Raw genomic sequence first — 55,211 nt, 5'->3', positions numbered from 1 at the left:
GAACACCACAGCCGCCTGGCCACCCACCTGCACGCCCAGGGGCTGGGTGCGTCCTTCGAACTGGCGCAGCCCTGACAGGGTCTGCAGCTCGTATTCCACGCTGTGGGTCTGGCCAGACTGCAGCGTGTCCCGGATGAGCGCCATGAACCGTTCTGCCTGCTCGGCGGGCAGCACATCGTGCAGCCGTTTACCTACCAGCTCGGGGGCGCTGGCGACCAGGGTGGCGTCGTTGGGGGACAGTACCTCCACATACCGGCCCTGGGCATCCAGCACCAGCAGCACATCGGGGATAGCCTGGGTGATGGCATGCAGGCGGGCTGCCGTGCCAGTGAGTGCACGCTCGGTGGCCATGCGTTGCTCCACATCGTGCAGCAACAGGCCCAGCACCACGGTGGCGGGGGTGAAGGTCAGCAGATAGGGCAGGGCCAGCGTCTGGTTGATGCGCTGCACGGCCTCGGCGGGCAGCAGCTGAAACAGCGCGATCACCGCCGTGTGCAGCAGCAGCCCGAACAGCGCGAGGGGGATGGGCTCCACCCCCAGCCGCCCCCGGGCGCGGCCCTCGCGGTACACCAGCCCCATGGCCGTGCACAGCACGATCACCATCAGCCCCACCTCGGCACCCGCGCCCCCCAGCCACAGGCGCCCGGTGGCCGCCATCAGCGCCGCAATGCCCGCCACCAGCGGGCCGCCAAACAGGCCGGCCATGCTCAGCACCACCGAGCGCGCGTCAAAGATCACGCCCGGCATCAGCACCACCGGGGTGAGCATGCCCACCACGCAGATGCCGCCGAAGATCAGCCCCGAAAAGACCTGGCCCACCCACGGGTGCTGGCGCCAGACGCGGATGTTGAACCCATGCAGAAAGCACAGCGCCAGCAGCAGCGCAACGCCTTTGACCAGCTCAATGAACATGGGCCTCCGTGCTTTCCGAGGGGAAAGCCCATGATGGAGGAAACGTTGCGATCCGTAAACGTGTAAATGGCCCCGGATGGGGCCATTGCTCACAAGGTTGAGGGGAGATCGTGAGGCTCAGCTCAGCAAAGCCTGGGCAAATTCGCGGGCGTTGAAGGTTTCCAGGTCTTCGAGCTTTTCGCCCACACCGATGAAATACACCGGGATGGGGCGTTCCTGCGCGATGGCGGCCAGCACGCCGCCCTTGGCCGTGCCGTCCAGTTTGGTGACGATCAGGCCTGTGAGCTGCAGCGCATCGTCAAACGCGCGCACCTGGGCCAGCGCGTTCTGGCCGGTGTTGCCGTCGATCACCAGCAGCACCTCGTGCGGGGCCGTGGCGTCGGCCTTGGTGACCACGCGGCGGATCTTTTTCAGCTCCTCCATCAGGTGCAGCTGTGTGGGCAGGCGGCCAGCGGTGTCCACCAGCACCACGTCCTTGCCGCGCGCCTTGCCGGCCGTCACGGCATCAAAGCTCACGGCGGCAGGGTCGCCGCCTTCCTGGCTCACGATCTCGACCGTGTTGCGGTCGGCCCACACACCCAGCTGCTCGCGGGCAGCGGCACGGAAGGTGTCGGCGGCGGCCAGCAGCACGGCGGCGCCTTCATCCGCCAGGTGCTTGGTGAGCTTGCCGATGGAGGTGGTCTTGCCCGCGCCGTTCACGCCGGCCACCATGATCACGGTGGGGGTGTGCTCGCCAATCACCAGGGCTTTTTCGAGCGGGTGCAGCAGGTCGGCCAGCGCGTCGGCCAGCAGGCCCTTGACTGCCGCAGGGTCGGTGGTCTTGCTGTCCTTCACGCGGCGCTTGAGGTCCGTCAGCAGGTGCGTGGTGGCTTTCACGCCGGTGTCGGCCATCAGCAGGGCTTCTTCCAGCTCCTCATACAGCGCGTCATCAATCTGCGTGCCGGTGAAGACGGTGGCAATGCTGCTGCCGGTCTTGCGCAGGCCCGCCTTGAGGCGGTCCAGCCAGCCTTTGCGCTCAGGCGCCGGGGCGGTGGGCGCAGCCGAGGTTGCAGATGCTGCCACTGGCGCAGCCGGTGGTGTGACGGGCGTGGGTGGTGCAACCGGCGCAGGTGCAGCAACGGAAATCGGGGGCGCCACGGGGGGCAATGCAGGGCTTGCAACCACTGGAGCAGCGGCGGGCGCCATGGCTGCCGGTGCTGCAGGGGGCGTCGGTGCGACGGCCGGTGCCACTGGAGGCATCGCCACGGGCGCTGGCGGGGTCACAGTGACGGGCGCTGGTGCTGCGGGGGGCGGCGCAGCGGGCTCAGGGGCTTTGTTGCCAAACGGGTTGCGCAGCCAGCCAAAGCCTGCCGGGGCGGGCGCCGCCACGGGAGCCGGTGTAGCGGGCGCTGGCGGGTTGGGGGTAGCCACGGGCGGTGTGGCGGGCAGGGGGGGCGCTACGGGCGCAACCACGGTGGGCGCCGGTGCGCCTACCGGCTGGGCCGGGGCGGGCACATCGGTGGGGGCGGGCGAAGGAGCGGGCTTTTTCTTGAAAAAACTGAACATTGGCGGGTTCTTAGAATCACCCCATTCTATGAAACGCGCTTTCACCCTACTGGGCCTGCTGGCCTGCCTCTCGTCCGGGGCTGCCTTTGCGGCAACCACCCCGGTGTCTCAACCCTCCAGCGCGCCGTCTGCCACGGCCTCAGGTGCGCAGCAGTTCACGCTCAAAAACGGCATGCAGCTCATCGTGCAGCCCGACCGCCGCGCCCCGACGGCGGTGCACATGGTCTGGGTGCGTGTGGGCTCGATGGACGAGGTGGACGGCACCTCGGGCGTGGCCCATGCGCTGGAGCACATGATGTTCAAGGGCACCAAGTCCCTGCCGCCGGGTGAGTTCTCGCGCCGCGTGGCGGCGCTGGGAGGCCGGGAGAACGCGTTCACCAGCCGCGACTACACCGGCTACTACCAGCAGATCCCGTCCAACCGGCTGGAGGACGTGATGAAGCTCGAATCGGACCGGTTTGCCAACAACCACTGGCCCGACGAGGAGTTCAAGAAAGAGATCGAGGTCGTCAAGGAGGAGCGCCGCCTGCGCACCGAAGACCAGCCCCGGGCCGTGCTGGCCGAACAATTGTTTGCCGCCACCTTCAATGCGTCGCCCTACCGCCGCCCCATCGTGGGCTGGATGAGCGACCTGGACGCGATGACGCCCGATGACGTGCGCGCCTTCCACCGCCAGTGGTACACCCCCACCAACGCCGCCGTGGTGGTGGCGGGTGATGTGGATGTGGCCCAGGTGCGTGCGCTGGCCGAAAAGTATTACGGCAGCCTGCCCGTGCACGCGCTGCCCGCGCGCAAACCGCGCACCGAGCCCGAGCAAAAGGGCCTGCGCCGCATCGCCGTCAAGGCCCCGGCAGAGCAGGCCTATGTGGCCCTGGCCTTCCGCGCGCCCAGCCTGGACCGCGTGGACAACCTCACCGACGAAGACCGCGACGCCCTCGCGCTGATGGTGCTGTCGGCCGTGTTCAATGGCTATGACGGTGCCCGGCTGGATCGCGCACTCACCCAAGGGCCCAACCGCGTGGCCGACAGCGCCAGCAGCTCCGCCATGGTCACCGGGCGCGGCCCCAGCCTGTTCATGCTCAGCGGCGTGCCCGCTGCGGGCAAGACCGCCCAGCAGGTCGAAGACGCGCTGCGCGCCGAGGTGACCCGTGTGGCCAAGGATGGGGTGAGTGAGGCCGAGCTGAACCGCGTGAAGACGCAATGGATCGCCTCTACGGTGTACGAGCGCGACTCGGTGATGAGCCAGGCGCAGGAGCTGGGCGGCAACTGGGTGCAGGGCTTTCCGCTGGACGCCAACGAGCGCCTGCTGGCCCTGCTGCGCACCGTGACCCCGGCGCAGGTGCAGGCCGTGGCCGCCAAATATTTTGGGGACGACCAGCTCACCGTGGCCACGCTGCTGCCCCAGCCGCTGGACGCTCCCCGCGCCCGCCCCCAGTTGCCTGCGGGCGCTGTCATCCGCTGAACCCGCCCTGCGGAAACTGCCCATGATTACTATCAAAAACATAGCTGTCCGTGCTTTATGCACTAGCGCTATCGCCCTTTTTTCTTCCAATTCGGCCTGGGCGCTGCTGCCCATCCAGCACTGGACGGAGCCCAATGGGGCCAAGGTCTACCTTGTCGAAAGCCCGGTCATCCCCATGGTGGATGTGCAGATCGACTTTGACGCCGGCACGCGCCGCGACCCGGCAGGCCAGTCCGGCCTGGCCAATGCGGTGGCCGCCATGGCGAGCAAGGGCGTGAAGGCCGGGCGCGACGCCAGCGCCGAGCCCGCGCTGGACGAAAACGGCCTGGGCGAGGCCTGGGCCGACCTGGGCGCCAGCTTTGAAGCCAATGCCGACAACGACACACTGCACTACGTGCTGCGCTCGCTGACCGACCCGCCGCTGCTCGAGCGCGCCGCACGCCTGGCGGCCCGCCAGATTGCCGAGCCCGTGACGACCGAAGACGTCTGGCAACGCGACCGCGCCCGCTGGAGTGCCAGCCTGAAAGAAGCCAACACGCGCCCCGCCACCGTGGCCAACCACGCGTTTGCCGCTGCGGTGTATGGCAGCCACCCCTACGGCGTGCGCACCACCGAAGAAACGTTGGCCCGCATCAGCGTGGCCGACATGCAGGCCTTTCACGCACAGTACGTGGCCGCCTGCCGCGCCAAGGTCAGCATCGTGGGCGCCGTATCGCGCGCCCAGGCGCAGACGCTGGTGGCCACGCTGCTGTCGCGCCTGCCTGCCACTGCAGGCTGCGCACCGCTGCCGCCCGTGGGCGAGGTGGTAGCGCTGACGGCACCTGCCGAGAAGGCCATTCCGTTTGCCTCGGCCCAGGCCCATGTGCTGATCGGCCAGCCGGGCTTCCAGCGCCGCGACCCGGACTTCCTCGCGCTGCTGGTGGGTAACCACATCCTGGGCGGCGGCGGTTTTGTCTCGCGCCTGACCCACGAGGTGCGCGAAAAGCGCGGCTTGAGCTACAGCGTCTACAGCTACTTTGCGCCCGGCCTTCACGCCGGGGCCTTCACCGTGGGCCTGCAGACGCGCCCGGACCAAGCCGCCCAGGCCGTGCAGGTCTCGCGCGACGTGATCGCCCGCTTTGTGGCCGAAGGCCCCACCGAGGCCGAGCTGCGCGCTGCCAAGGACAACCTCATCGGCGGCTTCGCATTGCGCATCGACAGCAACAAGAAGCTGCTGGGCAACGTGGCCAACATCGCCTGGAACGACTTGCCGCTGGACTATCTGGACCAGTGGGCCAAAAAGGTCGAGGCCCTCACGGTGGCCGACGTGCGCACCGCCATGGCCCAAAAGCTGCAGCCCGACCGCATGGTGACCGTGGTGGTGGGAGGCAAGCAGCCATGAGCCGATCCACCCTGCGCGGCAGCGCCATCACCGCCGAAATCCGCAAGGCCCAGGCCGCGGCCGCTGCGGCGCCCGTGGACCCCAAGGCCGCCAAGAAAAACGCCAAGGACAACGCTGCGGCGGCGGCCACCCCCAAGGGCGCGGGCGAAATCCGCATCATCGGCGGGCAATGGAAGCGCACCCGCCTGCCCGTAGCCCAGCGCCCCGGCCTGCGCCCCACACCCGACCGCGTGCGCGAAACCCTGTTCAACTGGCTGGGCCAGGACCTGGCGGGCTGGCGCTGCCTGGACGCGTTTGCGGGCACGGGCGCGCTGGGGCTCGAAGCCGCCTCGCGCGGCGCCGCATCGGTGCTGCTGGTGGAAAACGATGCGGCCCTGGTCGCCCAGTTGCAGGTGCTGCAGGCCAAACTGCAGGCCAGCGCCGTGCGCGTGCAGCGGGGTGATGGCGTGTCTGCACTGAAGCAGGCCACACCCGCCAGCCTGGACCTGGTGCTGCTGGACCCGCCATTTGATGGCCCGTTTTTCGAGCCCGCCCTGCAGGCCGCCGCCCAGGCCGTAGCGGCCGGGGGCTTCATCTACCTCGAAGCGCCCCGCGCGTGGGCGGACGAGGAACTGGCGGCGCACGGCCTCGTGTTGTACCGGCACCTCAAGGCCGGTGCGGTGCATGCGCACCTGCTGCAGCGCGGCTGAGCGCCTGGGCGCTGCAGACTCAGGGCGGGTGTTCCCCGCGTTTGCGCTGGTTGCTGGGGCGCTGATTTCTGGGAAAAATCGCCCCAAGCGCTAGTGATGGTTGCGCTAGTTGCTATTGTTTTTGAAGCGACTGGCTGCTGTGGATGGGGCCAGCCTCCGGTATCACCACCAGCTGCAGCGCGCCACCTTTGAGCGTGTAGCTGAAGGTGTAGTGGCCCGGTGCCAGCGTGGCCCGGCCACCGGGGAAAGACTGGTCAGTCACATGGGTGAGCTGGCGCTGACCGATCTGGATGCGGGTCTTGCGGTAGTGCGCCAGCGTGGCGGGCAGCGCGTGCCAGCGGCTGGTGTCGCCGGGCAGCAGCGGACCCAGGTCCACGTCGGTGCCCTGCTGCGGCAGGCCCTGCCAGACATGGGTGAAGGCTTCCTGACTGTCGTTGCGGATGCGCAGCCATACCTTGTCCGACCGGGCCTGGCTCAGCGAGGGCGCCAGCGCTGCGGCCAGCCACGGCAGCGCTTGCACGATACGGCGGCGCATCATGGCGAATCCTTCAGGCTGTCCAGGTCGTTGGTGAGCGCGCACACGCGTGCGCGTCGGCGCTCCAGTGCCGCACCGCCAATGTTCAGCGCGGCCGAGCTGCCCTGTTCGGCAAAGATGGCGCTGTCCCACTGGCCCTGTGCTGTGTCAAACGCGAGCCAGGCGCGCTGGGCCGCGCGCAGCGTGTCGCGGCGGCCGGGGCCAGCGGCTTTCAGCACCTGGGCATAGATGCGGTTCAGCTCCTTGTCCCACGCGGCGTAGGCGGCGTTCTGGGCGTCGATCAGGTCTACCGTCACGCCGCCGCTGCGCTCGGAGGCGGCGCCCAGGGCCTTGTCGATGGGGTGGGCGGTGCGTTGGCCGCAGAAATGTTCGGCGGCTTGGGCGGCCTGCGGGCCAGAGGCCAGCAGCAGGAAGGTGGTCAGCAGCGCAAGTGCGGTGCGATTGAGGTTGTGGAGGCGGTGGTGATGGTAGTGGTGCATGTGGGTGTGTCCCTCGGGGTCTGCTGTTGTGCTGGCGTGATCGCTTGGGTCTATCCGTTGCGGCGTTGTCCGCTCATGCCCCCACCCACAGCAGCGCCGCCAGGGTGGACACCAGCGCCAGCACGGTGAAGGCGATCACCGCACCGCCGCTGGCCGCTGCCACGCTGGCCATAGTGGACCAGCCGCGCGCATGGCTCCAGCGCGCGAGGTGGCGGGCCAGCCACAGCGCGGCGAGCCAGCCCAGCACCAGCAGCACGGCCAGGGTGCCCAGCAGCTTTCCGCCCTGGGCGGAGTTCATGCCGTTGCTGCCCAGCAGTGCCGTGAACATGAAGAACAGCGTGGGCAGCAGGTTGGCGGCACCTGCAATGAGCAGGGTTGCTGTGGTGGATGACATGGGACAGCGGCTTATTCGGTGACGGCGTAGCTCAGCAAGTCCAGCGACTGCGTGTCCTTGGGGTTCCACGACAGGGCGGCCGCACGCGCAATGACCGTGTAGGTTTTGCCCTGTTCCAGCTTGCCGCCGGGCTGCAGTGCGGCGGTGCGCGGGTCCACATAGAGCATGGTGGTCAGGCCTTCAGCACTGCGCAGCAGCACGGGCTGCTTGCCGCTTTGGACCTTTGCGTCGTTGACCCAGGCGGCCTTGTTGCCAGAGGGAGGGTTCAGGCTTTCCACGGTGCCTGACAGGCGCACGATCTTGCGCCACACCTTGCTGTCGTTGGGGTTGGTGACCTTGCCGTTCTCAGCAGCGTCTGCCTTCTGGATGTCGCCCAGCGACTGGTAGGCGATGGTCCAGTCGGCGCGGCTGGTGTCGCGGCGGATGTGGTCGGCCGCGAGCATCAGGTTCTCGGTCCAGTTGCCGCAGGCGTTCTTTTTCTTGCACAGCGCCCAGGCGGTGTTCATCCAGCGCTTGAGCTGCTCGGTCTTGTCATGGCTGCCCATCTCCAGCGCCACGCCCGCGCCCAGCACGGCGGCGGCCTGGTTCTGCTCGGGAGCCACCACCAGCACGGCGCCGTTGCCCACGTCGAGCTTGCCCACGCGCAGCTGGCGCATCATGGCGTGCGCGTAGTCCTCGGCGCTCTTGCCGTCCAGGTCCTTCACCAGCAGGGTAACGATCTCCACGCCCGTCTTTTGCGCATGTTCGTACATCTGCTTTTCAAACTGCGCTCGGATGGCCGGGTCCAGGATGCCGAACTCGTCGTAGATGAACTGCGTGCCCTTGGACGGGATGGTGGCCACGTCGGCCTTGGGCAGGGTTTCGGCGGTGGCAGCTGCCAGGGCCGGGGCTGGCGCCTTGGCCGCAGGGGTGGCTGGCGTGGGGGTGGGCGCAGCCGTGGGTGCCGGGGCCTTGGCCACCGGGGTGGCGGGTGCCTGCGCTGGCGATGGCGCAGCAGGCGCCGCTGCTGCCGTGCGCACCGGCAGCCCGCCGGAGCACTGCGGCCCGCCGCCCTGCAGCTCGCAGGCTTCCTTCCAGCCCGACTCGATGGCAGCCAGGCGCTTTCTGCGGCCGGGGTGGGTTTCGCCGTCCTTCTCGGGGATCAGCGTGGCAATGGCGCGCTGGGCGTCGGCCAGCGGCGCGCCCATCTTGTAGAGCACAAAGCCGCTGAACTTGTCGGACTCCAGCTCGATGGGCGGCTGGCTGCCGCCGGGCACGATGGTGTGGCCCGAGAGGTGGTGCCCGATCTCGTGCGCCATGATGCTCACGGGCGCCCAGTTGTTGGACTTGGTGGCCTCAATCACCTGGCCCATGAAGGCCGGGTTGTAGGCAATCACGCGGCGCGGCACCTGGTCGGGCCCTTGCATGATCACGGCGGCCGCGTTGGGCACCTTGCCTTCCACCACCACAAAGTTGGCGGGCAGGCCGGTGTATTTCATGATCTCGGCCACCACCTGCTTGCCGGTGCCGCCGCCCTTGGACAGGTCGGGCGGCGAAAACGCCAGTGGGCTGCCGTCGTACGAGCAGGCCTGCAGTGTGGCGGCGAGGTCGGCCACCAGCTGCGCCTTGCTGGGCTTGGCCACTGCGGCGTTCTTTTGGGCCATGGCCAGGCCGCCGACGGCCAGGCTGACGAGGGCGCAGCAGGCCAGGGCGACCGGTCGCAGTTGGCGCAGGTGGGGCAAGGAGTGGCGAGACAAGGTCATGGGCTGGGGCCTTTCATGCAGCGCTTTGCGCCGCGCAAAAAATGAAAAGAGACAAAAAACAGAGAAACGAACGTCACGCCACCAAGGCCGCCACGCGCAGCACACGCTGGGCCAGTTCGGCCTGGCCCCGGGTGCCGGTCTTGGCATACAGGCTGGCCAGCTGTGATCGCACCGTGGGCATCTTCACTTGGCGGGTATCGGCCATTTCGCGCGGCGTCATGCCTTGCAGAAGCAGCGGTAGCAGCGCCGCTTCGGCGGGGGTGAGGCCGTAGAGCGCGCTGCACACCGACACGGTGGCGCCCGCATGCGGGGGCGTCTCGGGCACCAGGATGAACTGGGCCAGCGCCTCGCCGGTGGCGGGGGCCGTACCGCCGCGCAGGGGCGCGGCCAGGGCCACCAGCGTGGCAGGGGCCCCGGGGTGCTGGGGCTGCAGCCGGGCAGAGACCGGTGTCTGCGTACTCAGGCTGGAGCCCAACAGTGGGATCAGCGCGGGGTGGATCTGTGCCAGCTGCAGTGGCTGGCGCGCCTGCCAGCCGGTGGCGCCGCGCAGCAGGATGCGGCAGGCGTCTTCAATGCCCAGCCAGGCGCGGGCGTGTTCGTTCAGGTAGCGCAGTTCGCCCCGGCGGTTCACATGCATCACGCCCAGGGGCAGCTGGTCCAGCGTGCGCTCCAGCGCGCTGGTGTGGCGCTGGGCCTGCTGCAGCCGCCGCTGGGCGCGCATGAGGCTGCGCACCCAGGGCGTGGCGGCGCGCAGGCGGGCGAATTGTTCGGGTGTGAACTCACTCTGGCCCAGGTCGTTGTACATCGCCAGCACATGCATGCCGACCTCGGGCGAGGCCTCGACGATGCTGTTGACCATGGCATCAATGCCCAGGGGCCGCAGGTAGTCGGCATAAAACGCACCCCGCCGCAGCGCCGGGGTGCTGACCAGCTGCTGGCTCAGCGAGCCGCCGCGCGCCAGCGCCTGTCCTTGCTGGCGTTCCAGCGCCTCGCTCCAGGCGTCGCAGCCCTGAATGAGGTTGGCGTAGCGCGCGAGAAAGTCGTCGGGCATGCCCCACTGGTAGGCGGCCAGCGGGTCGTCCGAGCCGGGCAGGGGGCAGAACAGCACCACCTTGTGGCTGCCCAGCGCCTCGCCCAGGCGGCGCAGCAGGCGCTCCACCATGCCGGGCTCGCCCAGGGCCTCCAGGCTTTCGGCCATCAAGGCCTCGAAACCCGGGATGCCTGGGTGCTGCCCCATGCGCTGCATATCCCACTCCTGACCGGCCAAGGTGGCCTCCTTTTCGCTGTATGGGTTGAACTGCGGCGGATCGTAGGTGCGTTGCCGCCAGGGCGGCATCATTCAGGTGAAGGATGTGGTGGCACTCCGACACACAATCGTGAACTGGTTCACATTTTTCAGCGGACACCGGGTGGCTCAGCCGCCCATCTGCCAGAGCACCAGCTCCACCACGCCCCGGGCATAGAGCTGGGTGGCCTGCCACTTGAGCCCGGCAAACAGCGCCCCGGCCAGCAGCAGCCAGCCCGCGTCGCGGCGCAGGTCCAGCAGAAAGAACTGCCGCAGCGCCAGCATGAACATCAGCGTCTGCAGCGCCGTCATGTACCAGGGCGACCACTGCTTGTGCCACTTGAGCAGTTCCGGCGAATGCGCCAGCACCAGGGGCAGCTGGTTCACCATCTGCAGCGCGATGAACACCGCCTGGCAGTACAGCGCCAGCGCCAGCAGCTCGGCCGTGTTGTAGCCGCGCCGGCGGAACACCAGCCACATGCTGGCCAAAGCCGCCACCGCCCCCAGCGAAAACGACCACTTCGAGTACCCAGTCACCAGCGCATACATACGCTGCGCGGCCTCGCTGGGCAGCTCGGGCCGCAGGTAGTCGGTGTGACCCAGCACGATGAGCAAAAAACCGATGGACAGGAACAGCAGCGTGAGCGGGTGCGGGTGGTCCTTGCGCTGGCCCAGCACATACTCGCGCGCCATGGTGCCCGGCTGCGGCAGCACCCGCAGCGCATTGCGGATGGTGCTCCACTCAAACCACCGGAACCGCTCCCAGGCCTCCTTGCGCATCATGCGGGTGCCCATGCGCGCCGCTTTCTTCTGCCCACAGTGTGCGCAGAACGGGCCAGTGAGCGCCGCGCCGCAGTTGAGGCAGGCGGTGGTGTCGAACAGCGCGTCGTTGATGGGGGTGCTGGGGGATGCGTTGGGGGAGGAGGTCACAGGCGGGGCCTACCTTGGGGCAGAAAGGGCTGGGCATGGTAGGCCGCGAGCCTGCGCCTGGCATCGTTCAGGTGGACGATGCGGCGGTTGGGCGGATGTGGTGTCCGGGTTCATGTTGCACTGCACTGCATAATGCGCGCACGCGGCCCGGCGGGCCCTGCGGGGAGCGCCCCGGGGGCCGGGGCCAACGTCAATCGCCAGACAGGAGACAACCAGCCATGGCCCAGAACGTGCTCGCCGTGTACCCCGGAACCTTCGACCCCATCACCCTGGGCCATGAAGATGTGGTGCGCAGAGCCACCCAGTTGTTTGAACGTGTGATCGTGGCCGTGGCGGCGGGCCACCACAAAAAGACCCTGTTCTCGCTGGAAGAGCGCATCGACATGGTGCGCGAGGCCGTGAAGATGTATCCCCAGGTGCAGGTCGAGCCCTTCTCGGGCCTGCTGCGCGACTTTGTGGTGTCGCGCGGCGGCAAGGCCATGGTGCGCGGCCTGCGCGCCGTGACGGACTTTGACTACGAGTTCCAGCTCGCGGGCATGAACCGCAGCCTGATGCCGCAGGTCGAAACCGTGTTCCTCACCCCCAGCGACAAGTACCAGTTCATCAGCAGCACCTTTGTGCGCGAGATCGCGGTGCTGGGCGGCGAGGTGACCAAGTTCGTGTCGCCTTCGGTCGAGGAGCGGCTGGCCGTCAAGGTGCGCAGCCTGGCAGCGCCGGGCGGCTGAGGACACTGTCCGAAACGCGCAAGGATCCCCTGTGTGGCTTCTTTGTGCTGATAGCGCTAGTGCGATATGCCTTGACTGCTATCAAAATCATAGTTTATAGATCCTGTTGCATCGGCCCATGGCGGGCGGCAGCTGCGTTGCAATGGCCTGGGCCTGCGCGCGCAGGGCCTCCAGCATGGGCACGACCTCGGGCAGGGGCGGGCGGTACAGCGGCAGCAGCGCCGTCACGCTGAACGGGATGGAAAACGCCAGCCGCCGCAGCACCAGCCGCTCGCTGGCGGCGGCCAGGGCGGTGACCGGGTTGACGATGGCAATGCCCAGGCCTTGCTCGACCATGGCGCACACCGCGGCGGCGCTGTGGGTCTCCACGCGCAGGGTGCGCTCCACGCCTGCCTCGGCAAACCGGGCGTCGATCAGGCGGCGGTAGGGGTCTTCGGCCGAGAGGCTTACAAAGAATTCACCGGCGAAGTCGCCGAGTTGCAGCACCGGCTTGCGTGCCAAAGCGTGGTGGGCGGGCAGCACAGCCACCTCGTCCAGGGTCAGCAGCACCTCGGCCCGTGTGCCCGGCGGGGCGGTGGTCTGTTCGCACAGGCCCAGATCAAACCGCTGGGCGCTCATCCATTCTTCGAGCAGGGGCGATTCCTGCGGTGTGACGGACAAGCGTGCCTCGGTGTGCGCCTGCATCAGCCGTGCCGCTGCACCCGGCAGCAGCGCATGGGCCAGCGCGGGCAGGCACAGCACCGACAACTGCACGGCCCCCGACCGGCCCAGCGCCACGGCCCGGTCCACCACGCGCTCCAGCCCCTGCCACGACCGCTGCACCTCGTCCCACAGCGCCAGCGCCCGCGCGTTGGGGCGCAGGCGGCCCTGCACGCGCTCGAACAGCGCGTACCCCAGCAGCGACTCCAGCCGCGCCAGCTCGCGGCTCACGGTGGGCTGCGAGCTGTGCAGCAGGTCGGCCGCGCCGGTGGCGCTGCCTGCGGTCATCACGGCCCGGAAGACCTCGATGTGGCGGTGGGTGATGCGGTGGGTAGTACGGTGATTCTGTGGGGGCTCGGTCATGCCAGTCATGCACAGAGCATATCCATATTGAATGGATGGCGTAAATCAAAGCATTCGACTGAATGCGTGGATGGCGGCATCATCCGCGCATCGTTCACGCTGAGAGCGGCTAAAAAAACTCTTCTGGCGTCGTTGCTGTGTCTTGTCGTACTGCTCGTACTGCCTGCAACACAGCGCCTAGCCAGAACCGCTTCGCTGAGTTTTGTTAGCCGCTCTTAGTACCCTTGGAGCCTCCCCATGTCCAACCCTTTCTCCCCCGCCCAGCTCTGGGCCCTGGCCGACCAGTTTGGTACCCCGCTGTGGGTGTATGACGCGGCGACCATCCGCCAGCGCATTGCGCAGGTGTCCAACTTCGAGACCATCCGTTTTGCGCAAAAGGCCTGCTCCAACATCCACATCCTGAAGCTGATGCGCGAGCAGGGCGTGAAGGTGGATGCCGTGTCGCGCGGCGAGATCCTGCGTGCGCTGGCGGCGGGCTATGTGGCGGGTAAAGGCGTGGAAGGGCCGTCGGAGATCGTCTTCACCGCCGACCTGTTCGACGCCGCCACGCTCGACTGCGTGGTGGAGCACGGTGTGCCCGTGAACGCAGGCTCCATCGACATGCTGCACCAGCTGGGCGCGCGTTCGCCGGGCCACGCGGTGTGGCTGCGCATCAACCCCGGCTTTGGCCACGGTCATAGCAACAAGACCAACACCGGCGGCGAGCACAGCAAGCATGGCATCTGGCACACCGACCTGCCTGCGGCGCTGGCCGCGATCAAACAGCACGGCCTGAAGCTGGTGGGCCTGCACATGCACATCGGCTCGGGCGTGGATTACAGTCACCTGCAGGAAGTGTGCGGTGCCATGGTCAACCTGGTGCGCACGGCGCATGCGGCGGGGCATGACCTGCACGCCATCTCGGCGGGCGGTGGCCTGTCCATCCCCTATCGCAGCGGTGACCCGGTGGTGGACACGCAGCATTACCATGGCCTGTGGGACGCCGCGCGCCAGCAAGCCGAGGCCATCGTGGGCCACAAGCTCGGCCTGGAGATCGAGCCCGGCCGCTTTCTGGTGGCCGAATCTGGCGTGCTGCTGGGCCAGGTGCGCGCCACTAAGAACGCGGGCAATAACAACTTCGTGCTGGTCGATACTGGCTTCAACGAACTCATGCGCCCGTCCATGTACGGCAGCTACCACGCCATGAGCGTGCTGCGCCGCGATGGCTCCACGGCCGCCGAGCAGCCCACGGTGGTGGCAGGCCCGCTGTGCGAGTCGGGCGACGTGTTCACCCAAGGCGACGGCGGCGTGGTGCTGCCGCGCGACCTGCCCGCCGCCCAGGTGGGTGACCTGCTGGTGATCCACGACACGGGCGCGTACGGCGCCAGCATGTCCTCCAACTACAACACCCGTCCGCTGATTGCCGAGGTGCTGGTGGACGGCGGCCAGGCCCGCCTGATCCGCCGCCGCCAGACGGTGGACGAGCTGCTGGCGCTGGAGCTGGGGCTGTAAGCCCGGCCGCAGCGCTGGCCTCCTACGCTGTGGGGTGGATCTGCCACAGGTCCAGGTAGGTGAGGGCCTACGGACATGGGGTGCAAAGCCGGACAAGGGCCGGCCGGGGTGAGAAATACAGTGAAACCACCTGAACTTCTCACCCTTTCAAGGAGATCCCCATGCCTCTCATTGCCTGGCTACTTGGCGTCCCGCTGTCGGTTGTGCTGCTGCTGATGTTGTTTGGGGTGTTCTGAACCCGCATCCCGGCGCGCATGCCATTGGCTCCGCCAAACAAAAGGCCCCTGTGGAATTCCGCAGGGGCCTTTTGTCTTGGGGGATCAGTAGGGGGTCACACCAACTCAGAGGCCGGCCCGCGCCCCATGAGCGTGACAACCGCATCGGCCGGGGTGAGCTGGCCATCCAGCAGCGCCACCACCGCGCGGGTGATGGGCATGTCCACCCCCAGCGCTGCTGCCCGCTGCGCCACCGTGCGGGCGCTGTAAACACCCTCGGCCACATGGCCCAGCGACTCGACGGCCTGCGGCAGGGTTTTGCCCTCGGCCAGCAGCATGCCCACGCGCCGGTTGCGCGACAGGTCGCCCGTGGCGGTCAGCACCAGGTCGCCCAGGCCCGACAGGCCCATGAAGGTGTCGGGCCGCGCACCCAGCGCCAGACCCAGCCGCGTCATCTCGGCCAGGCCGCGTGTGATGAGTGCGGCGCGGGCGTTGAGGCCCAGCGCCAGCCCGTCGCACAGGCCGGTGGCAATGGCCAGCACGTTCTTCACCGCGCCACCCACCTCCACGCCCACGATGTCCTCGTTGGCATACACACGCACGCTGGGGCTGTGGAAGGCGTTGACCAGCGCATCACGCACCTGCGCATGGGGGCTGGCAGCCACCAGGGCGGTGGGCTGGCCTAGCGCCACTTCTTGCGCAAAGCTGGGGCCGCTAAACACGCCTGCTATCAGTTCAGGAGCTACCAGGGCTTGTACTTCATGCGCCAGCAGCCCAAAAGATGTGGAATTGCCAGCGGTTGCAGCCTCAAAGCCCTTGCACAGCCAGGCCACTGGGGCAGCGCAGCCATGCAGGGCCTGCAGCATGCCGCGCAAAGCCGCCATGGGTGTGGCCACGATGACGAGGTCGGCTCCTGGCCACAGCGTAGCGAAGTCGCCATGGGCCAGCGTGAGGGAGGGGGGGAGGGTGATACCGGGCAGGTAACGCGCGTTGTGCCGCTGCGTCTGCATCTGGGCCGCCTGGGCGGCATCACGCGCCCACAAGGTGACGGCATGACCTGCGGGGTGCTGGGCAGCACTCATGGCCACCGCCGTCCCCCAGGCTCCAGCGCCCAATACTATGATTTTCATAGCTGTATGCGCTTATTCATCCAGCACTACAGGCAAAAATGCCTGTAAATGCTTACTGCGTGATGATGGGCGAGGCTTGGCCTGCGGCCTGGGCTTGCTGTTGCTCGTACATGGCCTGGAAGTTGATTTCGGCCAGGTGCACGGGCGGGAAGCCAGCGCGGTTGATCACGTCGGCCACATTGCCGCGCAGGTAGGGGTACACGATCTGGGGGCAGGCGATGCCCATGATGGGGCCCATCTGGTCTTCGGGCACGTTGCGGATTTCGAAGATGCCGGCTTGCTTGGCTTCGACCAGGAACACGGTCTTGTCCTTGATCTTGGTCTGCACGGTGGCGGTCACAGCCACTTCAAAGATGCCTTCGGCCACCGGGGTGGCTTCCACGCCCAGCTGGATGTCCACGCTGGGTTGCTCTTGTTCGAGCAGGATGGCGGGGGAGTTGGGCTGCTCCAGCGACATGTCCTTGAGGTAGACGCGCTGAATCTGGAACACGGGGTTTTCTTGGTCGGCCATGGTGAAGTCTCTTTGCTCTTACGAAATTGCTAGCAAAACAAAACCCGCCGGGGAGCAGCTCCCGCAGCGGGCACATGGGGCTGCATTATGCAGCGCCCGCAGAGGCGGTCAGGCGCCGAGCAGGGGCATCAGCTCGCCACGGCTGTCCAGTGCCACCAGGTCATCGTGGCCGCCCACGTGGGTGTCGCCGATGTAGATCTGCGGCACCGTGCGGCGGCCGGTGATTTCCATCATGTGGCTGCGCGCGGCGGGGTCGGTGTCGATGCGGATCTCCTCGATCTGCTCCACGCCCTTGGACTTGAGGATCTGCTTGGCCCGGATGCAATAGGGGCAGACGGCGGTGGTGTACATCTTCACGGGTTGCATGGCGAACCTTCCTCTTTCTTCCTGTGGGACTGAAAAACCAGTCGCAAGACTAGCGCTGACCGAATAACTGGGGGCGGATCAGGCTTTTTCCACAGGCAGGCTGGCGTCTCGCCAGGCCTTCATGCCACCGGCGAGTGCCTGGGCTTTGTCGTAGCCCAGTTTTTTGGCAATGGCGACGGCGCGGTTGGCGCGTGCGCCGCTGGCGCACACCAGCACCACGGGCAGGGCCTTGTTCTTGACCACGGCGGGCAGGCGCTCTTCGAGCTGGGACACGGGTACGTTCTTGGCGCCAGTCACGTGGCCGGTGGCGAATTCCTCGGCTTCGCACACGTCGATGACCACCGCTTTTTCGCGGTTGATGAGCTGCACGGCGCGTGCTGGCGTCAGCGAACCGCCACTGGCGTTCTTGAGGACCGGCCACAGCAACATGCTGCCCGAAGCCAGTGCAACGAGGAACAGATACCAGTTATCAATAATGAATTTCACGAAGCTTCCTTGGGTTGGCGAACAGCGTAATTCTAGAATGCTGGGTTTTGGCCCGCATTTTTTTGACCTGCCTTTCCTGGGGAAACCATGTACAAGCTCGTTCTGATCCGCCACGGCGAATCCACCTGGAACCTTGAAAACCGCTTTACCGGCTGGACCGATGTGGACCTCACGCCCACTGGCGTTTCACAGGCCATGTCGGCCGGCAAGCTGCTCAAGGCCGAGGGCTACGAGTTCGATCTGGCGTTCACCAGCGTGCTCAAGCGCGCCATCCACACCCTCTGGTACACGCTGGACGAAATGGACTGCACCTGGCTGCCAGTGGTCAAGGACTGGCGCCTGAACGAGCGCCACTACGGCGCCCTGCAGGGCCTGAACAAGGCTGACATGGCCAAGCAATACGGCGACGAGCAGGTGCTGGTCTGGCGCCGCAGCTATGACACGCCGCCGCCCGCACTGGAAGCCACCGACCCCCGCAGCGAGCGCGGCGACCGCCGCTACGCCGGTGTGGCTGCCGAGAACGTGCCCTTGACCGAGTGCCTGAAAGACACCGTGGCCCGCGTGCTGCCGTTCTGGAACGAGGCCATGGCGCCCGCCATTCGCTCGGGCAAGCGGGTGGTGGTGGCTGCGCATGGCAACTCCATCCGCGCGCTGGTGAAGTACCTGGACAACATCTCCGAGACCGACATCGTGGGTCTGAACATTCCCAACGGGATTCCACTGGTATACGAGCTCGACGCCGACCTCAAGCCCATCCGTCACTACTATCTGGGCGATGCCGAAGCGGCGGCCAAGGCCGCAGCCGCCGTGGCATCGCAGGGCAAAGCGTAAATCGCAGGTAAAGAGCGGGGAAAACCCCGCTTATCCCCGCCAAAGTGAGCATCCATGCGGAACTGCGGCGGGTTTGGCCCTTCCAAGGTGTATATTGGTTTCGAAGCGGTAAAAGGTGTTGTATGGGCCACAAACTCAAGATTGCAGGATGGGTATCGGTAGGCGTGGTGGCGGGTGCGCTCACCACGGTGTCACTGCAAACGGTGGCGCGTGGCGCCATGACGCCGTTGCCGCTCGAAGAAATCCAGCAGCTGTCCGCCGTGTTCGGCCTGGTCAAGACCGATTACGTCGAGCCGGTCGATGACAAGAAGCTCATCACCGACGCCATCTCGGGCATGGTGTCCAGCCTGGATCCGCACTCGCAGTACTTCGACAAGAAGTCCTTCAAGGAATTCCGCGAAGGCACCTCGGGCCGCTTCGTGGGCGTGGGCATCGAGATCACGCAGGAAGACGGCCTGATCAAGATCGTGTCACCCATCGAAGGCTCGCCTGCCTTCCGCGCCGGCCTCAAGACCAACGACCTGATCACCAAAATTGACGAAACCGCCGTCAAGGGCCTGGCGCTGAATGACGCCGTCAAGCGCATGCGCGGCGAGCCCAGCACCAAGGTCACCCTCACCATCTTCCGCAAGGACGAGAACCGCACGTTCCCCGTCACCATCACGCGCGAAGAGATCAAGACCCAGTCCGTCAAGGGCAAGGTGATCGAGCCCGGTTACGCCTGGATCCGCCTGTCGCAATTCCAGGAGCGCACGGTGGATGACTTTGTGCGCAAGGTGGAAGAGGTCTACAAGCAGGAGCCCAACCTCAAGGGCCTGGTGCTGGACCTGCGCAACGACCCCGGCGGCCTGCTGGATGCAGCCGTGGCAATTTCTGCGGCTTTCCTGCCCGAGAACGTGACGGTGGTCACCACCAATGGCCAGCTGGCCGACAGCAAGGCCACCTACAAGGCTGCCCCCGACTACTACCAGCGCCGCGGCGGCGGTGATCCGCTCAAACGCCTTCCCGCGTCCCTCAAGGCGGTGCCGCTGGTGGTGCTGGTCAACGAAGGCTCTGCCTCCGCCAGCGAGATCGTGGCTGGCGCGCTGCAGGACCACAAGCGCGCCACCATCATGGGCAGCCAGACCTTCGGCAAGGGCTCGGTGCAGACCGTGCGTCCGCTGGGGCCTGACACGGGCATCAAGCTGACCACCGCCCGCTATTACACGCCGAGTGGCAAGTCGATCCAGGCCAAGGGTATCGTGCCCGACGTGATGATTGACGAGTCGGAAGAGGGCAACATCTTTGCCGCCTTGCGCATGCGCGAGGCAGATCTGGACAAGCACTTGAACAGCGGCCAGGGTGAAGAGAAGAAGGACGAAGCCCGTGAAAAGGCCCGTGAGGAAGCCCGCAAGCGCATGGAAGAAGAAGCCAAGAAGCCTGCGGCCGACCGCAAGGTGCCCGAATTCGGTTCGGACAAGGACTTCCAGCTGGTGCAGGCCCTCAATCAGCTCAAGGGTCGCCCTGTGCTGGTCAGCAAGACGCTGACAGAGCGCAAGGAAGAAAAGAAAGAGAATTGAGCTTTTCGCGCTCTGACCCCGGGCTGGATTTCGCGAGGAATCCAGCCTTTTTCATGTCCGCCTGTTTCACCGTTGATTTTTTGGCCGCTGCAGGCCCGCCTTCCCATGACCGATGACCAGCTCCTGCGCTATTCCCGCCACATCCTGCTCGACGAGGTGGGCATCGAGGGGCAGGAGCGGGTGTTGGAAGCCCATGCTCTCATCATCGGCGCTGGCGGGTTGGGATCGCCCGCTGCGCTGTACTTGGCGTCCGCCGGTGTGGGCCACATCACACTCGTCGATGACGATGTGGTGGACCTGACCAACCTGCAGCGCCAGATTGCGCACACCACCGCGCGCGTGGGCAGTCCCAAGGTCCAGTCGGCGGCGCAGGCCATGGCCGACATCAACCCCGAGGTGCAGGTCACCGCACTGCAGGCCCGGGTGGATGCGGCGGCTCTCGACAGTCTGGTGCGCGATGCCACAGTGGTACTCGACTGCAGCGACAACTATGCGACCCGCCAGGCGGTCAATGCCGCGTGTGTGCGTCACAACAAACCCTTGGTGGCGGGGGCTGTGATCCAGTTCGATGGGCAGATCACGGTGGTGGACCCGCGCGATGCGCAGTCGCCTTGTTATGCCTGCATCTTCCCGCCGGATGCGGAGTTTGAAGAAGTCCGCTGCTCCACGATGGGTGTATTTGCTCCGCTGGTGGGTGTGGTGGGTGCGATGCAGGCAGCCGAGGCGCTCAAGCTCATAGCGGGCGTAGGTCAGTCGCTGGCGGGGCGGCTGCTGATGCTCGATGGCCGGGCCATGGAGTGGAGCACCATGCGCGTTCAGCGCCATACCCATTGCAAGGTGTGTGTTGTGCGGTAGGATTTTTCCTACATGGCCAGCGTGTTGTGGCTGGCAGAATCCGGCGCATGGAAGCCTTAAATTCAAGGCTAGGACAGCGTGACCCGCACTGTCCGTACACATGGACCCGCCCGTGAAACTGCGCACCTACATTGTTGAAGACAACGCGACCATCCGCGAGAACCTGATCGGAACTCTGGAGGAGTTGGCGTCTGTAGAAGCGGTGGGCGTGGCAGAAACTGAAGACGACGGTACGAACTGGTTGTCGTCGCACCCTGAGGAATGGGACTTGGCCATCGTGGATCTGTTCTTGCGCCAGGGCAGCGGATTGGGTGTGCTGGCTGCCTGCCGCACGCGGCGGCCCGGCCAAAAAATGGTGGTGCTCAGCAATTACGCCACGCCGGATGTGCGCATGCGCTGTGCGCAGCTGGGTGTGGATGCAGTGTTTGACAAATCCAACGAGATCGACGCGTTGGTGGACTACTGCGTACAGCACAGCAGCCCGGCCCACGGGCTGGACGCCGGTAGCGGCGGCGGTGTGTCAGCCGCCTCATCGGGCGCATCCCAGTGACACAACCCGCCGCCGCGTGCGTGGGTGCATGCGGCAGTCGGGGTGCTTCTTTTTCCTTCTTTTTCAGCGCAAAAGCAAGACTTGCCTACGCCCGGCAGCGCCGGGCTCTGGCCAGATCCTGGATGTCAGTCGATCAGGCGATTTTTGAGTGCGTAGTAGGTCAGGTCGCTGTTGGACGAGAGGCTCATCTTTTCCATCAGGCGTGTGCGATAGGTACTCACCGTTTTCACGCTCAGCGACAACGACTTGGCGATATCGCCCGCCGTCTCTCCCTTGGCCAGCTTCAGGAACACCTGGAACTCTCGCTCAGACAGCTGCTCATGCGGTGGCGCATCGTCCTTGCGGTTGAGTTGCTGTGCGAGCAGTTCGGCCACGGCAGGCGTCAGGTAGCGGCGGCCCAGAGCAATGGTGCGAATGGCCTCCACGATCTCCGACGGTTCGCACTCCTTGTTCAGGTAACCACTGGCACCCTGGCGGATCAGGTTGATCGCGTAGTGTTCTTCAGGGTAGCCACTCAGGATCAGGATGCCCATGTCGGGCGCCTTGGCGCGCAGCATGGCCAGCGCGTCCAGCCCGCTTTGGCCAGGCATCGACAGGTCCATCAGCAGCACATCGATTTCCTTGTTGCGCACCAGGTCGATGGCCTCGCGGCCGTTGGCGGCCTCGCCTTCCACCCGCAAGTCCACGTGCTCGGACAAGAACTGCCGCAGCCCGGAACGAACAATCGCGTGGTCATCCACAATGCCAATCTTGATCATTGATGCTTCTTTCGAGGCGGCAGCAAAGGTGCTGCCGGTGTGTATTGAAGTCCAGGCGCTCGGCATGTCGTTGCATGGCTGGTGCACCTGGCAGGTAACGGGTCATTATCCAGAATAAGCGTATGAATCTCCAAGAAAACACCCGGCGTTGGTTACCAAAAGTCCGACAGATGGCCTTGAGCCTGCCCATGGCGCTGTTGGCGGCCATGGTGCTGGTGGGCATCAATGAAACGGGTCACATGCGTTCGCAGGACGCGGTGGAGCAACTGGCCCAGGGGCTGACCACAAGGTCTGATGTGAACAAGTTGCTCCAGAGCATGCTGGATGCAGAGACCGGTCAACGCGGTTATCTGCTCACGGGTAATGAAACCTACCTGGAGCCCTACGACAAGGCTGTAGCCACGGTGCAGACCAATCTTGACAGCCTGCGCACCCAGTTCATGGCCTCGCCAGAAGACATGCAGGAGTTTGCACTGTTGTCGCGGCAGATATCGCGCAAGCTGGCTGAGATGGAGCTGAGCCTGCGCCTGCGCCGCCAGGGCAACGAAGATGCGTGGAAGTTCATTCTGAACACGGATGTGGGCAAGGAGCACATGGAGGCGATCCGGCAACATGCGCAAGAGCTCATCGCCCGCAGCGATCGGCGCCTGCAGCAAGGCCGCGAGCAGATCGAGCAGTCGCTGATGCTGTCGCGCATCGGCATTGCCACGGTCACTGCCATTGGCCTGCTGGCGTTCTACATGTACCTGCGCCAGACGCAGGCGGTTCAGACCGTCAACCTGCGCGAGCAAGAGGTGCTGGAGCGTGAGCGCGACCGCCTGGAAGGACTGGTGCGCGACCGCACGGCCACGCTGTCCGAATTGGCCAACCACTTGCAGGAGGTGCGCGAAGAAGAACGGGGCCATCTGGCGCGGGAACTGCACGACGAGCTGGGCGCGCTGCTGACGGCTGCCAAGCTGGATGTGGCGCGCCTCAAATCCAAGATCGATGCCACTGCGCCCGACATTGCCGAGCGCCTCAAGCACCTCACCGAAACGCTCAACAGCGGCATTGCGCTCAAGCGTCGCATCATCGAAGACCTGCGACCGTCGTCGCTGTCGAACCTGGGGCTCACCGCCGCGCTGGAGATCCTGACACGTGAATACGCCGAGCGCGCAGGCATTGAGGTTGAGACCAGTCTGGAGGCCGTTCCACTGCCCGACGCAGCGCAGCTCACGGTGTATCGCATGGTGCAAGAGGCGCTGACCAACATCGGCAAGTACGCCAAGGCCAGCAAGGTGCTGGTGTCGGTGCACGGCTACCCCACGCATGTGGCGGTGCAGGTGCGCGACGATGGTGTGGGTTTCGACCCTGGCACCGTGCGCCCCACCTCGCACGGCTTGGCTGGCATGCGCCACCGGGTCGAGGCAGCGGGCGGGCGTCTCACGCTCACTTCGCGGCCTGGCAATGGCACCCTGTTGTCGGCCGTGCTGCCGCTGCCGCGCACCTCGTCAGAGCCGCGCCGCAACGCCGCTGCACACGATGCCTGAGGCATACGCCGCCCTCTTCCTGCATCTCCCTCATTCCCTGCATTGCGTGGCGCAGCGCATGCAGGCCCACGTGCGACATCTGCGGGCTGTGGGCTGTGGGCACGCCATGCTGCCCGAAGCCATCGTCCCGTTGTGGCGTGCCTGCGCTGCAGCCGCTTGTGCGCGCTACCGTGCGCCCAGTCCGACCGGTCCGGCCAGTGCGCGCCGTCCTACATGACGCCCACTGCGCCGCCGACATGGGCGCGCGCCGCGCACCGGCATCCAGGGCACAGGGAGATACCTACAGTTGGTTCCAGGCGTTGAGGTTTTGGCGCCACCCGATCTGCCGGCAAGCCGGCCACCCATAAGGAGATGGAAATGTTGCACTACGCAGTTGTTTTTCTGGTGATCGCGCTGATTGCAGCCCTCTTCGGTTTTGGCGGTATTGCTGCCGGTGCCGTGGGCATTGCGAAGATTCTGTTCTTTGTGTTCGTGATCATGGCTGTGGTCACCTTCGTGCTGGGGCTCCTGAAAAAGGGGTGAGTCAGGCCGCAACGCCTGGACTGCTGCCCTTCACCCCCCTCCCGCATCCCCTGTACCCCATACCCCAAGGAGTTTCCCCATGAGCCTTCAGACCGCTACCGATAAAGTGACCCACGGTGTTCGCAACCTGGCCGATGACGTGCTGCAAAGCGCGCAGGACGCAGTGCAGACCACCCGGGCTGCCGCCGACCAGTCGCTGGACAAGGCCGAAGAAAGCGTGCGCGCCCTGCGCCGCCAGACCGACCCGGCGATTGATGACCTGGCAGCCCGTGCACAGGACCTGGCTGCTCGCAGCATTGACTACTGCGCCGAGACCAGCGCGCGTGCACGCCGTCAGATCCAGCAGGCAGCCGAAGTCACCGGCAAGTATGTGGCCGAGCAGCCCGGCAAGTCGCTGGTCATCGCCGCCGCATCGGGGGCTTTGCTGGCCACCGTGGCGATGTGGATGTCCCGCCGGCGCAATGCATACTGAGGGCTAGCACACCGGTGTTTGCACGCCGGTGCCTTGCCCGCAGCGCTTGGCTATGCGCCAGCGCTGTCCTTTTTCCCACAGTCCGCCGGTCGCGGAGGGTGCAACAGACCGGTGGACTGAACATGTCCCAGCACCCGCGTTCCCAACCATTCTTGAACAAGGAAAACACCATGAAATACGCACGTGCCCTCGCTTTTGCCGCAGTTGCCGGTATCACCATCGTCACAGCCACCGGTTGCTCGGTAGCCCGCGAACAGCAAACAGTTGGCTCCTATGTGGATGACGCCGGCATCACCACCGCCGTGAAGGCCAAGATGGCCGAAGACAAGAACGTGTCTGCCACCTCCATCAGCGTGGAAACGCTCAATGGCACGGTGCAGCTGTCGGGCTTTGCCAAGTCGCAGGCTGAAAAGAACCAGGCCGAAAACATTGCGCGCAACACCAAGCATGTGCGCGAAGTGCGCAACAGCATCGTTGTGCGGCCCTGACCGGTAGGGCTGACGCCCTGCACCCGGGGCCCCACGCCCCTGGCGCAGTGGCTTCGATCCTGAAGCAGGCTCCGGGCATGTCCCGGGGCCTGCTTTTTTCATGGACCCATCCTGGCGCTGCAAAAGGGGGGCCGTGCGTTGTTCCTCCTCACTGCTCCGGTCCACGGGGTATAAGCTCCACACCATGCGGGTATTCAATTGCGACCATTGCGGTCATCTGGTGTTTTTCGATAGCGTGCAGTGCCTGCATTGCGGCAGTGCGCTGGCCTTCTTGCCCGATGTGCTGACCATGGCTGCCCTGGCCCCTGCACCGCAGGACGGTGCCGGCCTGTGGCGCCGCCAAGGGGGGCAGGGCAGTGCCCACTACAGCGGGCGCCTGTACCGCATGTGCCGCAACCACACGGACCACCAAGCCTGCAACTTCGCGATACCCGCCAACGACTTTGCGGAGCTGTGTGTGTCGTGCCGCCAGACCCGGGTGATGCCCGACCTGTCTGAGCCCGCCAACATGGGGCGCTGGATGCAGATCGAAGCGGCCAAGCGGCGGCTGTTCTACAGCCTGGCCCGCCTGGGCCTGGAGCCGGCGCCCGGGCGTACCGGTCCAGTGTTCGAGTTTTTGGCCGAGGTGCCGGGCGGACCGCCCGTGCTGACGGGCCACCACAGTGGGACCATTACGCTCAACGTGGCCGAGGCGGACGACGACGAACGCGCGCGCCGCCGCATCGCGCTGGGTGAGCCCTACCGCACTCTGATCGGTCACCTGCGCCATGAGTCCGGCCACTTCTATTGGGACCAGCTGGTGCGCGACGGCGGCCGGCTGGACGACTTCAGACAGATGTTTGGTGACGAGCGCCAGGACTACGCAGCGGCGCTGGAGGCGCACTACGCCAAGGGCAACGAAGGCAGTGACTGGGCCAACCACCATGTGAGTGCCTATGCCGCCGCCCACCCCTGGGAAGACTGGGCTGAAACCTGGGCCCACTACCTGCACATGATCGACCTGCTGGAAACCTCGGCCAGCTATGCCACCGAGGTCACCATTCCCGGTATCTATGGCGCGCAGCGCAGCAGCGCCATCGATCCCTTTGCCAGCCCGGCGCCCGACTTTCAGTCCATGGTGCAACACCTGGTGCCGCTGACGCTGCTGCTCAACAGCCTTACGCGCAGCCTGGGTCAACCTGATGCCTACCCGTTCGCGCTGGCGGGTGAGGTGCTGGCCAAGCTGCGCTTTGTGCACGACATGGTGCGTGCAGCGGCCGCGCGTCCTGCCCCTGTGGCCACCATGGCACCCATGCCGCCACCCTCGCCGGCTGCAAATCAAGGTATCAAAAAGAATAGCAAAACAGCCAATAAAGACCGGCGCTAGAGAGCGATTCGGCCGAAATATTGACGGTGGCTGCCAGCCGGGCATGAAAACGGCCTGGAACTTGCTTGAGGGCTTGCAGGAGATTGGCTCTCATGCAGAAGTTCGACGAGATGGTTACCCGGCTGCCCCTGGCCGGCCTGGGCGGTGCGGCAGGCTGGGCGGGCAGTGATGTACGGCCCCACTATGCGCGGTTTGCCCAGTGGCTGGCGCGCCAGAGTGCCGCATCCATGCAGGCGCGGCGCGCCGAGGCCGAGGTCATCTTCCGGCGCGTGGGCATCACCTTCGCCGTCTACGGCGCCCAGGACGAGGACGGCGCGGGCACAGAGCGGCTCATCCCCTTCGACCTGATTCCCCGCATCATTCCACAGCAGGAATGGGCGCACATGCAGCGGGGCCTGGTGCAGCGGGTCACGGCGCTCAATCGCTTCATCCACGACGTGTACCACGGCCAGGACATCCTGGGCGCAGGCATCGTGCCTGCCGAGCAGATCCTGCGCAACGCCCAGTTCCGGCCGGAGATGGTCGGCGTTCATGTGCCGCTCGATATCTACTCCCACATCAGCGGCATCGACATCGTGCGGGCACCGGATGCGTCAGGCGAGGGCGTGTATTACGTGCTGGAAGACAACCTGCGCGTGCCCAGCGGCGTCAGCTACATGCTCGAAGACCGCAAGATGATGATGCGGCTGTTCCCCGAACTGTTCGCTCAGCACCAGGTGGCACCGGTGGCGCATTACCCGGACTTGCTGCTGGACACCCTGCGCGCCAGCGCCCCGGCCGGCGCGGCCGACCCGACCGTGGTGGTGCTGACCCCCGGCATGTACAACAGCGCCTATTTCGAGCACGCCTTCCTCGCGCAGCAGATGGGCGTGGAGCTGGTCGAGGGGCAGGACCTCGTGGTCAAGGACCAGTTTGTGTACATGCGTACCACGCGCGGGCTGCAGCGGGTGGACGTGATTTACCGCAGGGTGGATGACGACTTCCTCGATCCCGATGTCTTCCGCCCCACCTCCACCCTGGGTTGTGCGGGGCTCATGTCCGCCTACCGGGCCGGCAATGTCGCCATCTGCAACGCCGTGGGCACAGGCGTGGCGGACGACAAGTCCGTCTACCCCTATGTGCCGGAGATGATCCGCTTTTACCTGGGCGAGGAGCCCATCCTGAAGAACGTGCCCACCTGGATGTGCCGCAAGCAGGACGACCTGCAGCACGTGCTAGCCAACCTCAAGGACCTGGTGGTGAAGGAGGTGCATGGCGCGGGTGGCTACGGCATGCTGATTGGCCCCGCGGCCACCCGGGCCGAGATCGAGGCCTTCCGCGCCGCAGTCATCGCCAAGCCCGACGGCTACATCGCCCAGCCCACGCTGAGCCTCTCCAGCTGCCCCACCTATGTGGACAGCGGCATTGCGCCCCGCCACATCGACCTGCGGCCCTTTGTGCTCAGCGGCCAGAAGGTGCAGATGGTGGCGGGCGGCCTCACGCGCGTGGCGCTCAAGGAGGGGTCGCTGGTGGTCAATTCGTCGCAGGGCGGGGGCACCAAGGACACCTGGGTGCTGGGCGATCAGCCCGCTGCAGCACACATACCGTCACCACCAATGCAAACACAACGCCAGGGGAGGGAATGACCATGCTGAGCCGTACCGCCGATCATTTGTTCTGGATGGCCCGTTACACCGAACGGGCAGAAAAGCCCTGCGCAGCGGGGCTTTCGAAAAAATACCGCAAGCGTGTGCAACACGCTCGGGGTTCTCTGCCCTCGTCCAAGAAGGAGATCACATGCTGAGCCGCACCGCCGATCATTTGTTCTGGATGGCCCGGTACACCGAAAGGGCAGAAAAGCCCTGCGCAGCGGGGCTTTCGAAAAAATACCGCAAGCGTGTGCAACACGCTCGGGGTTCTATGCCCTCGTCCAAGAAGGAGATCACATGCTGAGCCGCACCGCCGATCATTTGTTCTGGATGGCCCGGTACACCGAAAGGGCAGAGAACACCGCACGCATGCTCGACGTCAACTACCAGAGTGCGTTGCTACCCCAATCGACCGAGGTGGCCACCCTGGGCTGGCAGGGCTTGCTGTCCATCAGCGAGCTGCTGCCCGCCTACACCGCCCAGCATGGCGAGGTGACGCCCGCCAAGGTGCTCGACTTCATGGTCAAGGACCCGTCCAACCCGTCGTCCATCGTGGCCTGCCTGCAGGCTGCGCGCGAGAACGCGCGGGCCGTGCGCGGTGCGCTCAACACCGAGGCCTGGGAGATCCAGAACCAGACCTGGCTCGAAGTGAACCGCCTGATCGCCAGCGGTGCACTGGAGCAGGACCCGGCGCGATTCTTCGAATGGGTGAAGTTCCGCTCGCACCTCTCGCGAGGGGTGACGGTGGGCACCATGCTGCAGGACGAGGCGCTGCATTTCATGCGCCTGGGCACCTTTCTGGAGCGGGCCGACAACACGGCGCGGCTGCTGGATGTGAAGTTTCACGCGGTGCAGAGCGACTTCATGGGCGCGGCCACAGCACAGGACCAAGACTACGACTTCTACCACTGGAGCGCCATCCTGCTCAGCGTGTCGGGCTTCGAGACCTACCGCAAGGTGTACCGCGACGTGATCACGCCCGAACGTGTGGCCGAGCTGCTGATCCTGCGGGCCGACATGCCCCGCTCACTGCACGCTTGCATGAAAGAGGTGCTGGGCAACCTCGACATGCTGGGCAGCGGCCAGTCGGCCGAGACCCAGCGGCACGCGGGGCGGCTGCTGGCGCACCTCAAGTTTGCACGCATCGATGAAATCCTGACCCATGGACTGCATGCCTACCTCACCCAGTTCCTGGAGCGGGTGAACGACCTGGGCGCGCGGATCAGCCGGGACTTTCTGGTGCCTGCGGCGGTGTGAGGGGTGTATCTGGCGCGTCTGGCGCAGCGGCCATAGCGGCCGTAGCGGCGGGCACCGGCTCCACCGTCACGCCCACCTGCAGCACATGGTGGTCGCCGCCATGGATCACGCCGCGCAGCGGCGACACATCCGAAAAATCGCGGCCGATGGCCAGGGTCACATAGTCCTCGCCCGCCGCGCGGTCGTTGGTGGGGTCCAGGTCAAACCAGGTGTTGTCGTCTGATGCGCCATCACTTTCGTCGGCTGCCGGTGACCACACCGACACCCAGGCGTGCGAGGCATCGGCCCCCACCAGCCGGGGTTGCCCGGGCGGGGGCTCGGTCAGCAGGTAGCCGCTCACATACCGCGCCGCCAGGCCCAGGCTGCGCAGGCAGCCAATCATCACGTGGGCAAAGTCCTGGCACACGCCCCGGCGCAGCCGCAGCGATTCGAGCGCGGGCGTACCCGCATCGGTGGCGTTGGCGGTGTAGGCAAAGTCGGCATGGATGCGCGACATCAGGTGTCTGGCGGCCTGCATCAGCGGGCGGCCGGGTGCAAAGCTCTCGGCGGCATAGGCCACAAAGTCGGCGTGCCGGGGGATATAGGGCGAGGCAAAGCTGAACTCGGTGGCCGCGTGGTAGGGCTGGCCGCGCCGGTAGCTCAGGCGCTCGCGCACGGCATCCCAGGGCTCGCCGGGCGGCGCGGCGGGCACGGGCAGGGTCTCCAGCAGGCTTTCGGCGCGCACCCGCAGTTGCTCGTGGGTGAAGGGCAGGCTGAAGAACGTGCGGGTGTTGCCAAACACGTCCTGCACCATGTTGCACTGGGTTGGGGCGGGGTCCACCTGCAGGCTGTGGGTCAGCACGCGCTGCACCATGCCGGTGCGCGGGCGCAGATGGGCCATGTGCTGGGCGTTCTGCACCGTGGGGGTGTAGTGGTACACCGTTTCGTGGATGACGCGCAGTTTCATAAAAATCCAGGCTTTGAAATCAGACGCAGGCTACGAAACCGGCGCGCCCGAGGCGAGGGCGGCCGAGCAAGGGCCGCCCCGCAGCAAAGGCTGCGTCCCCCTGCCCGCATCGCATCGCGATGCGAGAGCGGGGGGAAGGCGCGCAGCGCCTCAGGGGGGTGTCCCATATCAAGCTCCTACGCTGTGCCGAAGTGCATCCGCCGAATGCGTGAAGTAGCGCGTGGCCAGCACATCCGACAAGCCCATCACGCCCCGCACACACCGGCCCAGATAATCCTCCAGCGCGGCATGGCGGCCCTCGGCATCTAGCGCGCACAGGGCTGCCAGCGACAGTTCGGACGCCTCTGGGATGCCCGTGGCGGCGGATTCGCCGGGCGTGCCCGCAGCCGCTTCGATCTTGGCGATGCGCCCGCGCAGCGTCTGCGCCACCCAGGCCAGCGAGCGGGGATTGTCGCGGTCGATCACCAGCAAGTCCAGCAGGGCGGGCATATCGCGCCGCTGCTGGTACTGCGCGTGGAAGGTGATGGTGCTGTCAAACAGCGCCACCATGGCCTCAAAGCCGCCTTCATCGTGCACGGCGCCGGTCTGCAGGCCACTTTCCAGTGCCGAGGCCAGAAAGCCCAGGCGCTCCAGATGGCGGCCAATGGAGAGCAGGCGCCAGCCGTCGTCGCGGGTCATGCGGTCGGTCTGCTGGCCGGTCATGGCGGCGGTGTGGCCGCTCAGCACTTCCAGCTGGCGCAGCGCATCCAGCGGCGAATAGTCGCCGTCGTCTTCGGCCCCAGTGCGGGGCGCAAAAAACTCCGCCTCGGCCCGCACGATGAGGTTCCAGTGCTCTTGCGACAGGCGGTCGCGCACGGCCGATGCGGCGCCCAGAATGCCGCGCAGGTTGAAGCCCACGCTGGTCACCTGAGCGGGCTGCGTCAGCCCGGCGATCAGCGAGCGCTCGAACACGCGCCGTGCCTGCCCCGCCGCCGGCACCGTGGGCAGCACCAGCCCCTGGCTCACGCCCATGGCGCTCAGCCAAGCCAGCAGCGGTTGCGAGGTCTGGTCCTCGCCGTTCAGGCACTGCAGCGTGATGCGCGCCAGGCGCGTGACGTTCTCGGTGCGCTCGGTGTAGCGGCCCAGCCAGAACAGGTTTTCGGCCGCGCGGCTGGTCACCTGGCGGCTGCGGTGCACCACGGCGGGCGCGGCCTGGTTGTGGGCCAGCAGCGTGGTGGTGTCCACGGGGCCATCGGTCTGCACCCATACATCGGCGCTGCTGCCGCCGCGCTGCATCGATGTAATGCCGCTGTCGCCCTGGGCCAGGCGGGCCAGCCCGCCCGGCAGCACGCGCCACGAGCCGGGGCCGTCGCACACCGCAAACACGCGCAGCATCACCGAGCGGGGGGCGATGGGGCCACCGTCCTGGCCCACACCCTCTGCGGCGTCACTGCGCCAGGTGGGCATTTGCGACAGCGGCAGGTGGGCCTGCACGGTGTATTCGTCGCCCTGGGCTTCGATGCGTGCGGACCACTGCGCCAGGTCTTGCGCCGACAGCGCACCGCCCAGCACGGGCACGCGCTGCGCCATGGGCCAGGTGGGGCGGATCACGCTGTGCGCGAGCTGCGGCAGCACCGCCTGCATGGCCGAGCGCTCGCCACACCACCAGGTGGGCAGCGACGGCAGGGCCAGCTCTTCGCCCAGCAGGTGGCGCGACAGCGCGGGCATGAAGCCCAGCAGCGCCGACGATTCGAGGAACGCCGAGCCCGGCGCATTGGCCACCAGCACATTGCCCGCGCGGATGGCCTGCAGCAGGCCTGGCACGCCCAGGCGCGAGTCGCTGCGCAGCTCCAGTGGGTCCAGAAACTCGTCGTCCAGGCGCTTCAAGATGCCGTGCACCGGCTGCAGGCCGTGCAGCGTCTTGAGGTACAGGCGCGCGTCGCGCACCGTGAGGTCGTTGCCCTCCACCAGCGTCAGACCCAGGTAGCGCGCCAGGTACGCGTGCTCAAAATAGGTCTCGTTGTACGGGCCGGGCGTGAGCAGCACGATGCGCGCATCCGCCCCCGCCGGGCTCATCTGCCGCAGCCCGTCGAGCAGTGCGCGGTAGGTGGCGGCCAGGCGCTGCACATGCATCTGGCTGAACGCCTCGGGGAACAGGCGCGAGATGAGCAGCCGGTTCTCCAGCAAGTATCCCAGGCCTGAGGGTGCCTGCGTGCGCTGCGTCACCACCCACCAGTCGCCCTGCGCGTCGCGCGCCATGTCGAACGCCGCGATGTGCAAATGGGTGCCGCCCACGGGCTGCACGCCATGCATGGCGCGCAGGTAGCCCGGGTGGCCCTGCACCAGCGCGCTGGGCAGCAGGCCACTGCGCAGCAGCTCCTGCGGGCCATAGACGTCGGCCATCACGCGGTCGAGCAGGCGGGCGCGCTGCAACACGCCGCGCTCGATGTGTGCCCAGTCACCCTGCGAAAGGATCAGCGGAAACAGGTCCACCGACCAGGGCCGCTGCGGGCCGTCGGCGTCGGCATAGACGTTGTAGGTGATGCCGTTGTCGCGCACCTGGCGCTGCAGGCTCTGCATGCGCCGGTCCAGGTCCTGGAAGCCCTCGGGCCCCAATTGATCAAAGAATTGGGCCCAGGCGCTAGTGATATCTGGCTTGTTTGCTATTGATTTGGAAGTGACTGATGCAGTGGCAGCACCGGGGGCGTCCGCCACGCTGGCACCCCGCAGCTCGTCAAAATGCCCGGCCGCCGCAGCAGGCGCCAGTGCAGCCGCCAACTGGGCTGCGCTGTCAGAAGGGTCGGGGGTGGGGAGGCTGTCGTTGAGGTGGTTCACTGTGCTCGATTTTCGGGCATTTGGTCGACAACACTCTGCGGGTAACCCACAGCCTTCAAAACCGGCGCGATCCCTACCAGGGACGCCAAGCAAGGGCCGCCCCGCAGCAAGGGCGTCGTCCCCCTTGGGGGGAATGCGCCGCAGGCGACTCAGGGGGGCTTCTCTACCTCCGCATCTTGCGCCGCAGATCCAGCGTGAATGGAAACTCCCGGCTGCCCGGCAGTTCAATGGTCGCAGGCGGTACCGCCAGCCGTCCCGGCGTGTGCCCCATGCGCGAGAAGCGCGCCAGGCGGCGGCTTTCGGCCTCATACGCGTTGACCGGGAAGGTGTCGTAGTTGCGCCCGCCCGGGTGGGCCACGTGGTACTGGCAGCCACCGAGCGAGCGGTTCATCCAGGTGTCCACGATGTCGAACGTGAGCGGTGCATGCGCGCCAATGGTGGGGTGCAGGGCAGAGGGCGGGTTCCAGGCCTTGTAGCGCACGCCCGCCACAAACTCGCCGGTGGTGCCGGTGCTTTGCAGCGGCAGCGGCTGACCGTTGACGGTGACCACATGGCGGCTTTCGTTCATGCCGGTCACGCGCACCTCGATGCGCTCCAGCGACGAGTCCACATAGCGCACGGTGCCCCCGGCGGAGCCTTCCTCGCCCATCACATGCCAGGGCTCCAGCGCGTTGCGCAGGGTCAGCTCCACGCCCATCGATTTCACCGTGCCGACCATGGGGAAGCGGAACTCGAACTGCGGTGCAAACCAGGCCGCGTCAAACGCGTAGCCTGCGGCGTTCATCTCGGCCACCACGTCGTGCATGTCCTGCTGGATGAACGTGGGCAGCATCCAGCGGTCGTGCAGCTCGGTGCCCCAGCGGGCGGCGGGCGCGCGGTAGGGCGTCTTCCAGAAGCGGGCGATCAGGGCGCGCAGCAGCAGCTGCTGCACCACGCTCATGTGGGCGTGGGGCGGCATCTCGAACGCGCGCAGCTCCAGCAGGCCTAGGCGGCCGGTGCTGCTGTCGGGCGAGAACATCTTGTCGATGCTGAATTCGCTGCGGTGCGTGTTGCCCGTCACGTCCACCAGGATGTTGCGCAGCGTGCGGTCCACCAGCCACGGCGGCATGTCCTGGCCATAGGTTGTGCGGTTGGTTTCGATCTCGCGCAGTGCGATCTCCAGCTCGTACAGCTGGTCGTTGCGTGCCTCGTCCACACGCGGCGACTGGCTGGTGGGGCCGATGAACAGGCCACTGAACAGGTAGCTCAGGCTGGGGTGGTTGTGCCAGTACAGCAGCAGGCTGGCCAGCAGCTCGGGCTTGCGCAAGAACGGCGAGTCGGCCGGTGTGGCACCACCCATCACGAAGTGGTTGCCGCCACCGGTGCCGGTGTGGCGGCCATCGGTCATGAACTTCTCGGCCGACAGGCGCGTCTCCCACGCGGCCTGGTACAGAAACTCGGTGTGCTGCACCAGCTCCTTCCAATGGCTGGCGGGGTGGATGTTCACTTCGATCACGCCCGGGTCGGGCGTGACCGCCAGCACCTTCAGGCGCGCATCGCGTGGCGGCGGGTAGCCTTCCAGCACGATCTTCATGCCCAGCTCTTCGGCAGTCGCTTCGATGGCGGCCAGCAGGTCCAGGTAATCATCCAGGCGCGCCAGCGGCGGCATGAAGACATAGAGCACGCCGTATTTCTCGCCCACCTTCTCGGCCTTGGGGCCGCTGGCGCGGCGCGGGTCGCGCACTTCCACGCACAGCGCCGTGCGCGACAGGCCTGCGGCCGACTGGAACTTGCCCGGGGGCTGCACGTCCGCATGCGGGTCGGGCTGCCCGGCCAGGCGCGCGTGGTCGCCACCAGCCGTGCCTTGCGTCATGCGGCGTGCCTCGCCCGGCGCCGTGGCACCCGCCAGATAGGGCAGGTCGCGGTCGCCGGTGACCGGGCCGGATGGCACGGAATACCGCGCCCGCAGCGTGGTGGCAGCGGGCAGCGTGCCCTGCGGCGCGGTCGGGTCTTGCGGGATCAGGTGCTCGGTGTCTGATGCCTTCACCCAGGGCAGGGCGTCCAGCGGCAGGCGGTAGCCCATGGGCGAATCGCCGGGGATGAGCAGCATGCGGTCGTCGCGGAAGAACCACGGCCCGGTGCTCCACACGCTGCCCGCCAGCGTGCCTGCGCCTTCGCCTGCCTGCAGCGGCAGCACATAGCCCACCACGCTGTCGAGTTTTTGCTCGAACACGCGGCGCAGGCGTGCGCGCTCCAGCTCGTCGTCCAGGCGCGCGTCAAACGGGTCCACGTTGACCGGCAGGCGCCGCTCGCGCCACAGGTAGTAGAAGGTGTCTTCGTAGCCGGGCAGAATGAATCGGTCCGTCACGCCCAGCTTGCGCGTGAGGTGGCGCACAAAACGCTCGGCGTCGGCGCTGGTGTAGTGCGAGGGGTTGCGTTCGTCGGCAAACAGCGCGGGGTTTTGCCACGCGGGCTGGCCGTCGGCGCGCCAGCAGATCGACAGTGCCCAGCGCGGCAACTGCTCGCCCGGGTACCACTTGCCCTGGCCAAAGTGCAGGAAGCCGCCCTGGCCGTATTCGGCGCGCAGCTTGTGCGTGAGTTCGGTGGCGAAACCGCGTTTGGTGGGGCCCAGGGCGTCGGTGTTCCACTCCGGCGCATCGCGGTCGCCCACAGCCACAAAGGTGGGCTCGCCGCCCATCGTCAGCCGCACGTCGCCCGCCACCAGGTCGGCGTCCACCTGCTCGCCCAGGGCCAGCACGGCCTGCCACTGGTCTTCGGTGTAGGGCTTGGTCACGCGGGGCGATTCGTAGATGCGCGTCACGCGCATCTCGTGGCTGAACTCCACCTCGGCCTTGTCCACGCCGCCTTCAATCGGCGCGGCGCCCGAGGGCTGGGGTGTGCAAGCGAGCGGGATGTGGCCCTCGCCCGCCATCAGGCCGCTGGTGGCATCCAGGCCGATCCAGCCTGCGCCGGGCAGGTAGACCTCGCACCAGGCGTGCAGGTCGGTGAAGTCGTGGTCGGTGCCGCTGGGGCCATCGAGCGCCTTCACGTCCGGCGTGAGCTGGATCAGGTAGCCCGACACAAACCGTGCTGCCAGCCCCAGGTGGCGCAGCAGCTGCACCAGCAGCCAGCCCGAGTCGCGGCAGGAGCCGCTGGCCTTTTGCAGCGTTTCCTCGGGTGTCTGCACGCCGGGCTCCAGGCGGATGAGGTAGCGGATGTCCTGCGATACCTGCTGGTTGAGCTTGACCAGGAAATCGATGGTGCGCTGCTTGCTGCGGTCCACCTTGTCCAGATAGGCCTGCACCAGCGGTGTCATTGGGTCGGTGGCCAGGTAGGGCGCCAGCTCCTGCTGCACATCGCTGCTGTACTTGAAAGGGATGTTCTCGGCCTCGGGCTCCAGGAAGAAGTCGAAGGGGTTGTACACCGCCATTTCCACCACCAGGTCCACCGTGACCTTGAACTCGCGCGTCTTCTCGGGGAAGACCAGCCGCGCCTGGTAGTTGGCAAACGGGTCCTGCTGCCAGTTGATGAAGTGCTGCGCAGGCTCGACCTTGAGCGAATACGAAATCACATTGCTGCGGCAATGGGGCGCGGGCCGCAATCGGATGGTCTGCGGCCCGAGGCCTACCAGCCGGTCGTATTGGTAATGCGTGACGTGGTGGAGCGCGGCGTGGATGGGCATATGCAGGCCATGCTAGCAAGTCCCGAGCCATCGCGGGCAACTATTCCGGGGGCGGTGACAAGCGGTCATCGGCTGTTCACAATGTGCGGTCCGTGCCCCGCTGCTGGGGCTGTCTCTCTTTAGCTTATCGCGCACCAACTTGGTGATGCCCTGATTCACCCATGTCCCATTCCCCCCAACTACTGCTCCTGCCGGGCCTGGCCGCTGATGAACGCATGTGGCGCGGCGTGCTGCCACTGCTGCCCGCCGCGCTGCGCCCCGAGGCCGCCACCGCCCACCAGGATGTGAACCTGCACCGCATCGAAGACTTTGCCGCACGCCTGCTGGCACAACACGCGGGGCCGCTGGTGCTGGCGGGTGCGTCGATGGGCGGCATGATCGCCATGGAGGCCGCGCGCCAGGCGCCGCAGCGTGTGGCAGGGCTGGCGCTGCTGGGTACCACCGCGCGACCCGAGACGCCCGACATGCGTGCCCTGCGCGAGGGCGCCATCGAGCTGTTTGAACAGGGCCGCATGCGCGAAGTCATCGAGCCCAACGTGGCCCTGGCCTTCCACCCCGTGAACGCCGCCAAGGCGGACCTGGTGCAGGCCTACCTGGACTTTGTGCTGGATGCGGGCCCCGACCACCTGGTGCGCCAGAACCGCGCCGTGATCCATCGGCCCGATGCGCGGGTGCATCTGCCGCAGGTGGCCTGCCCCGTGCTGGTGGTGTGTGGCGCGGCCGACCAGCTCACGCCGCCCGAATGTTCTGCGGAGATCGTGGCGCTGGTGCCCGGCGCCGAACACCACCTGCTGCCCGACAGCGGCCACATGCTGACCATGGAACAGCCCGAGGTGGTGACCCGCTTGCTGGTGCAGTGGCTGGCCCGCAACGGATGGATTTGAATAAATTGAAGAGTTTTTGGCTGCAAGCGCTAGTGGAATTTGCCTGGGCAGCTATGAAAATAGTAGCTAATCAGAACTCCAGGTTGTCAATCAGCCGCGTGCTGCCCAGCCGTGCAGCACCCAGCGCCACCAGCGTGCCTGCGGCATCTTCGGCCGTGGCGGGCAGCAGGTCGGCACGGCGACGCACCGTGAGGTAGTCGGGCGCCCAGCCCCGGGCGCGCAGCGCGTCTTGCGCCTGGGCCTCCAGCGCGCTGCGGTCGCTGGCGCCCAGCCACTGCTGCGCCAGCCGCTTCAGGGCCTGCGACAGGGCCACGGCCTCCTTCCGTTCTTCCAGGCCCAGGTAGCCATTGCGCGAGCTCAGCGCCAGCCCGTCGGCCGCGCGGCAGGTTTCGCCCGCTACGACGTCAATGGGCAGCGCAAACTGCCGCACCATGTGGCGGATCACCATGAGCTGCTGGTAGTCCTTCTTGCCAAACACGGCCGTGCCGCCGGTCTGGCCCAGCACGCAGGCAAACAGCTTCATCACCACCGTGCTCACGCCCACAAAAAAGCCGGGGCGGAAATGGCCCTCCAGCATGTCGGCGAGCTGCGGGTTGGGGTGCACCTTGAAGGTCTGGGGCTCGGGGTACAGGTCCGTCTCGCGCGGGGCAAACAGCACGTCGCAACCGGCGGCCTGCAGCTGGGCGCAGTCGGCCTCCCAGGTGCGCGGGTAGCTGTCAAAGTCCTCGTGCGGCAGAAACTGCAGGCGGTTCACAAAGATGCTGGCCACGGTCACATCGCCCAGGGGCTTGGCCTGGCGCACCAGGGCAATGTGCCCGTCGTGCAGGTTGCCCATGGTGGGCACAAACGCAGGGCGGCGGTAGGGGGCCAGGGCCTGGCGCAGGTCGGCAACGGAGCGGGCAATCAGCATGGGGTCGGAGGGGTCAGAAGGAGAGAAGAAAAGGGCTCACCAGGCGTGCACAGCGTTGTCCGGGAAACGCCCTTGCTTCACGGCCTGCACATACGCCTCCAGGGCGCCGCGCACGCTGCCCGCGTCCTGCATGAAGTTGTGCACGAACTTCGGCATCTTCCCGAGGTTCATGCCCAGCATGTCGTGCAACACCAGCACCTGGCCGGCCGTGCCGTTGCCCGCGCCGATGCCGATGGTGTGGCAGTGCGGCAGCTCGGCCGTGATGTCTGCGGCCAGCGCTGCGGGCACCATCTCCAGCACCAGCATGGCGGCGCCCGCGTCCTGCAGCTCATGGGCCTCTTTGCGCAGCGTGCGGGCCGCGTCGTCGGTTTTGCCCTGCACGCGGTAGCCACCCAGCGCGTGCACCGTTTGCGGCGTCAGGCCCAGGTGGGCGCACACCGGCACGCCGCGCTGCACCAGGAATTCCACTGTGGCCGCCGTCCAGCCGCCACCTTCGAGCTTGACCATGTGCGCGCCCGCCTGCATCAGCACGCAGGCGCTGCGCAGCGCCTGTTCGCGGCTTTCGGCGTAGGTGCCATAGGGCAGGTCGGCCACCAGCCAGGCCGTGCCCTGCACGCGGTGCAGGCCGCGCGCCACGCTGGCCGTGTGGTAGGCCATGGTGTCCAGCGTCACTCCCACCGTGCTGGGCAGGCCCTGGCACACCATGCCCAGCGAGTCACCCACCAAAATGCATTCCACCCCCGCCGCATCGGCCACGGCCGCAAAGGTGGCGTCGTAGGCGGTGAGCATGGTGATCTTCTCGCCCGCAGCGCGCATTTGCGCCAGGCGCGGCAGGCTCACGGGGCGGCGCTGGGGCAGGGGCGATGCAGGCGGCAGCGTGCCGTAGGGCGTGGCGGAAACAGGGCTGGTGGCGGTCATGGAGCGCGGTGGTGCCAAAAAATTGCCGCGAGTCTATGCGACCAATACTGGGTGTACTTATTGGTTTCCAGCGCGGGCCCCAGGGGCCAGCGCTGGCACAGTGGCCTTTGCGTTCCCGGTATGCTCGCGGCCCATGACAGCTGCGACATATTCCGCACATTCCCCCGCAAAGACCCCCATGAGCGATACCGAAGTGAAGGCCCTGGCCCAGGCCGATGTGGCCCGCGCCCTGGCCGAAGACGTGGGCACCGGCGACCTCACCGCCGGCCTGATCGACCCCGCCCGCCGCGCCCGCGCGCGCATCCTGGCACGCGAAGCCGCCGTCATCTGCGGCGCCCCCTGGGCCGAGGCCGCGCTGCGCGCCCTCGACCCCACGGTGCAGATCACCTGGCATGTGGCCGAGGGCCAGCGCTGCGCCCCCGACCAGGTGGTGCTGGAGCTTGAAGGCAATGCCCGCGCGCTGCTGAGCGCCGAGCGCACGGCACTCAACTTCCTGCAACTGCTGTCGGCAGTGGCCACCAAAACCCGTACCTATGTGGATGTGGTGGCTGGCACCCGCGCCCAGATCGTGGATACGCGCAAGACCATTCCCGGCCTGCGCCTGGCGCAAAAGTACGCCGTGCGCGTGGGCGGCGGCACCAACCACCGCATTGGCCTGCACGATGCGGTGCTGATCAAAGAGAACCACATTGCCGCTGCGGGAGGCGTGACCGCCGTGCTGCGCGCGGCCGAGCGGGTGGCGTCTCAGGCAAAGTTCATCGAGATCGAAGTCGAAACCCTGGAGCAACTGACCGAGGCGCTGAACGCGGGCGCCAAGATGGTGTTGCTGGACAACATGCCGCTGCCCATGCTGCGCGAGGCCGTGCGCATCAATGCAGGCCGCGCCATCCTCGAAATATCGGGCGGCGTCACGCTCGACGGCCTGCGCGAACTGGCCGAGACCGGCGTGGACCGCATCTCCATCGGCACCCTGACCAAGGACGTGAAGGCCACCGACTTTTCGATGCGCCTGCAGGAGCTGGCATGAGCACCGCAACCCTGAACCGTATCGACGTCGAATACGAGCAGCCTGACGAGGCGACACCGGGCGCTGTTTGCTCTACAAAACATGCCTGGGCGCGCGTGCCGCCTGAGCCCTCGGAAACTGAGCGTGCAGCGCTGAAAGACAAGATCCGCCGCCTGCTGAAGGAAAAGAACGCGGTCATGGTGTCTCACTACTACGTGCACCCCGACCTGCAGGACCTGGCCGAGGAAACCGGCGGCCTGGTGAGCGATTCGCTGGAAATGGCGCGCTTTGGCCGTGACCACGCGGCGCAGACCCTGGTGGTGAGCGGCGTGCGCTTCATGGGCGAGACAGCCAAAATCTTGAGCCCGGAAAAGACCGTGCTCATGCCCGACCTGGACGCCACCTGCTCGCTGGACCTGGGCTGCCCCATCGACGAATTCAGCGCGTTTTGCGATCAGCACCCAGACCGCACCGTGGTCGTCTACGCCAACACCAGTGCCGCTGTGAAGGCGCGGGCCGATTGGCTGGTCACCTCGAGCTGCGCGCTCGACATCGTGAGCGCCCTCAAGGCCGCAGGCCAGAAGATCCTGTGGGCGCCCGACCGCCACCTGGGCGCCTACATCCAGCGTGAGACGGGCGCTGACATGGTGTTCTGGAACGGCGCCTGCATCGTGCACGACGAGTTCAAGGCGCTGGAGCTGGAGCTGCTGAAAAAGCAGCACCCACAGGCCAAAGTGCTGGTCCACCCCGAAAGTCCCGCCGACGTGGTGGCCCTGGCCGACGCCGTGGGTTCCACCAGCGCCATCCTCAAGGCCGCGCGCGAGATGGATGCCACCGAGTTCATCGTGGCCACCGACAACGGCATGATGCACAAGCTGCGCACGCTCAACCCCGGTAAAACGTTCTACGAAGCCCCCACGGCGGGTAACAGCGCCACTTGCAAAAGCTGCGCACACTGCCCCTGGATGGCGATGAACGGCCTGGCCGATGTGGCCCGCGTGCTGGAGACCGGTGCGAACGCTGTGCACGTGGACCCTGCACTGATCCCGCGTGCGCGCCAGCCGATTGACCGCATGCTGGCCTTCACGGCGGCGCTCAGGAATGGTCAGCCCACCGGCGCACTGTTGCCCCACCTGGGCGCTGCCTGAGTGCGCACGACGTGTTGATGTTTGCTCATGTTTTGATAGCTACAGGCGCATGATCCACTAGCGCCTCCGCCTGCTTTGACTTCTAGTTGCCACATTGACTTCACCCAGCCGCTGAGCGCAGGCGCCGCGCGCCTGCGCCACCGTTTCGAGGCCCCGCGCGAGGTGCTGGTGGCCCAGGCACTGCACGAGGTGCGCGGTGTGCTCGACGCCGTGTTTGCCACCGCACAGCAAGGACGCTGGTGCGTGGGCCATGTGCGCTACGAGGCCGCCCCGGCCTTCGATGCCGCATTGCAGACCCATGCGGCCGACGGCCCGCTGGCCTGGTTCGCCGTGTACGACGCGCCCCAGCCCGGGACCGACGACGCGGCGGATGCTGCCGCAGCGGCAACCCCAGCGCAGGTGGTGTGGGACGACAGCCCCGAGCGCGAGCAATTTGACGCGGCACTGGCGCAGATCCAGCAGGCCATCGCGGCGGGCGAGCTCTACCAGGTCAACTACACCGCGCCCTTTCGCGGCACGCTGCAGGGCTCGCCGCAGGCCCTGTTTGCTGCACTGTTGCGCGCCCAGCCCGGGGGCTATGCCGCCTACCTGCAGGCGGGTGACGAGCATGTGCTGTCGGTGTCGCCCGAGCTGTTTTTTGACTGGCTGGACGCGTCTGAAGGCGGCACCCTGCTGGCCCGCCCCATGAAGGGTACGGCCCCGCGCGGCGCCACCCCCGAGCAGGACGCGCAGCAGGCCGAGCACCTGCGCACGGCGCCCAAGGAGCGTGCCGAGAACGTGATGATCGTGGACCTGCTGCGCAACGACATGTCGCGCATTGCGCTGCCGCACAGCGTGCAGGTGCCTGCGCTGTTTGCCACGCAGGCCTTGCCCACGGTGTGGCAGATGACCTCGGACGTGACGGCGCGCACGCGGCCCGGCACCACGCTGACGGATGTGTTTGCGGCGCTGTTCCCTTGTGGCTCCGTCACGGGGGCGCCCAAGGTGCGCGCCATGCAGATGATCCGCGCGCTGGAGCCCGCGCCGCGCGGTGTGTATTGCGGCGCGGTAGGTGTGGTGCGGCCTGGCGGGGCGGCGGGGCCGGACGGCCTGCACCCGGTGGCGGCCACGTTCAACGTGCCCATCCGCACCGTGGTGCTGCGTGGCGTGGGTACGGGTGCCGGTGCGGAGGCCTCCCCCGGCGTTGCCAAAGCCACCTGCGGCATTGGCAGCGGCATCACCTCGGGTGCCGAGGCGGGCGCCGAATGGGCCGAGTGGCACCACAAGCGCGCCTTTGTCGAGCGGGCCAGCGCTCCGTTCGAGGTGCTCGAAACGCTGGGCTTGCACCACGGCAAGTTCACGCACGCCGACCAGCATGTGCGCCGCATGGGCGAGGCGGCTGCGCATTTCGGCTTTGTGTTCAACGCCCATGCGGTGCGCCAGGAGCTGCAGATTGCCGCCCTGCAACACCGCGATGGCGACTGGCGGGTGCGCCTGCTGCTGGCGGCGGACGGCAGCGCCCGCGCCGAGGCCTTTGCGCTGCAGACCACGGCAGTGCCTGTGCGCCTGCAACTGGCGCTGCGCCCCTTTGCGGCCGCACACAGCGAGTTTGTGCGCTACAAGACCACGCGGCGCGCGCACTACGCGGCGTTTGCACCCACCACCCCCGGCGTGTTCGATACCGTGCTGTGGAACGAGGCGGGCGAGATCACCGAAGGCACCTTTGGCAACATCGCCGCGCTCATCGATGGGCGCTGGGTGACGCCGCCCCTGTCCTGCGGCCTGCTGCCCGGCGTGGGCCGCGCCGTGGCACTGCAGGACGGCCACGTGGTGGAGGCCGTGCTGCGCGTGGCCGACATCCCCCGCGTGCAAGGCTGGGCCTTCATCAACAGCCTGCGCGGCTGGCTGGACGCCACGCTGGACGCGTAGCCAGTCCTTTTCTCGCAACCTCCCTGTTGGCGTCCCGCCCCCAGGTGTTTGGCGGCCGCCGCAGGAGCCGTTCAGCGCAGTGGATAAGGCCGTGGGTGTGTTGCCTTCGGTGGTCGTTCAGTCAGGGGGCCGAGCGTGCCAACGCGCATCCTGTGCATCAGGATGTGACGCAGCTTGCCCGGGCTGTAGGCGCTTGCATGGCGCCTACCCAGCCTGACCGCACCGGCCTGGCAAGGCCGGTTGCTGCGGTCTGGCAAATGCCCCCTTTTGCATCCCGCTACCTGCTGTGCGCTTGCTTACACCGCATCGCACCTGGCCCACAGGCCTATAGGACACGGCCTACAAAAAGCGCTGCGGTGCCCCTCGAACATGAACCCACACAAGACGCCTTTGAAGGCTTTTTGTGCCACCTTTGTTCAACCACTTCGACAGGAGCCACCATGTCTCAAAACAACCCGCAGAACCAGCCCAACACCCCTTCGTCTCAGCGCCAGTCGCCCGCCGGGCAGCAGCAGGCCGAGCAGAGCACGGGCGGCAACACCCACCGCCAGCAAGGCGCCCGCAACGACGCCGACACACACGCGCAGGGCCGCGACCAGAAGCAGCAAGGCAGCCGCGATTCGCACAAGAGCCAGCCCTGAGACCGGGCGGGCCACAACAGCATGTGGCCAGCCGCACCCTTCCATTCCTATTCACTTTCAACTTTTGATATTCCCATTGACCGCAAGGAGAACACCATGGGCTACAGAGACAGCGACGACAGCAACTTTTCCCGCCATGGCATGGGCCGCGATGCCGACGACATGCGCTTTACCGAGCGCGGTGACCACCAGGGCTACGGCAGCGAAGACCATCGCGGCAGCAGCCCTGGCGGTTACCGCCAGGAGTTCGAGAACCGCAATGACCGCAGCGACCGCTATGAGCAAGAACGCTATGGCCACGAACGCTATGGCCAGTACGGCCTGAACCGCAGCCGTAGCGAATCGCAGGGCTACCCGCGCTCGGGGCGTGAAGGTTTTGGCGCGTATGGGCCTCAGGGCCGCTCGGGCTACGACAACGGCCCCGGCCGTCAGCACCAGGCCTGGGGCGCCCCGTACGAGAGCCAGGGTTTTCGCGACGACGAAGGGCGCTTTGCCTCGCCCTATCGCGACGATGAACGCGGCCAGGGTGGCTATGGCAACGCCTATGGCTTCACCCGCAATGCACCGCCCGCCCAGCAGAGCCGGGGCCACCGCGATCCCGACTACCAGCAGTGGCGCGACGAGCAACTGCGCATGCTGGATGACGACTACGACAGTTGGCGCAAGGAGCGCTACCAGAAGTTCTCGGATGACTTCAGCCAGTGGCGCTCCACACGCACCAGCGGCAGTTCGGGCCAGCAGCAGCCTGGCCAGCAGAACCAGAAAGGTGCGGGCTCCCAGAGCGCATCCAGCACTGCGTCTGGCGGCAACCAGGGCAATACTGGCAAGTCCAAGGATGCCGGCTGACCGTTGCTGCGACTGAAGTGGCCGGGCCGGGGCAGTGTGTACTGCCCCGGCCCGGTCGTTGAACTCGCCGTCCGTACCACCGTGGGCGCACTGGCCTTGAAGCCCAGGCGCCCCTTTTTTGGCTCCGGTTGACCTGGAGCCCCTGTCGGCAGAAAGACATTCCGCCGTGACCGCCTCCGACCCCTTCGCTCCCGGCCACCGAGGGCGCGATCCATGCCTTTACCAAGGTGCTGGCGCACAACTGGCCGACCTGGGAATCCGCGGGAAAGCGGTGGCGCCGGGGCCGGTGTGGGCACCGCTGATCCCGGCGGAGCGCCTGGCCAAGGAAGTGGAAAAGGTTGGCGTCACAACGCGTCTGGACCGCCCGGCGCAACCCGAGGAGATCTCGCCCGCCGACGTGTTCCTGGCGGCCCCGTGTTGCTCCAGCTACATCACGGGCATCGTGCAGCCCATCACCGGCAACGCAGGCGACGGGGCCTGAGGCGGGGGCAAGAGCGCAGCGTCAGAGCCGCTCTTTGGCGTACGAGCCCCGGTCCATATCGACGATCTCCACGCTCAATTGCACCATCACGCCCTGGGGCTTGGGGGTGCGCTCGCGCAGGACCGCGGCAATGAGGTCGGACAGCTCCTTCTTGGCCTCGGGCGTGCGGCCTGACAGCAGGCGCAGTTGTGCGTGCACAAAGGCGCGGTTGGCGGGCGCGATGCCGATCTCGAAGCTGTCGGCCACGATGAAGCGCGTCTTCAGGTCGGCCTCGTCCTGCACCTGGGGATGGGCGCACAGGGCGGCGTTCAGGGCCGTCAACGTTTCGGCTTCGGGGTAGTGGGGCAGGTTGGCCGAGTATTCGATGGTCAGGTGGGGCATGGAATCGTCTCGCTGGAAGGATAGGGGAGGGCCTGCACTGGCAGGGCGCCTGGGCTGTGCATGGTACTGCGGCTTGTCAGCGACTCACCAACGGTGTCGCCAGCGCATGCAGCGCGGCCAGCAGTTGCGCCACATCGTCGGTGGTGTGCGCGGCGGACAGCGCAATGCGCAGCCGCGCCGTGCCCGCTGGCACGGTGGGCGGGCGGATGGCAGGCACCCACAGTCCTTTGGCGCGCAGGCCTTCCATCACCGCCAGCGCCGCTTCGTTGCTGCCGATGATCAGGGCCTGCACGGGGGTGTGCGACGGCAGCAGGTGCCAGCCCAGCGATGCAGGCAGCGTGGACAGGCCTTGGCGCAGTTGCGCGATGAGTCCGTCCAAGTGCGCGCGCCGGTCGTCGGCTTCCTCCATGAGCTGCAGGCTTTGGCGCAGTGCGCTCGCCAGCAGCGGTGGCGCGGCGGTGGCAAAGATGTAGGTGCGCGTTTTCTGCAGCAGCCATTCGATGAGGGCTGCATCGCCGGCCACAAAAGCGCCCGCCACGCCCGCTGCCTTGCCCAGCGTGGCCATGTACAGCACGCGGCGCGAGGCGTGGGGGCCCGTCAGCCCCGCCCGTGCCAGGCTGCCGCGCCCTTGGGGGCCCAGCACGCCAAAGCCGTGGGCATCGTCCAGCAACAACAGTGCGTCGTAGCGCTCACACAGCGCGAGCAGGGCTGGGATGTCGATGAGATCGCCGTCCATGCTGAACACCGCATCGCTGATCACCAGCTTGCGCCGAGCGGGGCTGGCGGCAAGCTGCGCTTCCAGCGCTGCCAGGTCGGCGTGGGGATAGCGGTGGATGGTGGCGCGCGACAGGCGGGCACCGTCGATCAGGCAGGCGTGGTTGAGTGCATCGGAGAACAGCGCATCGCCGTCACCCACCAGCGCGGGGATGATGCCGGTGTTGGTGGCATAGCCCGCGTAGAAGTACAGCGCACGGGGCAGTTGCACGAAGGCGGCCAGGTCGTGCTCGAGCGCATCGTTGGCGGCGCTGTGCCCGCTCACCAGGGGCGAGCCGCCGGAGCCCACGCCAAAGGTGTGCGTGGCGTCGCGGGCAGCCTCGGCCAGCGCTGGGTGGCTGGCCAAGCCCAGGTAGTCGTTGCTGCAAAAGGCCAGCATGGGCTGGCCGTCCACCAACAGGCGGGCACCCTCGGCGGGCACCACCACGCGGCGGCGGCGCAGCAGGTGCGCGCGCTCGATGTCGGCCAGGCGCGCGGGGATCTCGTCGAGCCACGACGTTTGTGGTGCCGTGGCGCTTGTCATCGCCAGTCCTTGGGCAAATCAAACACCAGGCTGCCGGGTTCGGGTAGCTCCTGGTGCGGCACATCGGCCAGCAGCGGTGCACCCAGCCGGGTACGCAGGTAGGCAATGTTGTCCTCCACCGCCTCCATGTCGGGGTCCACCCGGTTGGCCACCCAGCCCGCCAGCGTGAGGCCCCGCGCACGGATGGCCTCGGCGGTCAGCAACGCATGGTTCAGGCAGCCCAGCCGCAAACCCACCACCAGCACCACCGGCAAGGCCAAGGCCTGGGCAAGGTCTGCGCCAGTCAGCGTATCGGTGAGCGGCACATGAAAACCGCCTGCCCCCTCCACCACCACGGCGTCGGCCTGTGCGGCCAGCGTTTGGTAGCTGGCGACGATGGCAGCGATGTCGATCTGCACACCCGCCCGCGCTGCGGCGATGTGGGGCGAGAGCGGGTCGGGCAGCAGCACGGGGTTGTCCAGCGCTGGCGGCACGGCCAGGGTAGAGGCCGAGCGCAGCGCAATCGCGTCTTCACTGGCCCAGTCGTCCCCCCAGGGCACCAGGCCAGCCGCCACGGGCTTCATGCCCACCACGCGGCGGTGGTGGCGCGCCAGAGCGTGTAGCAGCCCGGCGGACACCAGCGTCTTGCCGACACCGGTGTCGGTGCCGGTCACAAAACATCCCATCATCAACTTTCCTCCTGCAGGGTGGCGTTCAGCGCATCGAGCGCGCCGCTGGCAAGGCTCTGCACGGCCTCGTCGTCGAGCGCATAGGGTGGCATGGCGTACAGCGTCTTGCCAATGGGCCGCAGCACCAATCCGCGTGCCATGGCGTGCTGGTGGTAACGGCGCGCAAAGTCGGGCAGGGTAGTGTCTACATCCCAGGCCCAGATCATTCCGATACGGCGTGCATGCCGCACACGCGGGTGCTGCGTGAGGGGTGCACAGGCCACATCGATGCGCTGCGCCAGCGTCTGGTTGGTTTTCAGTGCATCCAGTTGCTCAAACAATTCGAGCGTGGCCAGCGCTGCGCGGCAGGCCAGAGGGTTGCCGGTGTACGAGTGCGAATGCAGAAAGCCCCGCGCCACATCGTCGTCGTAGAACGCGGCGTACACCGCATCGGTGGTGAGCACGGCCGACAGCGGCAGTGTGCCGCCCGTGAGGCCTTTGGACAGGCAAATGAAATCCGGCCGGATTCCGGCCTGCTGGTGGGCGAACATGGTGCCCGTGCGGCCAAAGCCCACGGCGATTTCGTCTACCACCAGGTGCACCTCGTAGCGGCTGCACAGCGCACGCGCCAGGCGCAGGTATTCGGGGTCGTGCATCGCCATGCCCGCTGCGCATTGCACCAGGGGCTCCACGATCAGCGCGGCGGTGGTGGCGTGGTGCTCCTGCAACCACGCCTCCAGCGCCGCAGCGGCACGTCGGGCCACGTCCTGGGCTGTCTCGCCGGGGCCTGCGCCGCGTGCATCGGGGCTGGGCACGGTGTCAGCCAGGCGCACCAGGGGCGCGTAGGCCTCGCGGAAGATCGCTATGTCGGTCACGGCCAGCGCGCCCACGGTTTCGCCGTGGTAGCCACCGGCCAGACCCACAAAGCGGCTCTTGGCGGGGCGACCGGTGTTGCGCCAGTAGTGCGCGCTCATCTTCAGGGCGATCTCGGTGGCGGCGGCACCATCGCTGCCGTAGAACGCATGGCCCAGGCCGGTGAGCGTGGCCAGGCGCTCGGAGAGTTCCACCACGGGCGCATGGGTAAAGCCCGCGAGCATCACGTGGTCCAGATGTCCCAGCTGGTCCACCAGCGCGGCCTGGATGTGTGGGTGGCTGTGGCCGAACAGGTTGACCCACCAGGAGCTGATGCCGTCCAGGTAGCGCTTCCCATCGGTGCTGTAGAGCCACGGGCCCTGCGCGCGGGCAATCGCCACGGGAGGCTGGGCCTCGTGCCGCTTCATCTGGGTGCACGGGTGCCAGACGGCAGCCAGGCTGCGGGCCACCAGAGCGTCATGGGTTGGCGCCATCGTTACAGGGCCTGCGTGGGCACTTCGTGGCGCAGTTCCGTCTGGCGGTTGCGGTCGTCCACAAACACCAGTTGCGGCTGGTGCGCGGCCACCTGGTCTTCGTGCACCTGGGCGAAGGCCGCAATGATGATGAGATCGCCCACTGCAGCACGGCGTGCAGCCGAGCCGTTCACCGAGATCATGCCGCTGCCGCGCTGGCCCTTGATGGCATAGGTGACAAAGCGCTCGCCGTTGTTGATGTTCCAGATATGGATCTGCTCGTTCTCGGCGATGTTGGCGGCGTCCAGCAGGTCTTCGTCGATGGCGCAGGAGCCTTCGTAGTGCAGCTCGCACTGGGTCACGGCCACGCGGTGGATCTTGGATTTGAGCAGGGTGCGGAACATCGGGCTTCCTTGGGTGAAGTCTGTGAACTTTTGGGGGGTGACCTGCCGGTGGCAGGGCCGTTGCCGGTCAGGGCTGTGGAAAGTCCAGCGCGCAGCTGTCGCCCAGCGCCTCGCGCCACACGCGCACGCGGCTCAGGCTGGCGCGCAGGTCTGCGGGCAGTGCCTGGGCGATGAACAGGCACAGGTTCTCCAGCGTGGGTGTGCCCAGGCCGGGCACCTCGTCGAGCATGTGGTGGTCCAGCTGCTCGCGCACCACGGCCAGGCCCTGGCGCAGCAGGCCCAGGTCCAGCACCATGCCGGTGGCGGGGTCGCGCGGGCCGGTCAGGAACACTTCGGCGTGGTAGGTGTGGCCGTGTACGCGACGGCTGCCTTCGGCCTCGATCTCGCGGCGCAGGGTGTGGGCGGCGTCGAAGAAGAAGCGCTGGGAGATGGTGAACAACATACGGTGATTTAGAAGGACTTGGAGAGGCTAACAAAGCTCAGCGAAGCGGCCCTGGCTAGGCGTTCCGCCGCAGGCAGTACGAGTAGTACGACAAGGCGGGACAACGACGCCAGGGGAGTTTTGTTGGCCTCTCTCAGCGGATGCCGGTGAGCTTGTGGGTTTGCAGGCTCAATCGCCATGCAGGGTGGGCCAGGCAGGCGTCAATGCAGGCGGCAGTGTTCTGGCGCTGCAGCAGGCCGTCCATGGGCTGCAGAAAGCGGAGGGTGAACTGCGTGTCCTGCTCCAGCGCCAACAGGTCAAAGCCGGGCTGGGGCCAGACGAGTTTCAGCTCCTGCCCGCTGCGCTGCACCCACGGTGCACCCGCCTTGGGGCTGATGCACAGCCAGTCGATGCCTTCGGGGGCGGCAACCGTGCCGTTGCTTTCGACGGCAATGCGGAACTGCTGGGCGTGCAGCGCGTCGATCAGCGCTGCATCGACCTGCAGCAGGGGCTCGCCACCCGTCAGCACCACCAGGCGGTGGCCCGCGCCTGCAGGCCATTGGGCGGCGATCAGCTCTGCGAGTGCCGTGGCCGTTTCGAACTTGCCGCCCAGCGTGCCGTCGGTGCCCACAAAGTCGGTGTCGCAGAACTGGCAGACGGCCTGCGCACGGTCCTGCTCACGGCCCGTCCAGAGGTTGCAGCCTGCAAAGCGGCAGAACACGGCGGGTGTGCCCGCCTGGCCGCCTTCGCCTTGCAGGGTGTAGAAAATTTCTTTGACGCTGTAGGTCATCGGGGCACCGGTGGGACGAGGATGGTAGGGGCGGCAGGCGCTGCCACCTCGGGGTAGTCGCGGCTGAAATGCAGGCCCCGGCTTTCGCGGCGCAGCTGGGCGCTTTTCACGATCAGGTCGGCCACCTGCACCAGGTTGCGCAGCTCCAGCAGGTCGCGCGTGACGTGGAAGTGTGCGTAGAACTCCTGGATCTCGCCCTGCAGCATCGCAATGCGGTGCGCGGCGCGCTCCAGCCGCTTGTTGGTGCGCACGATGCCCACATAGTCCCACATGAAGCGGCGCAGCTCGTCCCAGTTGTGGGAGATGACGACGGATTCATCCGCATCGGTCACGCGGCTGTCGTCCCAGGCGGGCACGGTGGGCAGTTCTGTGGTCGGCGCTGCGGCGATGGCCTGAGCGGCGGCGCGGGCGAACACCATGCATTCGAGCAGCGAGTTGCTGGCCAGGCGGTTGGCGCCATGCAGGCCGGTGCAGGCCACCTCGCCCACGGCGTACAGGCCGGGCAGGTCGGTGCGGCCCGCCAGGTCGGTCAGCACGCCGCCACAGGTGAAGTGGGCGGTGGGCACCACGGGGATCGGCTCCTTCGTGATGTCGATGCCCAGCGACGCGCAGTGGGCCAGGATGTTGGGGAAATGTTCCTGCAAAAACGCGGGGCTCTGGTGCGAGATGTCGAGGTGCACGCAATCGAGGCCGTGTTTTTTCATCTCGAAGTCGATGGCGCGGGCCACCACGTCGCGCGGGGCCAGTTCGGCGCGCGGGTCGTGGTCGAGCATGAAGCGCGTGCCGCCTGCCGAGGGCGGCAGCTTGAGCTGCCCGCCCTCGCCACGCACGGCCTCGCTGATGAGGAAGGATTTTTCGTGCGGGTGGTAGAGGCCCGTGGGGTGGAACTGGATGAACTCCATGTTCGCTACGCGGCAGCCCGCGCGCCAGGCGGCGGCAATGCCGTCGCCCGTGGCGGTGTCGGGGTTGGTGGTGTACAGGTACACCTTGCCTGCGCCGCCCGTGGCCAGGATGGTTTGTGGCGCGCGGAAGGTGACGACCTCGTCGGTGTCGCTGTCCAGCGCATACAGCCCCAGGCAGCGGTGGCCCGGCAAGCCCAGCTTGCGCGTGGTGATCAGGTCCACCAGCGTGTGCTGCTCGAACAGCGTGATGCCGGGCGTGGCGCGCACCACATCGATCAGCGTGCGCTGCACGGCGGCGCCGGTCGCGTCGGTCACATGGGCAATGCGGCGGGCGCTGTGGCCGCCTTCGCGCGTGAGGTGCAGCTGGTCGCCTTCGAGCGTGAAGGGCACGCCCAGCTGGCGCAGCCAGGCGATCGATGCGGGTGCGTTTTCCACCACAAAGCGTGTGGTGGCCAGGTCGCACAGGCCTGCGCCGGCCACCAGCGTGTCTTCGATGTGGGCAGCAAAGCTGTCGTCGTCGGCCAGCACGGCGGCAATACCGCCCTGGGCCCAGCCGCTCGATCCATCTTGCAGCGTGCGCTTGGTGATGACGGCCACGCGGTGCGTGGGCGCCAGGTGCAGGGCGGCCGAGAGGCCGGCGAGGCCGCTGCCTACGATGAGAACGTCGAAGTCGTGGGATGCCATGGCTTGCGTGTGAAGGGGGTAATGCCACGGCCACCGGCCAGGGCGGTGAACAGTGGACGGCGGCCCTAGGCCGGCGTGTAGGCCAGGCGCACGTAGATGGGCGCAAACGCTTCGGCCTGCGTGATCTCGATCAGCGTCTCTTTGGCCAGCTCCAGCAGCGCGATGAAGGTCACCACCAGCACGGTGCTGCCTTTTTCGGGCTCGAAGAGTTCTTCAAACTCCACAAAACGGCGGCCCTGCAGGGTCTTGAGCACCATGCTCATGTATTCGCGCACGCTGAGTTCCTCGCGCGTGATCCGGTGGTGCTGTACCAGCTTGGCGCGCTTGAGGATGTCGCGCCAGGCCTCCTGCAGCTCCACCACATGCACGTCGGGAAAACGCGGCTGCAGGCTTTGCTCGATGTAGACCTGGGCTTTCAGGAAGTCGCGGCCATATTGCGGCATCTGCCCCAGGCGGGCGGCAGCCATCTTCATCTGCTCGTATTCGAGCAGGCGGCGCACCAGCTCGGCGCGTGGGTCCTCGGGTTCTTCGCCTTCTGCCTGCTTCTTGGGCGGCAGCAGCATGCGCGACTTGATCTCGATCAGCATGGCGGCCATCAGCAAATACTCGGCCGCCAGTTCCAGGTTGCGGCTGCGGATCTCGTCCACATACGCAAGGTACTGCTTGGTCACCCCCACCATGGGGATGTCGAGGATGTTGAAATTCTGCTTGCGGATCAGGTACAGCAGCAAATCCAGCGGGCCTTCAAAGGCTTCGAGGAAGACCTCGAGCGCGTCGGGCGGGATGTACAGGTCCTGCGGCAGCGCAAACAGCGGCTCGCCGTACAGGCGCGCCAAGGCCACCTGGTCCACCACCACGGGCATGCCCGCCGCGTCCAGCGAGGGCGCGCCGGGCGAGTCTGCCGCTTCGCCTGCGTTCGCGGTGGTCATGTTTTGCTATTGAATCAGGAGCTATCAGCGCAATAAATACCTGCGCTTGCGGCTCAAAAGATGCTCAATCGGCGTTGGTCTGGTACACGTAGGGCTTCTGGGCCACCTGGGCGTCGCGATACTCGCCCCAGATCTTGCGGTCCACCTGCTTGTCCCACAGCAGGGCACGGCCGGCTTGTTGCTGCTGGTCCAGTTCGGGACGGCTCGCCTTGAGCTGGTTGATGAACTGGGTGGCGTCGGATTGGTAGTCGGGGCGGCGGAAAATAGACATGGACTGTGAACTCTTTCTTGGAACGCGTCAGGCACAGTGATGCACCGAAGGTCCAAGATTTTACCGGGACGAATTTATGCGCTTGATATATCGCTCCGCTGCCCTGGCGGCCGCCACCCTTTCCCTGCTGGTGCTTGCCGCCTGCGACCCGCAACGCATCAGCGAACTCAAGGAGGGGGTTTCGACCGAAGCCGACGTGCGCGACCGCTTCGGCGCCCCCGAGAACGTGTGGGACGAGCCCGGTGGCGCACGCACCTTCGAGTACAACCGCCAGCCTGCCGGCCAGGTCAACTACATGATCACCATCGGCCCCGACGGCCGCATGACCGCGCTGCGCCAGGTGCTGACGCCCGAGACCTTTGCGCGTGTGTCGCCCGGCATGCGCATGGACGAGGTGCGCCGCCTGCTGGGCAAGCCCGCCAAGGTCACGCCCTACGAGCTGAAAAAGGAGACCTGGGCCGACTGGCGCTACCTGGAGGCACCCAACCAGTCCAAGGTCTTCACGGTGGTCTATGGGCCCGACCAGTTTGTGCTGCGCACGCAGACGGGTGCGGACACGGACGCGCCCGAGTTCAAGGGCGGCAAGTAGCGGCGCCTGCGCACACCTGCGCACACTGGCGCGTTGCTTGCTTCTCATCTTGCAGACTGAACGCTGGACGCGCGCCGGGCTGTCCCCAAGTGCCCAGCACTCCACCGGCGGAAAGCCCCCGCGCCTTTGCCACGCACCCCAACGCTGAACGCCCATGCCCGATACCCAGCCCCCTGCCCACGACGCCGCACCGCCGCTATCCGCCCTGCGCCATGGCACCTTTGAAGACGCCCAGGCCCTGTTCGCGGGCACCCTGTTCGTGGCCATGGCGCTCATGCTGTTCAACCAGGCGGGGCTGCTGGTGGGCGGCACGGCGGGCGCGGCGTTCTTGCTGCATTACGTCACCGGCATCTCGTTCGGCAAGCTGTTCTTTGTGGTCAACCTGCCGTTCTACTGGTTTGCCTGGACGCGCATGGGGCGCGAGTTCACGATCAAGACCTTTGTCTGCGTGGGCCTGCTGTCGCTGCTGACCGAGCTGTTCCCGCACGTGATGCATGTGGACTACCTGAACCCGCTGTTCGCCTCTTTGCTGGGCGGGCTGCTGCTGGGCACGGGCTGCCTGTTCCTGGCACGCCACCGCTCCAGCCTGGGCGGGGCCACCGTGGTGTCGCTGTACCTGCAAGGCCGCTACGGCATGCGTGCGGGCAAGGTGCAGATGATGATCGATGGCACCGTCGTGCTGCTCGCACTGTGGGTGGTGCCGGTAGACCGTGTGGCGTATTCGGTGCTGGCGGTGCTGGTGATGAGCGGGTTTCTGTGGATCAGCCACCGGCCAGGGCGCTACGTGGGCCATTGAGCGAGACAGCCGCCAGCGCGGTGGCTGACAGTCTCGTCGGTTGAGCGCGACCCCGGGGCTCCGAGTCCCGCCAAACGCCACAGTGTCATTCCATTCTCTGCGTCAACCCTGCTTCAGTGGGGTGCGCTTGCGCGTTCTCCCGCCATAGAGTTCCAGGCACCCCGCCTGCACGCGCACGAGGGAGCCGGACCTATTCGTGCCTCCCGAGGGGTTGAAGTGTCCATGCAGTTCACAGACCCGGAGAACCCTTGATGTATCGAAATTTTTCTGCCATGGCCGAGGCCCTGCGTGTGAGGCTTGCCGGTGCGGCATGGGCGTTGCCTGTGGTCATGGCAGGCGCCCTGGCAGCTTGCGGAGGCGGTGGTGGGGACTCTGCCGAGCCACCGCCTCCCCCGCCACCGCCCTCCGTGGTGCAGCATCCGGTGGGGGGCACTGTGACGGGGCTGACGGGCACCCT

At 66.8% G+C, this 55,211-nt stretch carries 56 protein-coding genes and 1 pseudogene (2 of these 57 only partly in view); 28 read left to right on the top strand and 29 right to left on the bottom strand.

The genetic code is table 11. The annotated features are described in order from the left end of the window. Together C8C95_RS04760 and ftsY are read right to left on the bottom strand one after the other, a co-directional pair. Positions 1-912, bottom strand: partial view of an EAL domain-containing protein gene (locus C8C95_RS04760; protein WP_116747829.1) — the 5' end (the start) only. The gene continues 1,737 nt to the left of window position 1, outside the view; 912 of the gene's 2,649 nt are visible here — the first part of the coding sequence; it begins with the start codon at positions 910-912; the stop codon falls past the left edge of the window. A 117-nt stretch (positions 913-1,029) separates the two neighbouring features. Beyond that, a complete protein-coding gene (gene ftsY / locus C8C95_RS04755; RefSeq protein ID WP_165836511.1) occupies positions 1,030-2,457 on the bottom strand; it encodes a signal recognition particle-docking protein FtsY in 1,428 nt (475 codons plus the stop codon). A gap of 28 nt (positions 2,458-2,485) precedes the next feature. Here ftsY and C8C95_RS04745 point away from each other — a divergent pair, with 28 nt between their 5' ends. Genes C8C95_RS04745 through rsmD form a run of 3 tightly spaced genes read left to right on the top strand, consistent with a single transcriptional unit; the run spans position 2,486 to position 5,989 of the window. Next, complete coding sequence (locus C8C95_RS04745) at positions 2,486-3,919, top strand: pitrilysin family protein (protein WP_116747828.1); 1,434 nt, start codon at positions 2,486-2,488, stop codon at positions 3,917-3,919. Positions 3,920-3,941: 22 nt separating this feature from the next. Further along, positions 3,942-5,300, top strand: coding sequence for a pitrilysin family protein (locus C8C95_RS04740; protein WP_116747827.1), 1,359 nt, complete (start codon positions 3,942-3,944; stop codon positions 5,298-5,300). Continuing rightward, on the top strand, positions 5,297-5,989 hold the full coding sequence (gene rsmD / locus C8C95_RS04735) for a 16S rRNA (guanine(966)-N(2))-methyltransferase RsmD (RefSeq protein WP_116747826.1): 693 nt from the start codon (positions 5,297-5,299) through the stop codon (positions 5,987-5,989). The genes C8C95_RS04740 and rsmD overlap by 4 nt, the downstream gene beginning before the upstream one ends. A gap of 112 nt (positions 5,990-6,101) precedes the next feature. On the opposite strand, the gene C8C95_RS04730 is transcribed toward rsmD, so the two are convergent. The 6 genes from C8C95_RS04730 to C8C95_RS04705 form a co-directional block, all read right to left on the bottom strand. Next, the gene (locus C8C95_RS04730) at positions 6,102-6,527 is read right to left on the bottom strand and encodes a hypothetical protein (RefSeq protein ID WP_116747825.1); all 426 of its coding nucleotides are present in this window, start codon (positions 6,525-6,527) and stop codon (positions 6,102-6,104) included. Next, positions 6,524-7,003, bottom strand: coding sequence for a lysozyme inhibitor LprI family protein (locus tag C8C95_RS04725; protein WP_116747824.1), 480 nt, complete (start codon positions 7,001-7,003; stop codon positions 6,524-6,526). The genes C8C95_RS04730 and C8C95_RS04725 overlap by 4 nt, the downstream gene beginning before the upstream one ends. A 73-nt stretch (positions 7,004-7,076) precedes the next feature. Beyond that, on the bottom strand, positions 7,077-7,397 hold the full coding sequence (locus tag C8C95_RS04720) for a hypothetical protein (RefSeq protein WP_116747823.1): 321 nt from the start codon (positions 7,395-7,397) through the stop codon (positions 7,077-7,079). A gap of 11 nt (positions 7,398-7,408) precedes the next feature. Continuing rightward, positions 7,409-9,139, bottom strand: coding sequence for a TPM domain-containing protein (locus tag C8C95_RS04715; protein WP_165836510.1), 1,731 nt, complete (start codon positions 9,137-9,139; stop codon positions 7,409-7,411). Between the two features lie 73 nt (positions 9,140-9,212). After that, the gene (locus C8C95_RS04710; RefSeq protein WP_116747821.1) at positions 9,213-10,478 is read right to left on the bottom strand and encodes a helix-turn-helix transcriptional regulator; all 1,266 of its coding nucleotides are present in this window, start codon (positions 10,476-10,478) and stop codon (positions 9,213-9,215) included. A gap of 75 nt (positions 10,479-10,553) precedes the next feature. Continuing rightward, complete coding sequence (locus C8C95_RS04705) at positions 10,554-11,354, bottom strand: DUF3667 domain-containing protein (protein WP_116747820.1); 801 nt, start codon at positions 11,352-11,354, stop codon at positions 10,554-10,556. Between the two features lie 218 nt (positions 11,355-11,572). On the opposite strand from C8C95_RS04705, the gene coaD reads away from it, so the two are divergent. Further along, the gene (gene coaD, locus C8C95_RS04700) at positions 11,573-12,079 is read left to right on the top strand and encodes a pantetheine-phosphate adenylyltransferase (protein WP_015015486.1); all 507 of its coding nucleotides are present in this window, start codon (positions 11,573-11,575) and stop codon (positions 12,077-12,079) included. Between the two features lie 87 nt (positions 12,080-12,166). Here the strand turns inward: coaD and C8C95_RS04695 are convergent, their stop codons facing one another. Further along, positions 12,167-13,150: a LysR family transcriptional regulator gene (locus C8C95_RS04695; protein ID WP_207780571.1), complete on the bottom strand. Its 984-nt coding sequence runs from the start codon at positions 13,148-13,150 to the stop codon at positions 12,167-12,169. A gap of 228 nt (positions 13,151-13,378) precedes the next feature. Here C8C95_RS04695 and lysA point away from each other — a divergent pair, with 228 nt between their 5' ends. Continuing rightward, a complete protein-coding gene (gene lysA / locus C8C95_RS04690) occupies positions 13,379-14,632 on the top strand; it encodes a diaminopimelate decarboxylase (RefSeq protein ID WP_116747818.1) in 1,254 nt (417 codons plus the stop codon). A 331-nt stretch (positions 14,633-14,963) separates the two neighbouring features. Here lysA and C8C95_RS04685 read toward each other — a convergent pair whose 3' ends face one another. The 4 genes from C8C95_RS04685 to C8C95_RS04670 form a co-directional block, all read right to left on the bottom strand. Then, positions 14,964-15,977, bottom strand: a complete 1,014-nt coding sequence (locus C8C95_RS04685) for an NAD(P)H-dependent glycerol-3-phosphate dehydrogenase (protein WP_116747817.1) — start codon at positions 15,975-15,977, stop codon at positions 14,964-14,966. Positions 15,978-16,029: 52 nt separating this feature from the next. After that, positions 16,030-16,488 carry a protein-export chaperone SecB gene (gene secB, locus C8C95_RS04680; RefSeq protein WP_056065935.1) on the bottom strand — a complete coding sequence of 153 codons (459 nt, stop codon included), beginning with the start codon at positions 16,486-16,488 and terminating at the stop codon, positions 16,030-16,032. Positions 16,489-16,596: 108 nt separating this feature from the next. After that, entirely contained in the window at positions 16,597-16,854 is a 258-nt protein-coding gene (grxC, locus tag C8C95_RS04675) for a glutaredoxin 3 (protein WP_015015481.1), read from the bottom strand. Positions 16,855-16,932: 78 nt separating this feature from the next. Continuing rightward, complete coding sequence (locus tag C8C95_RS04670; RefSeq protein WP_116747816.1) at positions 16,933-17,340, bottom strand: rhodanese-like domain-containing protein; 408 nt, start codon at positions 17,338-17,340, stop codon at positions 16,933-16,935. An 87-nt stretch (positions 17,341-17,427) separates the two neighbouring features. Between C8C95_RS04670 and gpmA the strand changes: the two genes are divergently transcribed. The 4 genes from gpmA to C8C95_RS04650 all read left to right on the top strand — a co-directional run bounded on the left by gpmA (position 17,428) and on the right by C8C95_RS04650 (position 21,135). Further along, entirely contained in the window at positions 17,428-18,171 is a 744-nt protein-coding gene (gene gpmA, locus C8C95_RS04665; protein WP_015015479.1) for a 2,3-diphosphoglycerate-dependent phosphoglycerate mutase, read from the top strand. Between the two features lie 122 nt (positions 18,172-18,293). Then, entirely contained in the window at positions 18,294-19,730 is a 1,437-nt protein-coding gene (locus C8C95_RS04660; RefSeq protein ID WP_056065928.1) for a S41 family peptidase, read from the top strand. A 105-nt stretch (positions 19,731-19,835) separates the two neighbouring features. Beyond that, positions 19,836-20,585 carry a HesA/MoeB/ThiF family protein gene (locus tag C8C95_RS04655; protein WP_116750138.1) on the top strand — a complete coding sequence of 250 codons (750 nt, stop codon included), beginning with the start codon at positions 19,836-19,838 and terminating at the stop codon, positions 20,583-20,585. Positions 20,586-20,697: 112 nt separating this feature from the next. Next, positions 20,698-21,135: a response regulator gene (locus C8C95_RS04650; RefSeq protein WP_056066548.1), complete on the top strand. Its 438-nt coding sequence runs from the start codon at positions 20,698-20,700 to the stop codon at positions 21,133-21,135. A 125-nt stretch (positions 21,136-21,260) separates the two neighbouring features. Here C8C95_RS04650 and C8C95_RS04645 read toward each other — a convergent pair whose 3' ends face one another. Next, positions 21,261-21,893, bottom strand: a complete 633-nt coding sequence (locus C8C95_RS04645; protein ID WP_056065924.1) for a response regulator transcription factor — start codon at positions 21,891-21,893, stop codon at positions 21,261-21,263. Between C8C95_RS04645 and C8C95_RS23985 the strand changes: the two genes are divergently transcribed. The 9 genes from C8C95_RS23985 (at position 21,886) to C8C95_RS04600 (ending at position 29,155) form a co-directional block, all read left to right on the top strand. Further along, positions 21,886-22,011, top strand: a complete 126-nt coding sequence (locus tag C8C95_RS23985; RefSeq protein WP_279323199.1) for a hypothetical protein — start codon at positions 21,886-21,888, stop codon at positions 22,009-22,011. The two genes, C8C95_RS04645 and C8C95_RS23985, sit on opposite strands and share 8 nt — an antisense overlap. Positions 22,012-22,015: 4 nt before the next feature. Then, positions 22,016-23,422, top strand: a complete 1,407-nt coding sequence (locus C8C95_RS04640; RefSeq protein WP_116747815.1) for a CHASE3 domain-containing protein — start codon at positions 22,016-22,018, stop codon at positions 23,420-23,422. A 357-nt stretch (positions 23,423-23,779) separates the two neighbouring features. Beyond that, entirely contained in the window at positions 23,780-23,944 is a 165-nt protein-coding gene (locus C8C95_RS04635) for a DUF1328 domain-containing protein (protein WP_010463174.1), read from the top strand. Between the two features lie 79 nt (positions 23,945-24,023). Next, positions 24,024-24,416, top strand: a complete 393-nt coding sequence (locus C8C95_RS04630; RefSeq protein WP_056065917.1) for a hypothetical protein — start codon at positions 24,024-24,026, stop codon at positions 24,414-24,416. Between the two features lie 170 nt (positions 24,417-24,586). Beyond that, on the top strand, positions 24,587-24,904 hold the full coding sequence (locus C8C95_RS04625; RefSeq protein ID WP_056066545.1) for a BON domain-containing protein: 318 nt from the start codon (positions 24,587-24,589) through the stop codon (positions 24,902-24,904). A gap of 184 nt (positions 24,905-25,088) precedes the next feature. Next, entirely contained in the window at positions 25,089-26,270 is a 1,182-nt protein-coding gene (locus C8C95_RS04620) for a putative zinc-binding peptidase (RefSeq protein ID WP_116747814.1), read from the top strand. A 92-nt stretch (positions 26,271-26,362) separates the two neighbouring features. Beyond that, positions 26,363-27,895 (top strand): circularly permuted type 2 ATP-grasp protein, encoded by a 1,533-nt coding sequence (locus C8C95_RS04615; RefSeq protein ID WP_116747813.1) that lies wholly within the window; start codon positions 26,363-26,365, stop codon positions 27,893-27,895. A 2-nt stretch (positions 27,896-27,897) separates the two neighbouring features. Next, positions 27,898-28,053: an alpha-E domain-containing protein gene (locus C8C95_RS04610; RefSeq protein WP_082522527.1), complete on the top strand. Its 156-nt coding sequence runs from the start codon at positions 27,898-27,900 to the stop codon at positions 28,051-28,053. 142 nt (positions 28,054-28,195) lie between these two features. Continuing rightward, entirely contained in the window at positions 28,196-29,155 is a 960-nt protein-coding gene (locus tag C8C95_RS04600) for an alpha-E domain-containing protein (protein WP_116747811.1), read from the top strand. Here C8C95_RS04600 and C8C95_RS04595 read toward each other — a convergent pair. From C8C95_RS04595 to C8C95_RS04580, 3 genes are all read right to left on the bottom strand, one after another. Next, positions 29,121-30,101, bottom strand: coding sequence for a transglutaminase family protein (locus tag C8C95_RS04595; RefSeq protein WP_116747810.1), 981 nt, complete (start codon positions 30,099-30,101; stop codon positions 29,121-29,123). The genes C8C95_RS04600 and C8C95_RS04595 overlap by 35 nt on opposite strands. 168 nt (positions 30,102-30,269) lie before the next feature. After that, complete coding sequence (locus tag C8C95_RS04585) at positions 30,270-32,915, bottom strand: circularly permuted type 2 ATP-grasp protein (protein ID WP_116747809.1); 2,646 nt, start codon at positions 32,913-32,915, stop codon at positions 30,270-30,272. A 163-nt stretch (positions 32,916-33,078) separates the two neighbouring features. Next, complete coding sequence (locus C8C95_RS04580; protein WP_116747808.1) at positions 33,079-36,576, bottom strand: transglutaminase family protein; 3,498 nt, start codon at positions 36,574-36,576, stop codon at positions 33,079-33,081. A gap of 161 nt (positions 36,577-36,737) precedes the next feature. On the opposite strand from C8C95_RS04580, the gene C8C95_RS04575 reads away from it, so the two are divergent. Then, complete coding sequence (locus tag C8C95_RS04575) at positions 36,738-37,460, top strand: alpha/beta fold hydrolase (RefSeq protein WP_116747807.1); 723 nt, start codon at positions 36,738-36,740, stop codon at positions 37,458-37,460. A gap of 70 nt (positions 37,461-37,530) precedes the next feature. Here the strand turns inward: C8C95_RS04575 and panC are convergent, their stop codons facing one another. Further along, positions 37,531-38,370 carry a pantoate--beta-alanine ligase gene (panC, locus tag C8C95_RS04570; RefSeq protein ID WP_116747806.1) on the bottom strand — a complete coding sequence of 280 codons (840 nt, stop codon included), beginning with the start codon at positions 38,368-38,370 and terminating at the stop codon, positions 37,531-37,533. 36 nt (positions 38,371-38,406) lie between these two features. After that, the gene (panB, locus tag C8C95_RS04565) at positions 38,407-39,288 is read right to left on the bottom strand and encodes a 3-methyl-2-oxobutanoate hydroxymethyltransferase (RefSeq protein ID WP_116747805.1); all 882 of its coding nucleotides are present in this window, start codon (positions 39,286-39,288) and stop codon (positions 38,407-38,409) included. A gap of 178 nt (positions 39,289-39,466) precedes the next feature. On the opposite strand from panB, the gene nadC reads away from it, so the two are divergent. The 6 genes and pseudogenes from nadC to C8C95_RS04535 form a co-directional block, all read left to right on the top strand. After that, on the top strand, positions 39,467-40,315 hold the full coding sequence (nadC, locus tag C8C95_RS04560; RefSeq protein ID WP_116747804.1) for a carboxylating nicotinate-nucleotide diphosphorylase: 849 nt from the start codon (positions 39,467-39,469) through the stop codon (positions 40,313-40,315). Next, positions 40,312-41,442 carry a quinolinate synthase NadA gene (nadA, locus tag C8C95_RS04555; RefSeq protein ID WP_116747803.1) on the top strand — a complete coding sequence of 377 codons (1,131 nt, stop codon included), beginning with the start codon at positions 40,312-40,314 and terminating at the stop codon, positions 41,440-41,442. Before nadC ends, nadA begins: the two co-directional genes overlap by 4 nt. A 75-nt stretch (positions 41,443-41,517) precedes the next feature. Continuing rightward, complete coding sequence (locus tag C8C95_RS04550) at positions 41,518-43,350, top strand: chorismate-binding protein (RefSeq protein ID WP_116747802.1); 1,833 nt, start codon at positions 41,518-41,520, stop codon at positions 43,348-43,350. A 440-nt stretch (positions 43,351-43,790) separates the two neighbouring features. Beyond that, positions 43,791-43,991 (top strand): hypothetical protein, encoded by a 201-nt coding sequence (locus C8C95_RS04545; RefSeq protein ID WP_056058943.1) that lies wholly within the window; start codon positions 43,791-43,793, stop codon positions 43,989-43,991. Between the two features lie 96 nt (positions 43,992-44,087). Further along, positions 44,088-44,837: a hypothetical protein gene (locus tag C8C95_RS04540; RefSeq protein ID WP_116747801.1), complete on the top strand. Its 750-nt coding sequence runs from the start codon at positions 44,088-44,090 to the stop codon at positions 44,835-44,837. Between the two features lie 194 nt (positions 44,838-45,031). Next, positions 45,032-45,318, top strand: a pseudogene (locus tag C8C95_RS04535) (SDR family oxidoreductase); the annotation flags it as partial. Between the two features lie 21 nt (positions 45,319-45,339). On the opposite strand, the gene C8C95_RS04530 reads toward C8C95_RS04535, so the two are convergent. From C8C95_RS04530 to C8C95_RS04485, 10 genes are all read right to left on the bottom strand, one after another. Next, positions 45,340-45,699, bottom strand: a complete 360-nt coding sequence (locus tag C8C95_RS04530) for a 5-carboxymethyl-2-hydroxymuconate Delta-isomerase (protein ID WP_110960097.1) — start codon at positions 45,697-45,699, stop codon at positions 45,340-45,342. A gap of 76 nt (positions 45,700-45,775) precedes the next feature. Then, positions 45,776-46,996 (bottom strand): 8-amino-7-oxononanoate synthase, encoded by a 1,221-nt coding sequence (bioF, locus tag C8C95_RS04525; RefSeq protein WP_116747800.1) that lies wholly within the window; start codon positions 46,994-46,996, stop codon positions 45,776-45,778. Next, on the bottom strand, positions 46,993-47,664 hold the full coding sequence (gene bioD / locus C8C95_RS04520) for a dethiobiotin synthase (protein ID WP_116747799.1): 672 nt from the start codon (positions 47,662-47,664) through the stop codon (positions 46,993-46,995). The genes bioF and bioD overlap by 4 nt, the downstream gene beginning before the upstream one ends. Further along, positions 47,664-48,989: an adenosylmethionine--8-amino-7-oxononanoate transaminase gene (gene bioA, locus C8C95_RS04515; RefSeq protein ID WP_116747798.1), complete on the bottom strand. Its 1,326-nt coding sequence runs from the start codon at positions 48,987-48,989 to the stop codon at positions 47,664-47,666. The genes bioD and bioA overlap by 1 nt, the downstream gene beginning before the upstream one ends. Positions 48,990-48,991: 2 nt before the next feature. Then, complete coding sequence (panD, locus tag C8C95_RS04510; protein ID WP_116747797.1) at positions 48,992-49,372, bottom strand: aspartate 1-decarboxylase; 381 nt, start codon at positions 49,370-49,372, stop codon at positions 48,992-48,994. Positions 49,373-49,439: 67 nt separating this feature from the next. Next, entirely contained in the window at positions 49,440-49,814 is a 375-nt protein-coding gene (locus C8C95_RS04505; protein ID WP_056058569.1) for a 6-carboxytetrahydropterin synthase, read from the bottom strand. A 133-nt stretch (positions 49,815-49,947) separates the two neighbouring features. Further along, positions 49,948-50,583: a 7-carboxy-7-deazaguanine synthase gene (gene queE / locus C8C95_RS04500; protein WP_116747796.1), complete on the bottom strand. Its 636-nt coding sequence runs from the start codon at positions 50,581-50,583 to the stop codon at positions 49,948-49,950. Next, positions 50,580-52,169: an L-aspartate oxidase gene (nadB, locus tag C8C95_RS04495; protein WP_116747795.1), complete on the bottom strand. Its 1,590-nt coding sequence runs from the start codon at positions 52,167-52,169 to the stop codon at positions 50,580-50,582. The genes queE and nadB overlap by 4 nt, the downstream gene beginning before the upstream one ends. Positions 52,170-52,234: 65 nt before the next feature. Further along, positions 52,235-53,098, bottom strand: coding sequence for a ScpA family protein (locus C8C95_RS04490; protein ID WP_207780570.1), 864 nt, complete (start codon positions 53,096-53,098; stop codon positions 52,235-52,237). Positions 53,099-53,162: 64 nt separating this feature from the next. Next, on the bottom strand, positions 53,163-53,369 hold the full coding sequence (locus C8C95_RS04485) for a DUF3460 family protein (RefSeq protein WP_056058580.1): 207 nt from the start codon (positions 53,367-53,369) through the stop codon (positions 53,163-53,165). Between the two features lie 76 nt (positions 53,370-53,445). Here C8C95_RS04485 and C8C95_RS04480 point away from each other — a divergent pair, with 76 nt between their 5' ends. The 3 genes from C8C95_RS04480 to C8C95_RS04470 form a co-directional block, all read left to right on the top strand. Further along, the gene (locus tag C8C95_RS04480; RefSeq protein ID WP_056058583.1) at positions 53,446-53,958 is read left to right on the top strand and encodes a hypothetical protein; all 513 of its coding nucleotides are present in this window, start codon (positions 53,446-53,448) and stop codon (positions 53,956-53,958) included. A gap of 154 nt (positions 53,959-54,112) precedes the next feature. Then, complete coding sequence (locus C8C95_RS04475) at positions 54,113-54,754, top strand: YitT family protein (RefSeq protein WP_056058586.1); 642 nt, start codon at positions 54,113-54,115, stop codon at positions 54,752-54,754. A 251-nt stretch (positions 54,755-55,005) separates the two neighbouring features. After that, positions 55,006-55,211, top strand: the 5' end (the start) of a protein-coding gene (locus tag C8C95_RS04470) for an integrin (protein ID WP_116747794.1). It continues 2,131 nt past the right edge of the window; 206 of the gene's 2,337 nt are visible here — the first part of the coding sequence; its start codon is at positions 55,006-55,008; its stop codon lies off the right edge, out of view.

This window comes from Acidovorax sp. 99 (assembly GCF_003096455.1).
Taxonomy (GTDB): domain Bacteria; phylum Pseudomonadota; class Gammaproteobacteria; order Burkholderiales; family Burkholderiaceae_C; genus Acidovorax; species Acidovorax delafieldii.
Note: the sequence above shows the minus strand (reverse complement) of the source record. Positions and strands in the feature narration are given on the sequence as shown.

Coding starts and splice junctions, on each gene's coding strand:
- C8C95_RS04530 (WP_110960097.1), bottom strand. CDS start 45,699: ATGCCCCACCTGACCATCGAATACTCGGCCAACCTGCCCCACTACCCC.
- C8C95_RS04615 (WP_116747813.1), top strand. CDS start 26,363: ATGCAGAAGTTCGACGAGATGGTTACCCGGCTGCCCCTGGCCGGCCTG.
- C8C95_RS04740 (WP_116747827.1), top strand. CDS start 3,942: ATGATTACTATCAAAAACATAGCTGTCCGTGCTTTATGCACTAGCGCT.
- nadB (WP_116747795.1), bottom strand. CDS start 52,169: ATGGCATCCCACGACTTCGACGTTCTCATCGTAGGCAGCGGCCTCGCC.
- C8C95_RS04485 (WP_056058580.1), bottom strand. CDS start 53,369: ATGTCTATTTTCCGCCGCCCCGACTACCAATCCGACGCCACCCAGTTC.
- C8C95_RS04620 (WP_116747814.1), top strand. CDS start 25,089: ATGCGGGTATTCAATTGCGACCATTGCGGTCATCTGGTGTTTTTCGAT.
- C8C95_RS04710 (WP_116747821.1), bottom strand. CDS start 10,478: ATGATGCCGCCCTGGCGGCAACGCACCTACGATCCGCCGCAGTTCAAC.
- C8C95_RS04695 (WP_207780571.1), bottom strand. CDS start 13,150: ATGACTGGCATGACCGAGCCCCCACAGAATCACCGTACTACCCACCGC.
- C8C95_RS04575 (WP_116747807.1), top strand. CDS start 36,738: ATGTCCCATTCCCCCCAACTACTGCTCCTGCCGGGCCTGGCCGCTGAT.
- coaD (WP_015015486.1), top strand. CDS start 11,573: ATGGCCCAGAACGTGCTCGCCGTGTACCCCGGAACCTTCGACCCCATC.
- C8C95_RS04645 (WP_056065924.1), bottom strand. CDS start 21,893: ATGATCAAGATTGGCATTGTGGATGACCACGCGATTGTTCGTTCCGGG.
- C8C95_RS04625 (WP_056066545.1), top strand. CDS start 24,587: ATGAAATACGCACGTGCCCTCGCTTTTGCCGCAGTTGCCGGTATCACC.
- C8C95_RS04480 (WP_056058583.1), top strand. CDS start 53,446: ATGCGCTTGATATATCGCTCCGCTGCCCTGGCGGCCGCCACCCTTTCC.
- panB (WP_116747805.1), bottom strand. CDS start 39,288: ATGACCGCCACCAGCCCTGTTTCCGCCACGCCCTACGGCACGCTGCCG.
- ftsY (WP_165836511.1), bottom strand. CDS start 2,457: ATGTTCAGTTTTTTCAAGAAAAAGCCCGCTCCTTCGCCCGCCCCCACC.
- panC (WP_116747806.1), bottom strand. CDS start 38,370: ATGCTGATTGCCCGCTCCGTTGCCGACCTGCGCCAGGCCCTGGCCCCC.
- nadC (WP_116747804.1), top strand. CDS start 39,467: ATGAGCGATACCGAAGTGAAGGCCCTGGCCCAGGCCGATGTGGCCCGC.
- C8C95_RS04725 (WP_116747824.1), bottom strand. CDS start 7,003: ATGCACCACTACCATCACCACCGCCTCCACAACCTCAATCGCACCGCA.
- C8C95_RS04715 (WP_165836510.1), bottom strand. CDS start 9,139: ATGACCTTGTCTCGCCACTCCTTGCCCCACCTGCGCCAACTGCGACCG.
- C8C95_RS04490 (WP_207780570.1), bottom strand. CDS start 53,098: ATGACCACCGCGAACGCAGGCGAAGCGGCAGACTCGCCCGGCGCGCCC.
- C8C95_RS04640 (WP_116747815.1), top strand. CDS start 22,016: ATGAATCTCCAAGAAAACACCCGGCGTTGGTTACCAAAAGTCCGACAG.
- C8C95_RS04610 (WP_082522527.1), top strand. CDS start 27,898: ATGCTGAGCCGTACCGCCGATCATTTGTTCTGGATGGCCCGTTACACC.
- bioA (WP_116747798.1), bottom strand. CDS start 48,989: ATGGCGCCAACCCATGACGCTCTGGTGGCCCGCAGCCTGGCTGCCGTC.
- C8C95_RS04580 (WP_116747808.1), bottom strand. CDS start 36,576: ATGCCCATCCACGCCGCGCTCCACCACGTCACGCATTACCAATACGAC.
- grxC (WP_015015481.1), bottom strand. CDS start 16,854: ATGCAACCCGTGAAGATGTACACCACCGCCGTCTGCCCCTATTGCATC.
- C8C95_RS04545 (WP_056058943.1), top strand. CDS start 43,791: ATGTCTCAAAACAACCCGCAGAACCAGCCCAACACCCCTTCGTCTCAG.
- C8C95_RS04720 (WP_116747823.1), bottom strand. CDS start 7,397: ATGTCATCCACCACAGCAACCCTGCTCATTGCAGGTGCCGCCAACCTG.
- lysA (WP_116747818.1), top strand. CDS start 13,379: ATGTCCAACCCTTTCTCCCCCGCCCAGCTCTGGGCCCTGGCCGACCAG.
- queE (WP_116747796.1), bottom strand. CDS start 50,583: ATGACCTACAGCGTCAAAGAAATTTTCTACACCCTGCAAGGCGAAGGC.
- secB (WP_056065935.1), bottom strand. CDS start 16,488: ATGGCCGACCAAGAAAACCCCGTGTTCCAGATTCAGCGCGTCTACCTC.
- rsmD (WP_116747826.1), top strand. CDS start 5,297: ATGAGCCGATCCACCCTGCGCGGCAGCGCCATCACCGCCGAAATCCGC.
- C8C95_RS04635 (WP_010463174.1), top strand. CDS start 23,780: ATGTTGCACTACGCAGTTGTTTTTCTGGTGATCGCGCTGATTGCAGCC.
- C8C95_RS04595 (WP_116747810.1), bottom strand. CDS start 30,101: ATGAAACTGCGCGTCATCCACGAAACGGTGTACCACTACACCCCCACG.
- bioF (WP_116747800.1), bottom strand. CDS start 46,996: ATGACAAGCGCCACGGCACCACAAACGTCGTGGCTCGACGAGATCCCC.
- C8C95_RS04630 (WP_056065917.1), top strand. CDS start 24,024: ATGAGCCTTCAGACCGCTACCGATAAAGTGACCCACGGTGTTCGCAAC.
- C8C95_RS04660 (WP_056065928.1), top strand. CDS start 18,294: ATGGGCCACAAACTCAAGATTGCAGGATGGGTATCGGTAGGCGTGGTG.
- C8C95_RS04730 (WP_116747825.1), bottom strand. CDS start 6,527: ATGATGCGCCGCCGTATCGTGCAAGCGCTGCCGTGGCTGGCCGCAGCG.
- C8C95_RS04745 (WP_116747828.1), top strand. CDS start 2,486: ATGAAACGCGCTTTCACCCTACTGGGCCTGCTGGCCTGCCTCTCGTCC.
- C8C95_RS04685 (WP_116747817.1), bottom strand. CDS start 15,977: ATGAAAATCATAGTATTGGGCGCTGGAGCCTGGGGGACGGCGGTGGCC.
- C8C95_RS04475 (WP_056058586.1), top strand. CDS start 54,113: ATGCCCGATACCCAGCCCCCTGCCCACGACGCCGCACCGCCGCTATCC.
- nadA (WP_116747803.1), top strand. CDS start 40,312: ATGAGCACCGCAACCCTGAACCGTATCGACGTCGAATACGAGCAGCCT.
- bioD (WP_116747799.1), bottom strand. CDS start 47,664: ATGATGGGATGTTTTGTGACCGGCACCGACACCGGTGTCGGCAAGACG.
- C8C95_RS04540 (WP_116747801.1), top strand. CDS start 44,088: ATGGGCTACAGAGACAGCGACGACAGCAACTTTTCCCGCCATGGCATG.
- C8C95_RS04505 (WP_056058569.1), bottom strand. CDS start 49,814: ATGTTGTTCACCATCTCCCAGCGCTTCTTCTTCGACGCCGCCCACACC.
- gpmA (WP_015015479.1), top strand. CDS start 17,428: ATGTACAAGCTCGTTCTGATCCGCCACGGCGAATCCACCTGGAACCTT.
- C8C95_RS04600 (WP_116747811.1), top strand. CDS start 28,196: ATGCTGAGCCGCACCGCCGATCATTTGTTCTGGATGGCCCGGTACACC.
- panD (WP_116747797.1), bottom strand. CDS start 49,372: ATGTTCCGCACCCTGCTCAAATCCAAGATCCACCGCGTGGCCGTGACC.
- C8C95_RS04655 (WP_116750138.1), top strand. CDS start 19,836: ATGACCGATGACCAGCTCCTGCGCTATTCCCGCCACATCCTGCTCGAC.